Here is a 57,671-nt window from a genome sequence, read left to right as displayed (position 1 = left end):
AACACAACGATCATTGAAGGATAACATGCTGTCAGCTAAAAGCTGAGCAGATTGTAAGAAATTATATGCAATGACAGGTTTGAATACATTCAGCTCAAAATTACCTTGGCTTGCAGCAAAACCAATAGCTGCATCATTACCCATGACTTGTGTTGCCACCATTGTTATTGCTTCACTTTGGGTCGGATTGACTTTTCCAGGCATAATAGAGCTGCCAGGTTCATTAGCTGGAATCGTAATTTCACCAATACCACATCGCGGGCCACTTGCTAACCATCTAACGTCATTAGCAATTTTCATTAAATCAGCAGCTAAGCCTTTTAACGCTCCATGTGCAAATACTAATTCATCATGGCTTGTTAATGCATGGAATTTATTTGGTGCTGAAACAAAATTCTTTCCAGTATATTCATTAATTTTTGCAGTTACCCTTTCTGAAAATTCCGGGTGGGCATTTAAACCCGTTCCAACAGCCGTGCCTCCAATTGCTAATTCTTTTACATGTGGTAAACTATTTTCAATCATTAATTCTGTTTTTTCCAGCATACGATGCCATCCACTAATTTCTTGCCCTAAAGTTAGTGGTGTTGCATCCTGAAGGTGTGTACGGCCAATTTTAACTACATCATTAAACGCTTCCATCTTATCCTTTAATGTATTCTTTAATGTTTGAAGTGCCGGAATAACTACTTCCTCCAGTTTTCTAACCGCTGCAATATGTAATGCTGTTGGATAAGTATCATTAGAACTTTGTGATTTGTTCACATCATCATTTGGATGTAATTTTAGTTCACTGCCATTATCTTTTAGCCATTCGTTCCCTACAAAGGCAATCACTTCATTGACATTCATATTTGATTGTGTCCCACTGCCTGTTTGCCAGACTACCAAAGGAAAATGGTCGAAAAGCTCCCCAGCGAGGATCTGGTCAGCTGCAAAAGTAATTGCTTCAGCTTTTTCTTTTTCCATCAGGCCCAGTTCACTATTAACTATAGCAGCACTTCTTTTAAGAATAGCAAATCCTTCCACGATTTCATTTGGCATTAATTCGTTTCCAATTGGGAAATTTTCTTTACTTCGTTGTGTTTGTGCACCCCAATATTTATCACTGGCTACTTTTATTTCACCAATAGTATCACGTTCTATTCGATAATCCATCACAATCTCCCCCTTTAATCTCATTTCATCTATATTGTATCAAAAAAAGCGGGAAAAGTAGTAATAAAAATCAAGCTTATTAACAAACAATTTGCATTCCAAAGAAGCTTTCCCTACCATACTAGGATATTTCAAAAAACAAAATAGCAGCCTATGACCGCTATTTTGTTTCTACGTATGGTAAACCTGTACGAAAAAGGCCTTTTGTTTCCATTCCACCTAATCCTTTTTCACCCGTTAATGTATTTTTTAATACTTCGTAAACATTTACTTTATCCATAAATGGTGTATAAGCAACTTTTGCTACGACGTAAACAGGATCTAATGCATGGATATTGATTCGATCTGGTGAGCTTGCGAAATTGGCACCAGCTCGAATGATAGACTCAAAATGGGATTGGCATGCACCTGCAAAGATAATTAATTGATCTAAATTAGGTTCCCAATTTCTTGCCTTCCTGACTGTTTCTACGAAATATTTTGAATTTCGATACGATGATAACTCCTTTTTCGAACCTTTCGCTTCAGAATAAGCGTCATGACCTGTTATGACCAATATTTCCGGTTGGATCTTTCGGATTAAATCATCGATCTCGAGCGGTAACTCACTTTCCTGGACATATACACCATGGACTTGTAAGCCTAGACGTTGATATAAATCAATGCATTTTTTAAGATAAAGTCGATCACCGTCAATATGAAGTACTTTTACAGGTAATTGAAATCGCTGAATATCTCTGGGCTCATTTTTTTTATGTTCATATTCCTTTTTATCTTTCATCAATTGATAATCCTGCCTGAAAAGACGATAAGAATACTCTTCCTTATCCTTCATTTCTTCTAGTCTTTCTCTTACCAGATCCTCTGGTAATACTCTTACATCATCAATTGGTGCATCTGCTTCCAGTCTTAGGTCTTCCCCGTGTAAAATAACCGTTTCTCCGACTATTTTCTTAATCCTGAAAACAATATCATGTTCGTGAGAATATCTGGTAACGAGCATCCCTGTCATTAATTTATTCACCAAATCACCAACCTTCATTCCATCCTAATGATAGGCTATGATCATCGTTAAGATTTGGTGAAACCTATTTTGCCGAAATTAGAAGCAGAAGGCCATGCTTATCGTTTGGTGCCTTTTTGAACATCCTCTTTAAGGATAAAGTCCAAAGAACTCTTCCAGTGTCGTTTGTTGTTCATAGACTTGTGCTGCTATTTCTTTACCAACATAACGAATATGCCATGGTTCATAGCTATATCCTGTAATACTTTCTTTACCCTCAAGGTATCGTACTATAAAACCGTATTTATGGGCATTTTCAGCCAGCCACTGACCTTCCGCTGTTTGAATAAAACCTGGTTCAAGTACAGCAACTAATGCTGCAGATGCCACATCCATAGCAAGTCCAGTCTGATGTTCGCTAGTACCTGGTTTTGCGGAGTATCTATCTGCATATTCCTGCCCATTATTGGCTACATTATTTTCATAAATTACTTTTTGTCTGTCATATGAACGATAACCTGAAACGGCTACAAAGTCTAATCCACTCTGTTCCGCACCGGTGAATAACTCTTCTAAGGCAGTTGCTGCAACTTGACGCAAGAGGCGCTTCTGATCACCTTCAGCAGCATAGAATGAAACATCAGGTTCAACTAAGTCTGTTGGTTCATAGCCATCAGGCAGCTTTCTTTGTTTATTGACAATTACTTCCACACTATTTGGATCATCCACAACTGTAATGCTCGATTCATTTGATGTTTGCTTATCTGGTACAGCAGGCTGGACTACTTCACTGGTTTCTCCCTCATCCGAAGCCCCATCTTGTTGTACTCGTTTCTCTGTTTCCGTATCTGCTGGACTTTCTTCTCTATCATTATTTCCTTCACCTTCATTGTTTCCTTCTGTGCCTGAAACCGTTTCTTCTTCCTTTTCCGCTAAATCTTCTTCCGCATTTTCCGTCGTTTCTTCATTCTTCTCTTCGTTAATGTTCAATTCTTCTGCAGGCTGTTTATTCTCATCTGCACCATTTTGGCAGCCTATTAAGAATATCCCCATAAGTACCAATAGATAGATTATTTTTCTCATGTTTAAAAATTTCCTCTCCTTGAATCGCTCACTATACTATAACATACAATTTTAGAAAAATTAATAAACCTCGTCTCCTATTTTTCCAGACGAGGTTTATGACTATGATTCCCAAAGAAATCTCTTATATTGTTCACTTAACGTTTTAAATGTTGCCTTATCGTTTTGTTCGATTGCTAGATTAATTTGCTCTTCCAAGCGTGCTTTGTTCCAGTTAAAACAAAGATCATCTAGCATTAACTGTGAAGCAAGCTTAATTTCATAAGGGATTTCCCTTCTGGCTAATATTGCTTTCATACTATTTCTGTTAAACGGAATCAACCTGTAACTAATCTTTTGTTTTTTCATGGAGCACGCCTCCTTTAACTATATGTTTATTAAGCGTTTCCCAATTTGGTGCCTGTCTAAACTAAAGTTAATGAAATAAAATGTTATTTTTTTGAATTTCGCTTCAATTAATGTGTTTTTTATTACAATTGGATACACTATGGCTAGACTTTTCTATCAAATGTTTGATAAGCTAACTTTACAAATCACTCAGCTTTTATTCTTAGAAAGTGCGGGGACAATCAATGAATCAATATGATAAGTATAAACAAGGGGAAAAAGGTGCTTGGATAAGCATTATCGCCTATTTAATTCTCGCTGTGATTAAATTGATTACAGCTGCTATCGGTAATTCTACCGCGTTACGTGCTGATGGACTTAATAATGCAACAGATATTGTTGCATCTGTCGCCGTTTTAATTGGATTGAGGATTTCCAGAAAACCGCCAGATGAAGATCATCACTATGGCCATTTCAGAGCAGAAATGATCGCCTCACTTCTAGCTGCATTTATCATGGTGACAATTGGTTTCCAAGTATTATTTGATACGATAAAATCAATTATTTTGAGGGAATTCAGCCAACCCGACCTTTTAACTGCATGGGTGGCGTTAGGCTCTGCTATTATTATGTTCGGTGTATACTTTTACAACAAAAACTTAAGCAAAAAGATCAATAGCTCTGCACTTAATGCGGCAGCACAAGATAACAAATCGGATGCATTAGTAAGTATTGGTGCCTTTATTGGTATTATCGGTGCACAATTTCAATTATTCTGGTTAGATCCACTTGCAGGGGCAGTTGTTGGATTCATTATATGCAAAACAGCTTGGGATATATTCCGAGAAGCTACACATACATTAACTGATGGATTTCAACCTAAAGAACTAACGAAGATTAAAAGCAGTATTAACAAACATCCTGATGTCCTGGATATTAAGGATGTAAAGGGACGGATTCATGGAAACCAGGCACTTATTGAAGCAACCATATTTGTTGATCCGCAACTCACTGTAGAGGAAAGCCACCATATTACAGATGATATCGAAGAAAAGTTAAAAGAAGAGCATGACATTCCCAGAGCGCATATTCATATCGAGCCATATGATGAGGTTCGCTATTAGAAAATCTAACACTTGCCCATTTTTAGGCATTTGTGTTAGATTTTTTTGTATCTAAGTATTTTCAAATAAACGTTCATTTCCTAGATTGTTAACAACAATACAGTACCAATTGCACTTAGCACAACAAGGATAACATGTACTTTAAACCAAGCCAGTACAATAGCAACAACACCAGCAATCAAACCAATGTATGGTCGCTCGGGAACTACTGACATTATACCCGGAAAAATTAGTGCACCTAATGCAGCATATGGTATTGCCTGGAGCCATTTGTTCATCCATTTCGGAAAATGAACAAAATCCACAATAAATGCCGGGATTACTCTTGGAATTATTGTCACAATTGCCATCCCAATTATAATTACCCAGATCATACTTCTTCCTCCTCTAATATAAATACACCGGCTAGCCCACCTAATATTGTTCCGGCAACAATGCCCCACCCTTGTCCAATATAGGGATGTAAGAGATAATTAATTAGCATGGCGATTATACTGATAATTGCAATCCGGCGATATTTCTTTATTGATGGTATTAATAACCCGATAAACATTGCATATAAGGCAACTCCCATACTTTGGCTTAATACAGCTGGGATTATATCACCTAGCAACCCACCTAATAATGAGCCGAAAACCCATGAAGTATAGGAAGTTACCATGATTGTTCCATAAAAATAATAACCATACTTGTTATCCACTTGCTTCTTATAAATAGATGAGACCGAAAATGTCTCATCTGTTAACCCTAAAGCAAGCGGGAATTTCCATCTCATTGTGTATTCTTTGATCTGATGGATGAAGGACAGGCTCATAATAAAATGACGGAAATTCAAGACAAATGTTGCAACAATAATTTCGGCAGCACTTACTCCAAGCCCAATCATATTAGCGCCCATAAATTGAGCAGCCCCTGCATAAACAAATAAGCTCATCCCTGTCAGTTCTGCTAATGTCATCCCTGATTGCTTTGCAAGGACTCCATAGGCAAGCGCAACTGGTAAATACCCAACAATAATTGGAAACCCTGCAATGAAGCCATCTCTTATTTGTATTTTAATTAATTGCTTTTTATCTAATTCCATTTATAACACCGCTAGTTAGCTTCTTCATCTTGGTCAGTTAAGATCATTGGCCCTTCTTTTGTGATAACAATGGTATGTTCAAATTGAGCAGATCTCCCACCATCAATTGTCCGGGCCGTCCATCCATTATCATCCATCTTGCTTTTCCAATCGCCTTCATTAATCATTGGTTCAATTGTCACAACCATTCCTTCTTTTAAACGCGCACCTTTTCCTGGTAATCCATAATGAGGTATATGAGGATCTTCGTGAATCGTACGTCCAATTCCATGACCAGTAAAATCCCGTACAACAGAGAACCCTTCACCTTCGGCATATTGTTGAATGGCATGCCCAATATCGCCTATTCGATTGCCTGCTACTGCCTGCTCAATCCCTTTATATAAAGATGTTTTTGTCACTTCCAATAATTTGTCTGTTTTTTCATCGGATTCTCCGACAACGTAAGTCCAGGCAGAGTCTGCTAAACCACCATTTAAATTAACAACCATGTCGATTGTCACAATATCTCCTTGGACAAGTTTTTCATTACGAGGAAATCCATGGCAGATCTCATCATTGATGGAGGCACAAGTTGCATATTCATATCCATTGTAGCCTTTTTGTTCTGGTGTAGCGCCATGTTTAGCAAGAAATTTTTCAACAAACTGATCAATCTCTTTCGTTGTAACTCCTGGCTTCATCATTTTAGCGATTTCTCTGTGACACTTTGCCAGAAGCTTCCCTGCTTCATGCATCATTTCTATTTCACGTTTACTTTTTCTTGTGATCATTCCTAACTTCCTTTCTTACCACTGATTCTTTTCACACTTCTATCAATTTTATCATATTTCTTTTCTGATGGAAAAGTTTGATCATCCAAATATGGAAAATGCAAATGCTGGAATTGGTTATAGATATCATAATATATGTACGATTAATTTCATTATTTCCTGCTACGTTCATGATTCCGAATACGTTTCCCCTCTAACACTGTCCAATGATAAGAAAACCGGCAAAGGTACGGAACCTTTGCCAGTTTCTTAGAGAATCTTATGTTGGATTGCTTAGTAGCCGCCGTAACCCCAAGAAGCACCAATAATAATTAATAGAATAAACAACACGACGATCAAAGCGAATCCAGAGCCGTATCCATATTGTTGTGCACCCATCATTTATCCCTCCTTTATTACTTACATTTATAACTTATGTAATGGAGAGAGAAATGGTCCATTGATTTTACAAAAATGGGTTTTAACCTATTTGAATACATCTTTGACACTATAATATTCACCATTTTGAATACCATCAGGGTCTAATAAACGGTCAACCAGAACTTTGGCTACAACATCCGTATTTCGTAAGCTGTTATTTGTTTTATATGCTTTAAACTTATCTACATCGACAAACTGTGTGGCATCTGCTGAACGGATTTCACTTTGCATCTCTGTATCCATAATACTCGGATCAAATAAAAAGATTTTATTGCCTGTTCCTAGTTCACGTTGCTCTACTGCTACTGTGTCAGTATATCGGTCAAGGCCAGCTTTTGTACTGCCATATGCATTCCAACCATAGACAGATCTATTGGCAGCGCCTGAAGTAACATTGGCAATAACTAACGGCAGATGCCCTCGCCAAGCATCTAACCATAAATTAGTCACAATCATTGGAGAAAGTAAGTTCACATGTACATGATCAATTAATTTCTGAGAATCTTGTTTTCCAGCCTGCTCTACTGGTGTCACCATTGCTGCATTTTGTACGAGAAGCAAAGAGTCGATCGGCTTCTCTTTTAAATCTTCAATGATAGCTGCAAATATATCTTCCGTTGCATGAAGATCTGCCAGGTCTACTTTATAATGTATATAGGATCCAGCCAGATCAGCTTCTGACAAGGCTTTGTTCTCATTTCTAGCCAAACCAATAACATGATAAGAAGCTTCCATTAACAGTTTAGCAATAGACGCTCCTAATCCTTTGGATGTACCAGTTATCACTGCAACTTTCATCACTACTCTACCTCACTTTTTGCTAGATCCAGTGCATGAATTAATGTGGAAATAATATCATCTGCATCTTCTATACCTACAGATATACGGATTAACCCTTTGGTAATACCCAGTTTTTCCTGTGCTTCTTTTGGTAAACTGCGGTGTGATGTACCCAGTGGATATGAAACGGTTGTTTCAACACCTGCTAATGTTGCAACAATTTTTATCCAGCTTAATGACTGTAGAAATGTCTCAACATTCGCACTTTTTGTAATATCGATGGTAACAATTGCTCCATGGCCTCTTTCTGAAACAAACTCTGGATAATACACTTTATCAACAGCAGGGTGATTCCTTAACGTGTTAGCTACTTGCTCAGCATTATGAACATGGCGTTCCATTCTGACTGCCAATGTCTTCAATCCTCTAACAGTAAGCCATGCTTCAAATGGGCTTAAGTTACTGCCAAGATTCACACACTTTTGGCGTGCAATTGCAACTAAGTCTTCATCCCCAACTAAAACACCTGCCGTAATATCACTATGACCGCCAATGTATTTCGTTGCACTGTGAGCAACCAAATTTACACCTAAACTGTATGGCCGAACTAGATAGGGTGTGGCAAAAGTATTATCAACCATTGTTTTTAATTTATACTTCTCAGCTATCTGCACCACTTTTTTTAAATCTTCCACACGTAATAAAGGATTCGTGATGGATTCTGTATATAACAAAACAGTATTTGATTGGATATGTCGTTCAATGTCTTCTGTGTATGAAACAAAGCTTACTTCAATTCCAAATCCAGTTAATTCATTGGCTAATAATTCATATGTACCGCCATATAAGTCTTGTGATGCTACTACATGGTCGCCCGCTTTAGCGATAGACAAAATCCCTACTAAAATGGCGGATAAACCAGATGAAGTTGCTATCCCGGCTGGCGCCTCTTCTAAATTAGCTACAGATTGTCCTAACTCATCAGTATTTGGATTGCCTACTCTCGTGTATAAATAATCCCGCTCACCTGCATAGAAATTTTCGATATCATCAAGATTTTTAAACGTAAAAGCGGATGTTTGATGAATCGGAGTAACTTTTGTCGGAATACTATTATCTCTTTTCATTGTCACATGTACAGATTTTGTATCAAATCCTTGTCCCATATTAATCTCCCTTTCTATTCCTCTAATTATACTTTAACGCAATGTTCGGGCATTTTAAAGAAAAAAAGCCAGAAAATTGTTGTCTCACAATTTTCCGGCTGCAAACTAATCTCTAAACCATGAAAAACATAATGTCCCATGACCTGTGTGAACTCCTGCCACAGGTACTAAAGTTTGAATTTTAATTTTTAATTCCCTATGTTTCTTTTCGATTTCTTCTTTCCACTGTTGTGCCTGTTCTTTTACACCTGCATGCAGAATACATACCTCTTTTAACCGATAGGTTTCTACCGCTTCATCCAATAATTGGAACATTCTCTGTTTCGCTTTATTCTTAATTCTTACTTTATCTTTCACCACGACTTTGCCGTTATCAAATCCCAGAATAAGATGAATTTTCAGTAATGAAGCAAAAATAGACTGTGCTGTACTGACACGTCCACTTTTTCTTAATTGCTCCAGGCTTTGCGGCATGAGATACATTTGCACTTTATCTGGGTATGTGTATAGCTCTTTTACTATTTCTTCAAATTCCATGCCTTGGTTGACCATATTGATGCCTTTTTCAATCATTTTTCCCATTGCATAATCGCCAATTTTAGAATCAATAACTTCTACTGGGAAATCTGCCATTTCTGAGGCTGAAAGAGAACTTTGATAGGTCCCTGTTAATTGGCTTGAAGCATGTATTGCTATTCCTACATCATATTCTTTCTTTAATTTTTCATAAAGTGTAATGAAATCACCATAGGCTGGTTGACTTGTTTTCGCATTATTCCCATGTGATTTAAGTAAATGGTAAAATTCATCCTTTGTTAAATCAGTATCTTCTCTATATGTTTTGCCATTAACGATGACATTTAATGGAAGTACATAAACATTGTTTTTCTCTGTAAATTCTTTTGAAAGACCTGATGAGCTATCTGTAATCCATGCAATCTTTTTCAAGAATAACGCCCCTTTTCTAGCACTTTTGTGCCTCTATTTATACTATATTACTGAATAGTTGTAAGGAAGTAAAACATTTCAACAAGTTATGCGAATCGATAATAAATAAGAATAAATGTCGCTAAAACAAAGAGGAAGTTCAAAAAGACAAACACAAATTGGTCAATTTTCGTTTTATGAATTCTAATAGGAGGATGATAAAACGATACCCCTTCAATAATGAAAATTAATAGAACAATGTGAATCATCGCATGACCTACAATTTCTGTCATTCCAAACAACATACTCGTCATAAGGAAGATCACTGTTACAACTAGACCTAAAATACGGTTCAATATACCGACAACCAGTAAATAACCAACAACAAATTCTACAAATGCGGCCATTACTATAAAGATCTCTGGATCAAAACCGAATGTCGGTACATTGTGATGGAGTACAATATCTAATGTCATACCAGGATAAACCCATTTTTCCACAGCCACCCAGCATAAACTGAGCCCTGTTCCTAAATAAAGGAAGGGAAATCCCCAATTTTCAAATTTGGTACTGCCTATAAGCAGCACAAAAATAATTGCTAAATAGAAGCCGTAATCCAGCATATAGAACCAGCCGAAATCCGCCCATACTGTAATAAATAAAACAAGCATCAATACTGCAGCAACTTTTGTACTGTAGTGAATTGGTATGAGTAATGCTATGATAATCAATGCCATCATCACTGTTTGCCATGTTTCCGAAATGATGAATTCTGGTGCAAACATTGTTCCTGAAAAGATTTGAATAATAAATGCTAATGCAGTACCGTACTTTAAAATGTAACGGGAGTATTTACGAAATCGATTCAGAAAATTATCCAACTTATTTGCATACGGTATTTTCAGTAAGTAGCCCATAATCTGTGGTAATATTGCTAATACAATGGCAACAATCAGAGCAAAAGTGATGAAAAATGGACTTAATATTTGTTCGATGGGAACTTTCTCTGGCTCCACTTCTGCAAACCACTTTACATGAGCATATGTGGTAATTGGTGCTGCAATGAATAATGCAAGGAATAATGACATCATACTCTTTTTAACAAGTTTCATTCTGTTTCTCCTTTTTGGTTGAAGTTCCATGCTGATGATATGATACCATGTTAACTATTTCATAAGTGAAAGGATTCGATAATTAATGAAAAAAAGACAGCTTGTTCTGGATATAGGTGGTGTACTAGCTACAGATCTGGACAATTTTTGGTTTACCTTATCCGAAGAAGCACAACTCCCTTTAGAAATCGTTCGGTCAGTCTACAAACAAGAAATCAGACAGAACCTTTGGAATGGGAACATAACAGAACCTGAGTTTTGGGATTGGCTTACCAATACTTTTCCCAATATTAAACTAGATTATTTAAAAGAGAGTTTAACAAATAGTTTATATCCATTAGATGGGATAAACTATTTGAAACGTTGGGCGAATCATGCCGATATTCACATATTGAGCAATCATCGTGCAGAATGGATTTACCCATTTCTTAACCCGTTTAAACATTTCCTATCAAGTATTATCATTTCTTCAGAGGTTGGAGTTGCAAAGCCTGACAAAGAAATATATGAAATATGTATGAATCAAATAGGTGGCAACCTCCCGATCTTATTTGTTGATAATAAATCGGAAAACCTCATTCCTGCAAGTGATTTTGGTTGGAACACCATTCTTGCTGATTCCAGTAACCAGTGGATTAATACAGTTGAGAACGAAATAGTCAGGTAAGCATAAACAAGGCATAGCTCCACCTGCTGCATGAAAACTCTCCATATCAGTACGTTCGTTTAACAAGTCTGATCTGTCTTTTTTCCTTTATAAAAAAAGCAGGGTTCCCCCTGCTTTTTTTCTCATATATTCTTAGTGCATAGCTGCATGACCTGATGTTAATACCCAAATAGATCCAAATACAATAACCAATGCTAAGAAAACACTATAGATCATATTCACCACATTGATCATACCTTCTTTACCTTCCGTTACGTGCATAAACATAAACAGCTGAATTAACGCCTGGAATATTGCTAATATCCCAATAATCCAAACAACAATATGATATGATAGATCCGTTTTATATGCAACAAATACTGCTAGTAAAGTTAATGCAATCGAAAGGAAAAAACCGATTAAGTGATTCCATGGAAAACGACTATTGTGTGCACTCATCTTACATCACCAATCCTCTCAAATACACGAATGTAAAAATGAAAATCCAAACAACATCTAAGAAGTGCCAGTAAAGACTTGCAATGAAAAATTTGCTGGCAGTTTTTTCTGTAATCCCGCGTCGAACGATTTGAACGATTAACAAGCTAATCCAAATAATACCGAATGATACGTGGGCTCCGTGTGTTCCAAGCAATGTAAAGAATGCTGCTGTAAATCCACTTGTTTGAATTGTTGCCCCTTCATGGACATAGTGAATAAATTCGTTAATCTCCATGTAAAGGAAGCCAAGACCTAACAACAAAGTAACAACCGTCCATACTAACATATCATTTTTATGCTGGTTTCTCATTGAATGAATCGCCAGGCCTGCTGTAAAACTGCTTGTTAGCAAAAGGAAAGTCTCGATCAAGACATCTTTCAGAACAAAGATGTCTTGACCGGCTGGACCTCCTGCCGTATTGTGCTCCAACACAAAGTAAGAAGCAAACAATGTGGAGAAAAGCACAATTTCCGCACCTAAAAATATCCAAAAACCTAAAATATTCATTTGACTTTGCTGTGAGCGATATTCTAATGGCGTATTTGCTTGTGTCATTTCAACTCACCTCTCCACTCTTGTTCTTCTTCCTCTAATTCTTCCACCGAAATGTGGTAACCATCATCATAATCAAAGCTGTTTGCAACTAATCCAATAACAATTAAGATCGAAGAAATAATCGCAAGTGTAAACCATTCAAAGACCAGGAAGAAACCAACAATTCCAAAGGCTACACCTAAGAAAATCGGTGTCCAGCTATTGCTTGGCATGTGAACAGGTTTCAAATCAGATTTCTTCAAACCTAATTTTCCTTCTTTTTTCTTATACCAGAAATCATCTAAACGCTCGACTTTAGGTACAACCGCAAAATTATAATGAGGTGGCGGTGAAGCTGTAGCCCACTCTAGTGTACGAGCATTCCATGGATCACTGCCTACATCTCTGGAAGCATAGCGGAAACTCCAGTAAATGTTATAACATAATGCGGCAAAACCTGCTGCCATAATCAATGATCCTACTGCAGAGAATCCTAACCATGCGCCCCATCCGGTACTTTCTGAATAGGTGTACATACGGCGAGACATACCATCCAAACCTACGAAGAACATTGGCATAAATGTCATGTTAAAACCGATGACAAATAACCAGAAATGCCATTTACCAATTTTCTCATTAAGTTTGAAACCGAACATTTTTGGCCACCAGTAGTATAATGCTGCAAATACAGCAAACACTACACCTGGTATCAATACATAGTGGAAGTGTGCCACCAGGAACATTGTATTATGGTATTGATAATCGGCAGCTGCCATTGCAAGCATAACGCCTGTTACCCCACCAATTGTGAAACACGGGATAAAAGCAAGAGCCCATAACATCGAAGTCGAGAACTCAATTCGCCCTTTTCTTAATGTAAATAACCAGTTAAAGATCTTCACACCAGTTGGTATGGCAATCATCATGGTAGTTAATGAGAAAATCGAGTTCACTGCCGCACTGTTCCCCATTGTATAGAAGTGGTGAACCCATACAAGCATACTTAAGAACGCAATACCTGCGACGGCAAAAACCATAGATTTATAACCGTAAAGATTTTTTCTTGCAAATGTTGCAATTACTTCTGAAAACATACCGAAAGCAGGCAACACAACGATATAAACTTCAGGATGGCCCCACAGCCAAAATAGATTTAACCATAACATCGGGTCCCCGCCAGCAGCTACTGTAAAGAAATGTGTCCCAAACAAACGGTCTAGAGACATATATGCTAAGGCTACTGTGAAGATTGGGAATGCTGCCACAATAATTATGGATGTAATGAATGATGTCCATGTAAAGATAGGCATCTTCATCCAAGACATGCCAGGTGCACGCATCTTAATAATTGTTACGACAAAGTTAATCCCTGTAGCTAATGTACCAATCCCGGCGATCTGAAGTGCAATCGCATAATAGTTATTCCCAACACCTGGCGTAAATTCTTTCCCTGCGAGCGGAAAATAAGAAGTCCAGCCTGCATCAGGTGAACCGCCAATAACAAAGGAAATGTTAAATAACATTGCCCCTACAAAGAATAACCAGAAACTTAACGCATTTAACTTCGGAAATGCAACATCCCGTGCCCCGATTTGCAATGGAACAACAACGTTCATAACCCCTATAAGCATTGGCATTGCCATAAATAGAATCATTATCACACCATGTGTTGTAAAGATTTCATCATAGTGCTGTGCATCAAGAAAACCTAATTCAGGCCTTGACGTTTGTGCTTTCATAAGGAGACCATCAACGCCTCCTCTAAAGAACATTAATACACCTGCCAGAATGTACATGATCCCGATTTTTTTATGATCAACGGTTGTGAACCATTCTTTCCATAACCATTTCCATCTTTTTAAATACGTAATTAATGCTAAAAGGCCGACCATTGTTAGTCCTATCGCTATCTGTGATGCTAGAATCAATGGATCGCCTGTCACAAAAAATTCATCTAATGACATGTTCTTCACCGCCTTTATTTTTAATGATGTGAATGTCCTTCATGACCATCATGATTATCTTGTGTTGATTGTTCTGATGGTTGTTCTTCTGCTTCTGATTCATCTTGATTACTATTATCTTCTTCCCCACTTTCCTCACCGTGGTGAATTCGATAAAGCTCTGGATTCAAATACTCTTCTGATCCACCATGAGCATGATCGATCCATTGTAAGTGTGTCTGATTATATGTTTTTCGTCCAATAACAGTTGGTTTTAATAATTCTGCATACTCATCTTCTGTTAATTGATTTGCAGTATTTTTCACCTCTTGAACCCATTTATTAAAATCTTCATTTGTTAATGCCTGGACTTCGAAATCCATATGAGCATAACCTTGACCATTAAAGTTTGTATTTCTGCCGTAGAATGAACCTTCTTGATCTGCGACTAAGTAAAGATTTGTTTGCATATTTGCCATCGTATATTTTTGCCCACCTAATTCCGGGACCCAAAATGATTGCATTGTTCCTGCTGAGGTCATTTTAAATTGCACTGGATGATCTGCAGGGATGTTTACATAATTGACTGTTTCAATGTCTTGATCAGGATAACTGAAGATCCACTTCCAATCAGCCGATGTCACATGGATAACAAGTGGTTCCTCCTCCTCATAGCCTTGAGGCACATCTTCGACTTCATAAATTGTCTTCACTGTTGGAACCATCAATGCGATAACGATAAGAACCGGTATAACAAACCAGATAATCTCGAGAACATGGTTTCCTTTCTCCTCTTTTGGTTCAAAGTTACCATCATCTTTTCTTGCACGATATCTCCAAACAATGTAACCGAATAATACAAACACAACAACGACGATTACTAGCATAAAAATAATCGAATAAACGATTAAATCTGTTAAACTTCTTGCAATCGGCCCCTTAGGATCGAATACAATCAGCTTAGATTCACATCCAGCTAAAAATAGTGGAATGGCTAATAAAGTAAGTAATAAGATACCTTTTTTTATTGCCTTCATAGCATGTACCCCTCTCCAACAATTTCTATTAGATATACTTGGCTTGTCACCAAGCTTTTTTCAAGCCTTAAATTCCCTTAAGCTGATATTTCTACTGTTATTAATTCGATAGCAATAACAAATACCCTTCCGTATAAAAAATAAACCACCTATTAACATCAATCTCTATTTTCACATGTAAATATGATGAAATTATGATGAAATCGTTAACGTCATAAAAAGTTCAAAAATAGCCTTCCTTATGATTCGGAATGATTGACAAACAGCTATCCTTTACTAATTAACAGATTTTCTATACTATTTGAATTAGGAAAAAAATTGATAAACGAGAGTGATATAATGACGAAAAAAACTGTTTTAATTGTCGATGATGAAGCACAAATGCGGACAATGCTCAAGCTTTATCTTAGAAATGACTTTTATATGATGGAAGCTGATAATGGGAAGGAAGCAATGGAATTAGTGAAAGAAGAGTCTATCGATATTGTTTTGTTAGATGTTATGATGCCAGAGTTAGATGGGATAGAAACTTGTAAACAAATGAAACAAATCAAACCAAACACTCCCATTATCCTTCTAACAGCTTTGAATAATACATCAGATAAAGTTGAAGGTTTATCAATAGGAGCTGATGACTATATAGTAAAGCCCTTTGAGCCAGAAGAATTAATTGCAAGAATTCGTGTGCAGTTAAGACATTTTGCAAAAACTGTCAGGGAACCAGATTCTCCGCATAAGATAAGTTTTACAGATTGGTTCATTGATTCAGAATCCAGAACAGTAATAGCCAATGGAAAGGAAATAAAATACAGTCCAAAAGAGTTTGACTTACTTTATTTATTTGCATCAAATCCAAACCGTGTGTTTACAAGGGATCATTTGTTAGACAATATTTGGGGGATTGATGAAGTTGTTGATATCAGGACAGTGGATTCCCATGTACGATACGTTCGTGACAAGCTGAAAAAAGCAGGAATTAAACATCAGCCAATTGAAACAATTTGGGGCGTAGGCTATAAATTTACAATGGAGGATGCCAATGAAGTTAAATAGTGTCATTTTTAAATTGGGTGCAACCATACTTTTTTTACAATTAATTATTTTAATCCCTTTAGGATATATCATTCTGCAATTATTATTAAACTACTCAATTAACCAGACGGAATCCCAACTAGTTACATTATCTGAAAAGTACGCAACACAAGTGCACCACCTGGAGGACCCTGAAAACTTGCAATTACTTGATCATTTGACAGATATGACTAATACAAGTGCTGTCATCATTAATCAAGATGGTGAGATCATATTAGAAACAAATTGGCATGAAGGGATAACTGATCAAATTTTAACAAATAACCAGAAACAGCAATTAGCTGATGGAAAATCTGTCATTGAGGAATATACGAACAATGGGGTTACTTACTTAAAAGTAGCCCAACCTATTTCAGATGACGAAGGGGAAAAAGCAAGTGTTGTCCTGTTCTCTTCCTTCGGATTAATCAGTCATTCGATCCATAACATTGTGATATTAGTTATATTAGCAAGTCTTGGCGCAGTTATTCTTGCAATAGGGTTTACAATCTTTATATCTAAAAAGCTTGGTGCACCATTAATTGCAATGGAAAAGGCCGCTAAACAAATCGCTGAGAAAAAAGATTTCTCATTAAGAGTAAATTATAATGCAAATGATGAAATTGGCTCATTAGCAACCGCCATTAATCACTTATCACAAACATTAGAAAGGTACCAAACCAACCGCAATGAATTTTTCTCTAATATTACCCATGAACTTAAAACACCTTTGACCTATGTTAAAGGCTATGCCAATGCCGTCAGACATGAAATGTACCAATCAGATGAAGAAAAAGATGAATTTTTGGAAATTATAGAGAATGAGGCTGACCATATTAGTAATTTAATGGATGATCTAATGGATCTTTCTAAAATTGAAGAAGGTAAAATTGATTTAAATAAAGAAACATTGGATATGAATGTTTTGGCTGAAGAAATGGTGAGAAGATCTCATTTCAGAGCAACTCAAAAAGGATTACATTTGCGTGCAATCACGCCATCTCAACCTACTTATATAAAGGCAGATAAAAGCAGGATGGAACAAATCCTGACAAATTTAGTGGAAAACGCGGTGCGTTACACTGAAAAAGGAGACATAAGTGTCCAAGTTGTAGAAAATAATAAAACTGTGGAAGTATTTGTTCAAGATACGGGAATCGGGATAAAGAAAGAAGACATCCCTTATTTGTTCGAACGCTTTTATCGTGTGGACAAATCTAGATCTCGGGCAAATGGCGGGACAGGACTAGGTTTGTCTATTGTCAAAAATCTTGTTGAACTGCACGAGGGGAGTATTGAATTTGATAGTGAGCTAAATAAAGGAACTACAGTTAAACTTACTTTCCCTAAATAAGGAGGAATCTTCCCATGAAATTTCATAATAAAGTAGTCGTAGTGACTGGCGGATCAAATGGGATTGGACATGCCATAGCAAAGGCATATCTAACAGAAGGTGCCTTTGTTGTCATTGCAGACAAAGCACAGCCAAACCTATCCCATGATCAACTATATTATATGAAGACAGATGTAAGTGTACCAGAGGAAATTAATCAGTTATTCGCAGAAATAGATCAATTATTCACTCATATTGATATTTTAATTAATAATGCGGGAATATCTAAATTTTCTTCTTTCTACGATTTAACTGCCGAGGAATGGGATCATGTAATAAACACAAACCTGAGATCAACTTTTTTATGTTCCCAGGCTGCTGCCAAGAGGATGCGGAACAATGAAAATGGTGGAAGTCTTGTCCATATTACATCAACACGAGCGTTTATGTCAGAACCAAATACGGAAAGTTATGCAGCAAGTAAAGGTGGAATCTACGCCCTGACACACGCACTTGCAATGACATTGCAAAATGACGGGATAACAAGTAACTCGATAAGTCCTGGTTGGATAGAGACACAGAATTATGAGCAATTGCGTTCCATTGACCATGCTCAGCATCCATCTAAAAGAGTTGGGAAACCAGACGATATTGCAAATGCATGTTTATTCCTTACGGATCCGAAAAACGATTTTATAAATGGCGAGAATCTAACCATCGACGGTGGAATGACAAAGAAAATGATTTATGAACATTAAATGTTTCACCTGACACCATAGAAAGGAACAGACACATGGAACTTCAACTCATCGAAGTATATATTCCTGTTGAAAGATTTACTGCTTTTCAGGCAGAAATCGAAGAATATAACATTCTTGCTAAATGGCATTCCAAGATATCAGATAATGAACAACTTGTAAAAATAATAATTGATAAAAGAAACACAGAGGAGATTCTCGATTTTCTAGAAGTTAATGATGAGAAAACACAAGAAATCAGGGCAATACTTTATAATATCTCAACCTATTTACCTCGGCTTACTACGGGGGAAGCAGACGATAAGAAAACAGAAGAAGAAAAGCAAAAAGAAATCACTAGAGCAAGCAGGCATGAATTATATAATGTCGTCCAGTCATCCAGCCGAACCAGCCCAACTTTCATTTGGTTATTAATCCTTTCCGCCATTGTTGCTACGGCAGGGATAGTAAAGGATAGTGCTGCCATAGTTATTGGCGCAATGGTAATCGCACCATTAATCGGCCCTTTTACTGCTTTATCATTTTCTGCTATTCTAGGTGATTATAAATTAATGAAACGGTCTGTGCTTACTTGTATATCTGGTCTTATTATTCCTATTGGTATTGCTATGATCTTCGGCTTACTCTTCCCTTTACCAATTAACAGCCATGAATTCTTAGCAAGAACGAATATTGAATTAATGGATATTGTTGTAGCAATTGCGGCAGGAACTGCTGGAGCTATGTCTTTTGCGAAGCGTGTTTCCGAAACATTGGTTGGTGTAATGGTATCGGTTGCCTTATTGCCTCCTGCAGTTGTTTTCGGGATGATGATCGGAGCCATGGAGTTTCATGAAGCAATTACACCACTTCTGCTGCTACTTGTTAATATCAATGCAATATTACTTTCTGCAATTATTGTGTTTTGGACAAGTGGCATTCAGCCAGTAAATTGGAGTGAAATACAGGTAGCTAACACATCAAAAACATATGCCCTAATGTTTGTTGCGATTGTTATCATTATACTAGCGATTATGGTTTATGTAATTAACTTCTAAAGAAGGTTTGGAGCGATCAGTGTACTGATTGCTTTTTTTGATTAATTTAGGAATTACTTGCACATATTTCAGCTAAACATTATAATATGAATATATGTTCATATATGATTTATATGGAGGGATTCCGATGGGGCATTCACATGATCATGGTAACGGACACCATCATCATACAAACAACAAGAAGGCACTTTTTATTAGTTTCTTATTTATTTTCACATTCATGATTGTTGAGATGATCGGAGGCTTTTTGACAAACAGTCTTGCCCTTTTATCCGATGCAGGTCACATGTTTAACGATGCGTTTGCACTCGGTCTAAGTCTTTTTGCATTTAAACTTAGCGAAAGAACAGCAAACGGACAAAAAACCTTTGGTTATAAACGGTTCGAAATTTTAGCGGCATTTATTAATGGTGTCACACTTATTGCAATTTCACTTTATATTTTCTGGGAAGCATATCACCGTTTCCTGGAACCACCTGAGGTTAGTGGAACAATGCTGTGGATAGCTGTTGTAGGCTTTGTTGTAAACATAATCGTTGCACTAATATTAATGTATAGTGGAGATACAGAAGGCAACTTAAATATGCGGAGTGCCTTACTTCATGTTTTTGGTGATTTGCTCGGATCTGTTGGTGCTATTGGCGCAGGTATTCTCATCCTGTTATTTGAATGGAATATTGCAGATCCTGTCGCAAGTATTATTGTGGCTCTTCTCATATTAATTAGCGGCTACCGTGTTACAAAAGATTCCATTCATATTCTAATGGAAGGTACTCCTGCTAATTTATCTTTTGAGGCAATGGAAAATAGATTAGTGCAGTTAGATGGTGTCATTAGTATCCATGATTTGCACGCATGGACAATTACTTCTAATTTCCCAGCATTCAGCTGTCACATGGTAGTTGAGGAAAACATCGACAGGGATTTTATTTTAAAACAGGCTGCAAAGGTATTGCATGATGAGTTTTCGATCCATCATACAACAATCCAAGTGGAAGGTCTCCATGCTGATATCAAAAACCATGAGGATTGCTGTAATTAGGAGGGAAGTTATGGAAGAGAAAAATTATGAAGCACTTGATCAGGAAACCTTATTTCTAGTATCCCAAACATTTAAAGCACTGGCTGACCCAACGCGGATCCGTATTCTTCATCTTTTGTTCGATCGAGAATTAAGTGTTTCCAATATTTCCGAGATATTGGATTTGAATCAATCGAATGTCTCTCATCAATTGCGATTTTTAAAAAATCTCCGCCTGGTAAAATATCGACGTGATGGTAAAACTATCTATTACTCCCAAGATGACGAACACGTGATGAAAATTCTGCAGCAATCTATTGACCATGCCAGTCATCATTAAAGATCTCCGGAATAAATTAGCAGAAATTAAAATTTACAAAAGGAATGTCCAACTGACCTAACAAAGTTTCCACCTACATGTCCAAAACCATTAAGACAAAGGAATAGTAACTATCCCTTTGTCTTATTTTTACACACATGCAAATGATTGAATTCGATCTAGATCAATTCCGAAGTATATCCAGTTAAACCCTGTCCAGCGGTATCCGGCAACGGATCTTCTGCCTACATATGTTGGATAGAACCAGAATGACTGATAACGACTCAGCCATATATACGTATAACGATACAAGCAGCCCCGAATAGATCCCGGGTCAACAGCCATTACTTGTGGACCTTGTGCCTGAAATTGTTGCGGGATTTGTTGAGGCGGCGGGCCTACTGGTGCACCACCTTGCTGGCCTTGTGGTGGTCCAAACGGCGGGAAGCCTTGCTGTCCCTGGCCCGGGCCCTGTGCCGGCGGAAATCCTCCCCCCGGGAAAAATGGAAAAAACGGCAGTTGACGCTCATCATACATATTCCCGTAATAATCATAATACTCCGTGTTGGATGGATAAATATGTTCCAATTTAACAACCTCCTATCCATACCACTATATGATGGTTGCCTATTTGGGTAATTTGTCCATAATAAAAATAGGCAATGACACAATTACTCTACAACTTTTATATACAGGTCATGTACTTTCTCATTCCCACCATATGTATAACCTATATCTACTTTCATGTGATCAATCGGAATTTGTTTCATTTTCGCGTATTCTATCATCTTACCAAATGAATGTGCGATTTCTGTTACTTCACCTTGATGGAGATAGTGTAAATAACTCTGTGAAGGAATAGTTATTATTTCAAGTTCTGAAGCTTTAAAGCTATCATCCACTTCCACGCAAATACATTGTGTATATATACCATCTTCATAGTGCATACTTATATCCATCATTTTATCTGATTTTCGATTTATAATTTGAGAGAGTTTTTCTCGAAAAAGCGTCCATTTTTTGGGCATCTCATAATGAAGTCCTTTCCAATCACTTTTAATAATCATACCTGCAACGGTAAATTGATCTAATGTTACCTTCTCCATATGCTCACCCCTCTTATTTAGGACTATAAAGCACCATACTTAATTTTTAACAAGAACTAAAATAAGTAACGAACAAATTGACTGCTCGTTACTTATTTCGATCTTTCCTTAAAATATCCTGCTGCTTTATAAATATTTTTTTACCACTTTTGTACCATTAGATGAGAATAAACAAGGTTTACCATCCATCACTGTTTCTATATGAACATCACGTCCCCATAAATGGTAAATATATGGAGCAGTTTTCTCTAAATATTTCATATCAAGCTCTACTCCCTCATAATGGTGCCGGATATATAATTCACCATTCCGTAAATAGTCACCATTCTCAACAGTTAAATACGGGAACCCGCCATTTAAGCGACTGGAAATTAATTGATCTCTTACTTTTTCCCAATTCTTATCAACAATCTCATATTGATTGCCTTTCTTCTGAAAGATATATAAATCTTCACGGTCCACTAAGTTTTTTGTTAAATAATTTCTCATAAATGAAATATCAGATTCTAATTCTCTTACCTCAAAAATTTTCTCACGCCCCGTCCCTTTCTTCACACCAAGTTGCTTCATTTCTTCAGTTGGGTTGTCATAGCGCTCTTCGATATCTTCGAACATTTTCACACCTAAATAGTATGGATTAATATGGGTTTTGGCAGGCTGGACGACCCCTGCATTAAGTGATGCAAACTCAATCATTTCATCACTTGTTAAGTCAAGTTCCCGAATAATTCGTTGATGCCAATAAGTTGCCCAACCTTCGTTCATAATTTTTGTTTCCAATTGCGGCCAAAAATAGAGCATCTCTTCACGCATCATTGTTAAAATATCCCGTTGCCAATCCTCTAATTCTTTTCCATGTTCTTCAATAAATGATAAGATATCTTTCTCAGGTTCTGGAGGAAATGGTTTTTTTCGTTTTACTTTTTTCACATTATTAATTTCCTTGTTATCCAACTCCCATAAATCATCAAACTCCGTTCGTTTCGGTGGTTTTACTTCCTCATCTTCCTGCCAGTCAACCTCATATTTCAGTAATGTCGGATCAATATGCTCTTGAATCGCAAGTACTGCATCAAGAAATTCTTCTACTTCCTTTATGCCATATTTCTTTTCATAACTTGCTATCCGCTCGGCTGTTGCTGACATACTTTCAACCATGTCTCTTTTCGTGTTTTGAAAACGGACATTATTTTTGAAAAAGTCGCAATGTGCGAGTACATGGGCAACAATTAATTTATTTTGGATGAGGGAATTAGAATTAAGTAAAAATGCATAACACGGATTAGAATTAATAACGAGTTCATAAATCTTACTTAATCCTAAATCATACTGTAATTTCATCCGATGAAATTGCTTACCAAAACTCCAATGGGAGAACCTTGTTGGCATCCCATAAGCACCGAAAGTATAGATAATCTCTGGCGGACAAATTTCATATCTCATTGGATAAAAATCTAGTCCAAATCCTTCAGCAATTTCGGTAATCTCCTTAATCGCATTTTCTAATTTCTCTCTTTCATCATTTCGCAATGATTCTACACCCCCACCATACGGATTGGTATAGTATATGAGAAATTACGAAAAAAAGGACATCTGATTCTCCAGATGCCCCAATGATTCTATTTATTTGTCATTTCGACTAAGTCTTCCATTACTGTTGATATTCGTTGAATCGATTGATTTACCTGTTCTAAACTGTTAAAAAAGACATTAATCTCTGTCTCTACTTTTGTATTGTGCCCTTTGGAATCGTTCATTTGACTAACAAGTTCCTCAAAAAAATGATGGATTTTAGTCATCTGGTGCGTACTTGCCGTTACAGATTGTTGAACATCATCAACATATGATGTAACTTTATCTACCTGGGCATTCGTTTTATCAATTAATCCTGTAACATTACTTACAGAATTCTTCGTTTGCTCGGCAAGTTTTCGGACTTCATCTGCAACTACCGCGAACCCTTTGCCTTCTTCCCCAGCTCTTGCTGCTTCAATAGCGGCATTTAATGCTAGTAAATTTGTTTGTTCTGCAATATTTGTAACCATACTGACAATTGATTCGATCTGTTTGGAGATTTCCGTTAAACTGCGGCTCTCTTCTTTTATCCCTTTCATTTTCTCATCCATTTGAAGCATCTGTTCTTCTTGTTGCTGCAGATCACTTTTTCTGTCTAATGAAGACTTTTCGACTGCCTCTGATGTCATTGTTCCGTTCCGTGCATACTTTAAGATGGTGTCCAATTGTGTGACAAGTGATTGGGTAGAATTGGCTGATTGCTGAATAATTGCTGCTAATTCGCCCGAGGTTAATTGAATTTTATCATGTAACTCCGTTTTTAAACGCTCTTGCTTTTCATGGGCATGATTGACTTCATGCTGATATGCATCTAAAACTAGTTGTTGTTCTAAGTTTAGTATTTTGGAAGTTGCAGAGATTGCTTGAAAAAACTCTTTCTTGCCATCAATAGCTTCATCTAAAATGGTCATTATAGAATTAAGTAAGTCTTGAAATGCACACATATACCATTTCGGTTCTAATCCAATGTTAAAGTGAATATGAGCAATTTTAACCCTTTTATCATAAAACTGCTGGTCAATCTGGCCATCAAACATTTCTTGTATGTGGCTTGTTAATGTTTGTTTTAACCTCGCTACAGAACTATTATGTTGAATAATATTCATTAAACTATTTTCATGTTCAAGATTATTATAAAACTGACCAACAATTTGTTCAATATTCTCCTTGATATATGGCTTAATTTTCTTTAGGGACACCAAGTCTTCTTTCGTTAAATTGACCATTTTTATTTGTTTTTCAAAAGAACCTCCTGCATCCACATCGATCATGACAGCACTAAGATCAATAGACTCTTCTTCTGCACTTTTTCGCTCTTTATCCTTAGTAAATAACATTCTCACCTGCATGAACCCTCCTAATTTTGTGAACAAAGTAAAAAAATAGTTCCTTTTTACTAATATACCATAATATAACTAAAAAAAAAGACCTTCTAAACTTGCGTTTAGTAAAGTCTTCTCAATAAATTAAGCGAAATGGCCTATTTTCTTCTTACACTTACAATCAGTCAGTGTATAACCAATCACTTCAAAACCTTTATTTTTCAAAAAACGTATAGCAATATTTTTTTCTAAATGATCAGATGCAACGATATGAATCCTTTTTACTGGTATTTCATGATAATATCTACGCAAATAAGAAACCGGAATAACAATGGCATGGTCAATTTCATCAGTGAAAGATTGCTGATAATCACGGATATCTAATGTGATTCTATCACTGTCATCACTCTTTATAAGCTCCATGCAAGGTATCCCTCTGATTGGAACATACCTTACATAAACTATTTGAATAATTAAAGCTGCTAACGCTAAACTAATAATAATGAGTAATAATAACATGATTTTTCCTCCACAAATAAGGATGGGTTGTTCCAATACGTAACATATGCTTGCAAAGATTTAGCCTAATTTACCGACCTTATTATAGTAATTTGCAATAGTTTGCATCCCTTTCTCAAAATGTTCAAGAGGGAAGCTTTCGTTTGGTGAATGCAGCCGATCGTCTGGTGTTCCAAAACCCAGTAATACAACTGGAATTTTATATATATCATCTAACCATTCTACAACAGGAATAGAACCACCCATACGTACATAAACAACCTCTTTATCAAAAGTTTCCTGGAAACTTTCAGCAGCTTTTTGGATTAATGGATGGCTTGGATCCACCCGATATGCTTTGGCAGATAGGGATTCCTTCTTAATCGTTACAGTCACACCTTTTGGCGTATTTCGTTCAATATGTTCCACTAATAAGTCTTGAACAGTTGTTGGGTCTTGCCCTGGGACTAAACGACACGTTAATTTTGTAGTAGCTGTTGCTGGAATGATTGTTTTGGTTCCTTCTCCCTGATACCCGCTATATAGACCATTTACTTCAAGTGTTGGTCGTGCCATTGTATGTTCTTTTGCTGTATATCCTTTTTCCGATACTGTTTCTTTTGCACCAGTTGATGCAGCGAAGTCCTCACTTGGTGCATGCTCAATAAGATCCCTCTCCTCATCCGTCAAGTCCTCTACTCCGTCATAGAAACCTTTAACTAATACGACTTCTTCTTCGTTTTTCATCGAGGTTAGTATATGCGCCATTGCCATTGCAGGGTTACGGATCGCACCACCGTACATTCCTGAATGGAGATCATTATCTGGACCTTTAACAGTAAATTCCAATCCGGTAAACCCTTTCAACCCGTATAATATTGTCGGCTGATCATTTGCAACCATGCCTGAATCCGATATTACAGCAAAATCAGCTTGATACTTTTCTTTCTGCTCTCGTAATATTTTATAAAGATTTGCACTGCCAATTTCTTCTTCCCCTTCAATGCATACCTTTACGTTCACTGGCAATTTTCCGGTTGTTTGTAAGAATGCTTTCAATACTGCCAAATGCATGAATACTTGTCCTTTATCATCACTGGCACCACGAGCATAAATTCTGTTTCCCCTGATTTCAGGATCGAATGGCTCGCTTTTCCATTCGTTTAAAGGCTCTGCTGGCTGTACATCATAATGACCGTAAAATAAAACAGTAGGTGCCTGATCACCAGCCTCTAACCATTCAGCAAAAACGATTGGATGCCCGTTTGTTTCTTGCACTTCTACTTGTTTAAATCCTGCATCTTTTAAATAATCAGCAACAAAATCAGCCGCTTTCTTAACATCATTTTTATATGTAGAATCAGTGCTAACACTGGGGATTTTTAGAAATTTCACTAATTGTTCGTGGTTCTCTTGTTTATTCTCACTCAAATATTGGATTACTCGATTCATGTTAAGTTCACAATCCTTTCCTTTTCTAACCATTTTATAGTTTAACATGGATCATTAGATATATTCACTATTTTTGATTCGTTTTCGATAAAGAGTTTAAATCAAGTTTTTTTTAAAAAAAAGCCTATAGGCAAACATGGAATGTTTACTTATAGGCTAGGAAATGAACAATTAGTCTGCAAATACGATATGCCAATTATCTTGCCCTGCTAACATTTCCTTGGCAATTTCTTTTGCCCCTTCTAAACTATGGTTGGCTGCCCATCCACATTGAACTTCATTACATGCTGGCACTTCTGTTGCGTTTAATACATCATTCAGTGTTTTTTCAAGTGCTTCTGCTACATCGTTAAAGCTGTCATTGTTTAAAATGGCTAAATAGAATCCTGTTTGGCACCCCATTGGGCTGATATCCAAAACATTATCAATATGGTTACGGATATTTTCGGCCATTAAGTGTTCAATGGAATGAAGTCCAGCCATTTCCATATGGTCCTTATTCGGTTGACAAAAACGAATATCATATTTATATACTTTATCACCATTTTGTCCTGTTGTTACTCCTACTAGACGAATATATGGTGCTTTTACTTTTGTATGGTCTAAATTAAAACTCTCTACATTCATTTTTTTCGTCATGAATCTCACTCTCCTCCATTATTTCTGTTGATCAAGAATAAGTTTCATTATAACATATTTGGCAACTTTCTCTACACAAGAAAGAGCCCCGCAATACAATGCGGGGCAGATTGTTGCTATGATTCATTATTCGGAAATACTCTTTCAATCATGTTTCCCATTCGATTAAATAGTCCTTCTACTGGTTCCCCTGATTCAACATCCTCCGAATAACGATTAACTAAATCAAAGAAGTCTGGGTTTGTTGAAACATATACGTTCTCAATATCATTATCAACTGATTTTACTGATTTTACGATTCGCTTTCTAACATCATCGCTCAATTCATTCTCATTTGTTGTTGTCTCACCATTCTTGTCCCAAGATGCAGCAACATAAGCATTATTTGCCGTTGTGATTACATAAACATTGTTTAACTCAGGGATGTCTTGTTTAATTTGGTTCTGTGCTTTATCTGCCACTTCATATTCATTATCATTTCTCATTGTCGTATTGTTGCCATTACCTTCATTGGTCATATTACGAGCATTATCGTTCATCCCGCCATTGTTGTTATTCCCCATACCGTTAGTATTATTGTTGTTATTCATTCCAGTATTATTATTGCCCATACCTCGGGTATTATTTTCCGTGCCTCGAGCGTTATTATTATTATTATCCATACCACGCTCAAACATATATTGATTATCTTGACCCAAACGGGTGTCTCGATCCATATCATTCATACGGTTATATTGTCGATCATCCCTGGGATCATTGGATGTTTGGTTGTATCCGATTGGACGAACATTATTGGTTCCATTTCTCTGATCTTGTTGACCATACTCATTATTACCACATGCAGCTAATGATAAGGCAGTAGCTAATGTTAAAACGATAGCTGGGTTTCTCAGCTTCATCGGATTCCCTCCTTCATAATTAAAGCGGTGCAATCATAGTATGAGAAAATCATGATGGTTTATCCTTATAAAAGATGGTTAAATTTTTGCCAAATTCCCCACAAAACAATTAGTGTAATAACCTGAAATTCGCTCACAATAGGAATGTAAAGTAAAGAAATCCCCTCCACTACTTAATACAGCCTAAAAGGGGGAAATAAAGGTGAGAAGTATTGATTATGATAAAGCCTTGTACTTTACTTTATGGGGACAATGGGATGATTTGTTAGTGTTAATGGTACGGACAAATGACGATCTTTTAGCTAAAAAAATCGAGTATTTTCTTCATGCTTACCATTATCCAATCTCACAAGAATGGCTCCAGAATACACATGAAGAGCTATTACATTATATTGATCATGCATTGTTACATGAGTTACAAGTATAAAATTTTATGATTGCAACTGCACATTACGGATAGCTTGATGGAAATCCTATGTTTTTAGTGAATACAGCACAATAACCAGCTTATTCTGCTTTTTCCTCGCTATTTGAAAATAACTTGTTATCAACCTTCTTTAAACTTTTTAGCTATATAAAAAAAAGCAAGTAGAGTTTCCATCTCCACTTGCTTTTTCCAATAATTTAATCGATCCCATTGTATTTTATCTCAAACAGGTCTTTTCTACGATCTCTCAATTGTCTTACCGTTCCAGATTTACGTTGGCGTCTTAATATTTCTAAGTCAACATCACCGACTACAACAGTTTCAATATTCGGATTACATTCACCAATAATTCCATCACGGGCGAATTCGAAATCAGATGGGGTAAAAATTCCTGACTGGGCATATTGAATATCCATATTCTCTACCTGGGTCAAGTTACCTACTGTGCCTGCAATTACTGTATAAACCTGATTTTCCACAGCACGAGCTTGAGCACAGTACCTTACTCTTAAATAGCCCTGCCGGTCATCCGTACAGAAAGGAACAAAGATAATATTTGCACCCTTGTCAACAGCATAACGGGTAAGTTCAGGAAATTGAATATCATAACAAATTTGAATGGCAATTTTCCCGCAATCCGTATCAAAGATATTTACCATATCACCTGGCTGTATTCCCCACCATTTACGTTCATTTGGTGTGACATGGATTTTATATTGTTTCTCAATCGTTCCATCTCTTCGGAATAAATAAGCAATATTGTAGATATGATCATCTTCTTCCACGAAATGCGATCCACCAATAATATTGACATTGTACCTTACTGCAAGATCAGTAAATAATTCAATATAATCCTCTGTGTATTCCGCCAGTTTACGTATGGCTTTGGATGGAACTTTTTCATCGAGAAATGACATTAATTGTGTTGTAAATATTTCTGGAAAAACTGCGAAGTCTGATTCGAAATCATACGCAACATCTACATAATATTCTACCTGTTTCGCAAATTCTTCAAATGATTCAATTTGTTTCATCATATACTGAATGACAGTAATCCGGACAGGGAAAGATGTTTTGAAGTGACGTTTTGTTGTTGGCCGGTAATCAATATTATTCCATTCCATTAATGTCGCAAATTGGGCAGAAGCTTTATCATCCGGCAAATAGCCAGGATTAATACGCATCACGGAAAAACCATTCATGATTTGAAATGTCAAAACAGGATCGAAGATGTTTTTATTGGTAACTTCTTCAACATATTCTCTTGGTGACATTTGATTTTGATACTTATGGTAATTAGGAATTCGCCCGCCGATAATAATACTTTTCAAGTTCATTTTGCGAGCTAAATCTTTTCTAGCCTCATATAGACGTTTGCCAATTTTCATCCCTCTATATTCAGGGTTTACCATTACCTCTATTCCATACAGGTTATAACCTTCCGGGTTGTGATTCGTTATATAACCTCCATCCGTTATATCATCCCAGGTATGTTTATCATCATATTCATCAAAGTTAATCACTAAAGAGGAACACGTTCCAATTATCTCCCCATCATATTCCACACAAAATTGACCTTCGGGAAATAATCGTAAATGGCTTTCAAGATGTTCCCTCTTCCATGGATCCATATTAGGAAAGCAAACCTTTTGCAATGCAAATATTTGTTCGAAGTCATGAGAGGTAATATTACGGACAATAATTTTCTTTTCAAAATTTGCTAGCTCAATTTTCGACATGTTGTTCATCCTTTCTCTTTTCAATATACAGTAACAACATGAAATTTGGATAAATATTAATGATGATCGTCCGTTCTGTTTGGGTGATTGTTAGCGGGAGGTTCGAGAGATTTATTTACTCCATTACCCCTTTGGTTATTTTTTAACTTGTCAGCATGGTTAGACTCTTTTGCTTCATCCTTATTCTTGTCCTTGTTTTTTGAAGCATTCTCGTTAGCGTGTTCGTTGCCCACAGCGTTATTTTTTGAAGAATTTTTGATTCTGTTTTCCTTAGCAGTATCACTCGCCTGATCTGGCAAGGATGGTTTGGCTTGTATTTCTGTCATACTTATATCCGTTTCTTCTGCTGTTTCGATATTAGGATTTTTATGCTCATCAGGATTTTCAAGGGTTGTAGAGTCGTCTGCATCCGAAGATTGTTCCTGTTCTTCTGAAGGTTCGTAATAAAAATTATATATTAGTTCTCTTTCCTCTTCATTTAAATCAGGAAGGTCTTGTTCCTTTTCCTCTACTTCATCTGTGCTATTATCTGCTGAGATAACAATTGTCTCCTCATCGTCTATTTCTTGTGCTATCATTTGATTTAGTGATATATTTTCTTTTTCTGCTTGTGTTCTTAACGCCTTTGACACTTCATATATCGCTACAGGATATTCTTTTTCAGTAAAGTAGTTTTCCAATTCCTGCACAACTAACGTATTGTCACTGTCATCTTTTAAATAGCTTACTGCCATTAGGATGGGAGCATTATTCTCCAAATCAAATTGTACCTGTGATTGTTCTATAATTTTTTCCGAAACCTCTATTAGTGTTTTATTTTCCAGATCTAAATTTTCCAGCAGCTTTTTTGCATCATCATTCATTGGCTCAATACCTATAATATGGTAATTTTGATCAATTTCTATATTCACACTAGGATTGATATCTAAACTAACAATTGCATATGCCTGGTGATTATTTGTCATTAAATATAGTGGAAATGCTAAAGACAGACAAAGCAGTATCATTGCGGCCATTCTCATGTTCTTTTTTTTACGGAACACTAAAAAAGGTGACAATCCACCTTCTTTTATTTCAAAGGATATTTCAGTGCCAATTTCACTTTCTTTGACTGGTTTAGCTTTATGGAAGATACCTTGACGATCCATGACGATCGTATAGCTTCGTTTATGTTCCACAATTATTCCTTTTTTCACAAATCTACCCCCTCAAGGTATTCTCTTAAATACATGTAATCACCTGTAAGGATAATAAAAATAGTTAAAATATATTTTCGATTCCTTTCTAGAGTTTTTTTACTAACTGGTACCTGCTTCAATAATTTTTTAACCGGAACTCTCTTCTTTTGCTCAACATATTCTTTTAGTTCCGGGTCTTGAACTAATTGTTTTGCTGCATAAACAGCTGATTCTCTTGCATCACGGTGTTTGGGAGAGATTTCCGTTAACTCTTGAAAAGAAATATTATACTCCCTCAGCTTTTGAGAGAGGTCCATAATTTCCTGTTTTCGGTGCCATGATTCTTCTTCCAGTTGAAAAATCTTCCTAGCTTCTGACACTTCTAACGGACTTTCTACAAATTCATCACTTTCATTATCATCTAATGAGTAATAGACACTTTGACGTTGTTCTTTTCGAATATAGTCAATAACCCTCCGCTTAATAATGACCTGAGCGAACGATAAGAAAGACGCTCCTTTCTCTCTAGAAAACCCTTTAATCGCTTCATGGAATGCAATCAATCCAACACTGAATTCGTCACTTTCCTTTTCTATGTATCTCTTGCAAACCTCTGATACACATTTTGCGATGAACGGCTGGTAAGCTAAAATTATTTCGTTTTGTAGTTGTTCGTCACCTCGCTGAATTCTCTCTATTTGTTCTTCTAATGTATATTCTCTATCCATTAACTGGCTTTCCATCATTTTCTGCACCACCAGTCCTTATATTATTCGAAATTCGTTTATAATTTTTGTCAGTATCAATCAAATTTCATGTATTTTTTTAACCAGTTATCTTTTGTACTTTAAACAGAATATATGAAATAAGTCTATCTATCTACCATGGTTTATTTACAAATAATTAAGATTTATTTTCAATTTGTAGTTCAAATAGACTAAGATGAATATATATTCTTAATTTTATATAACCTATTCTTAATAAATGGAGAATATATCTATTATTGGGTTTAAAATTGCTTTGTGTCTCTATTTACAAAGACTATTCGTTAATACCCTTTTCAAAGATTTTTAAACATAAAATTTTCTATTTTTACTAAACTTAATGAACTGGATTATATTGGTAGCAGACAGGAACAGCATTTGGCGGATCCAGGAAACTATCAAGGTCCTATAAAAAAACTCTCCAACAGCTAATCAGCAGTCGGAGAGTTTTTTGTATATTGCTGAAAATATTCAATGGGAACAGCTAATCCCACTTTACCATGCTGATCATTTTTCTGTGTGGCAAATATAACTGCAAGGACTTCCCCTTGTTGATTGATAACTGGACTACCACTGTTCCCTCGGTAAACTGGTGCATCTAACATATAAACAGGCTGATGCCAACTGTCTAACTTTGTTTCTCCAATCAAATCACCTTGATTTGCAATTCCATTAAACTGGAGTGGATTACCGATAAAGAGGACATTTTCCTCTTTTGCATCGGTATCCCCATCAGCAGCAAGATTTAAATAAGGTAGACCATCTTCATCTATTTTTAACAATGCAAGGTCAATTTCCGGAAATTCTTCTATCACTTCTCCACTGTACAGACCCTCTTCCTGAAAGGCAACAGTGATTTGGAATTGATCTTCTATTACATGATAATTCGTCAGGATATATCCATCTGAAGAAATAACAAATCCAGTCCCTTTATTATCATCACCTTCAATAACTACAACAGCTTTTCGATATTCCTTTACTGTATCATCTTGCATTAATTTGGCAGATGTTTTGATGAACTCCAAAGCTGGAATAGAAAATGTCTGTGGCAAGATGGCAAGTACCTGGATAATCATGGCTGCAGCGATAGTCCACCCTATCCATTTTGGAATAGTTTTTTTCTGTTGTTTCTCTTCTTGCTGCTTCTCTTTTAACTTTTGCCTTTCATACTGCACAAGCTCGTACATTTCTTCTGGATCGATGTCTTCATATAAGTCTTTATCCATAACATCAAGATCTTTCTCATCTTCTGATTTTCGCATGCCACACCTCACTAATGCAGACTTTCTCTATTGGTATTATATCATAACCAATAGTACTTAATTGAATGAAACAGAAACTTGTTTTATTATATTATAGAGCAGAAAATTTTGCTTAATAGATATCTATATCATTGTATATGACAACAAAGGAGTGGGAAAATATGTTATTAGACGAAATACTTACATTTAATCAGCAATTTGTGGACAATAACGAATACCGAGTATACGAAACGGATAAATACCCCAATAAGCGTGCCGTTATCTTTACATGTATGGATACACGATTAGTAGAATTATTGCCAAAGGCTTTAAATTTAAAAAATGGCGACGTGAAAATGGTAAAGAACGCTGGAGCAATTTTAAATGATCCTTATGATAGTACGATGAAAAGTATTTTAGTTGCTATCTATGCACTGCAGGCTGATGAAGTGTTTGTAATTGCTCATCACCGTTGTGGCATGAATCATTTTGACACAGATGGTTTTATTGATTTGATGAAAGAAAGAGGAATTAACCAGAAAGAAATTGACAGCCTTGACGTTGATGCACACAAATGGTTAGTCGGCTTTGAAGATCCTGCGAAATCAGTAGAAAAATCTGTACAAGTTATTGAAAATCACCCTTTATTACCTGAAGGTGTGCCTGTTCACGGTCTTGTTATCGACCCAGCAACAGGTAAATTAGATTTAGTTAAAAAAGGATATTAATAGTACACCCCGAAAGATATCACCATAACTTTCGGGGTGTATTTTATAATAAAATGTAATAGGCATTAACAAAACACAACTATTATTATGATATAAACGGGAGTAGACCGATAAAATAAATCTTTATGGAAGCTTTCTCATTTTTCATGTACCGCTGCTTTCAAACGATACTCCCCCTTCGCTTAATTTATACCTTGTTATCTGTGCAATGAACTTTTGAACCTTATAGAAACAAGCTTGTTCGCCCAATATTATTTACAGGCATTCCTTATAAATTGATAAGTATAGTTATTAATCACTTTGATATAGTTTTTAAATTTCTTTTAAACTTTCAACTTCAGTTTTCTAATATCAATAGATCAATCTCTTCTAAAAAAGTTTGTAGGCATCATATATTCAAATACTTAGACACTATTAATCATAGAAGGTGAAAGTTAGCAACAGAGTATTCTCTAAGGGCATTTATTAATTGAATAGGACTCCATTCTATCAGTCATCATTAACAGTTTCTTCATATTCTTCATTTATCTTCTCTAGTTGTGTTTCATAGTTCTTTTCTACTTCTTCCTTCAACTCTTCAATTTCAGTATCTCTTATCTCGAAATAAAAATCTCTTTTATCCCATTGCTTGCTATACATATAATCGTATGCTGTGCGACTTATATAATTTTCCTCATGAAATAGGTGACGCAGAACCATACGGTGATTGGAAGCTTCATCTTCTATCAAATTATACCAGCTGCTTCTCTCTTTTAAGAGTGCTAACTTTTGCTCCTCCCTTTGTTCATATACATTAAATCTTTCTCCATTTTTCCAATCTTTCCATCTTTTAATTAATGCTTCCCCTTGTCCTAATGCTTCTTTTAGTTCTTCTTCATCTCCTGCATTCGTGTAGATGCCTCCACCAGTTTCCGCGATTTCACGCAGTTGCGCCTGTCCCTCAATTCCGACATTAAAACCAATCACATTGACGATCGACTGTATATCAGATTCTGCCAGTTCTTGCGCTGCTGCCACTGGATCACCCTCACAAGTTTCGACACCGTCACTCACTATATAGACAAGATTAGTGTTATTCTCCCCAGGGAATAATTCAAAATCTTCTTTCGCTTTTTCTAAACTTAACCCGATTGGTGTCCATCCGGTTGGAGCAAGCGGCTCTAAAACGGCCTCAATATCAGTGGTATTTGATGGCTGAAAATCATAAATTAATTCTGTTGCTTGACAAGATTTCTCTTGCGTTTCCCTTTTATTGGAACCTTCATGGCCGTAGACACGCACACCAACATTTGCCTCCTCAGGTAAATCAGAACTAAAATTTAGAATCGATTCCTTTGCCATCTCTAGCATCGATTTGCCGTTCACTTCATTCGCCATACTTCCACTCACATCTAATATCAACAGAACATTAACTTGATCTTTAAATTGAAACCGGTCATCTTCTAACTCTGCATTTCCAAAATGAGTGAAGTTTATTTCTTCTAATATTTGACGAGGGTCTGGATATTCTTCTGAGAAAATATAGCGAAAAGCACGCCACCATTGGTCTATGTATTCTTCATTTTCCTCCTCTTCAATCGACGGTAACACCTCTTTCACGAATGCAGCTTTTTCTTCTATTTCCATAATAGGTTCCTCACCTGTTATATCCCCATTCCCAGCTAATGGACCTACAGGATATGAAATGATTTCATCAAAAGTTGTAGGCTCTTCCGGTGCACGTTCTATCAGATTCTTTAATGGGTCGCTATCTTCTTCATTAAAATTCTCCTTATCTCTATTGTCTTCCCCTTCCTCATCGTCTTCATTATTGTTTATAGCTTCTTCTGTATCCACTTTGCTTTCATTCTCTTGTTTTGACTCACTTTCTTGCCCCGTACATCCAAGCAATACTATAACCAGCGTGAAGAAGAAAAGCATAATCATCGAATTCTTTAAATGTGTGATACACATTATAAAACCCTCCTCCGTTTAAACTATGTATAATAAGAAACTTTCTCCACCATTCTTATTGCTATTAATCGAACATAAAGAGTTTTAATACTCCACCTAATATTGCATCAAATATATTGGTTACTCCCTCTTCGCCGTTTCCACCATCAAAGAAATTTATAGCTATCATAATAATAACCACTGCTGCTGTTGCGATGCCCATAAATTCGACAGCTGTTGAACCTTGTAATATTGTTTAAACTTCTTAGTTTTAAAATTAACTATAGGAAGTGTGTTCACAATACGATATTATTTTGGATTTAATTTTATGAAATGAGAGGTATTTACATGTATGTTGTTCTTTTTATTGTCCCAATTGCTATTATTATAGTAATCTCTACTTTACAGATTTGAAAAGCAGGTGAATTGACAATTGGCTGACTTTCCCTGGTATAATCCCTCATGAACAAAAGACTTGTTGAGGTAAATGTACCGTTATTATTATTCTATCTCTTCCACTAATTCTTCATATTCATTATTAATTTTCTCTAATTGGTTTTCATAGTTTTCCTCTATATCCTTTCTTAATTCTTCATAAGTGGTATCCATAATTTCTCTATAAAGGTCCCTTTTTTCCCAATATTTATCCTTCATATATTCATATGCTGACCGGTTAATATAGTCTTCCATGAATAATTGATGAATGACATTTCTTTCATTAGTAAATTCATCGGTAATCAAGTATGCCCAGTCTAACCTTTCCTTAATAGCCTCAGATGCTTGACCTTTTCTTTGTTCGTAGACATTCACCTTTTCTCCTGTCTTCCAATCGCTCCATTGCTGTATTAACTCTTCACCTTTACCTAAAGCTTCTTTTAAATCTTCTTCATTCCCTGCATTGGTGTAAATCCCGCCTCCTGCTTCGGCTATTTCACTTAAATTATTTTGACCTTCAATACCTACATTGAATCCAATCACATTTACTATTGATTGAATATCGGATTCCGCTAACTCCTTAGCCGCCGTTACAGGATCTCCTTCACACGTCTCCGCTCCATCACTGACAATATATACTAAATTCGTATTACTCTCTCCAGAAAACTTGGCAAAGTCTTCTTTCGCCTGTTCTAAACTTAAGCCAATCGGTGTCCAGCCTGTTGGTGACAATGGATCAATTACCTCTTGAATCTCGCTTGTATTGGCTGATTGAAAGTCATAGATTAAATCGGTAGCTTGGCATGACTCTTCTTTTGTATTTCCCGTACTGGCCCCTTCATGACCATATATACGAACACCAACATTGGCATCCTCAGGAATATCGGAAGCAAAATTCAAGATAGAATCTTTTGCTATTTGAAGCATCGATTTACCGTCCACTTCATTTGCCATACTTCCACTAACATCAAGAACAATCAATACATTGATTTGATCTTTAAAATGAAAACGTTCATCTTCTAATGCCTCATTCCCAAAGTGGGTATAATTCATTTCTTCGATAATCTGTCTTGGATCAGGATATTCCTCTGCAAATAAATAACGAAAGGCACGCCACCATTGATTAAAATAGGCCTCATCTTGTTGTTCTTCCTCAATTGCCGGTAATACCTCCATTACGTAGTTCACCAGTTCTTCTTTTTCCATGACTGGTTCATTTCCAGTAATTCTACCGTTCCCTGCTAGCGGTCCGACGGGATAGGCTATGATTTCTTCTAAATTTGCTGGTTCTTCTGGTGCGCGTTCTAACAGATTTGCTAATGGATCAACCAGTTCTTCTTCATCAGCTATGTTGCTATCATCTTTTTCACTGATTGTATCGGTTGGACTTACCTTTTTTTCCTCACTATTATGATCTGTGTTTTCTTCATTCGATTTTTCGGAAGGTTCCTCTGCTTGGCATGCAGCTAAAAGAAATAGAATGAAAAGGACAGATACGAGATTCTTTTTCACTAACATCTAATGAACTCCTTCGTTTAATAGATTTAGAAATAACTAAAAAAGACTTTAAGGGTGCATTTATTCTTCCTCTTCCATGAATTCATCATATTCTTGTTCAATTTTTTCTAGTTGTTTTACATAGTTTTTTTCTATTTCTTTCTCTAAATTTTCAAATTCATTTTCTCTAATTTCTTTATATAAATCTTTTCTTTCATAGTATCTAGACATCATATATTCATAAGCCTTCCTATTGATATATCCTTCTGAATGTAAAGCACGAAGAATAAAGTTATGGTTATAATATTCATCTGCCATTAAGTCCATCCATTCCCCTTTATCTCTTACGGCTTGTGACTCTTGTTCTTTTATTTGCTCAGAAACATTCCTTATTTCCCCTTTTTTCCATTCTTTCCATTGTTGAATTAATGCTTCCCCTCTGCCCAATGCTTCTCTTAATTCGTCTTCATTCCCTGCATTGGTATAAATCCCGCCTCCCGCTTCTGCAATTTCTCGCAGGTGGGATTGACCTTCAATTCCGACATTGAATCCGATCACATTGACAATTGATTGGATATTCGAATCCGCTAATTCCTTAGCCGCCGTTACAGGATCCCCCTCACACGTCTCTATTCCGTCACTGACGATATAGACAAGGTTCGTGTTATTTTCTCCAGGATAGGCAGAAAAATCTTCCGTTGCCTGTTCTAAACTTCGACCAATCGGTGTCCACCCTTTCGGTTTCAATGGCTCAATTACATCTCGGATATCGCTTGTATTGGCTTGTTGAAAGTCATAGATTAACTCAGTGGCTTGGCATGACTCTTCTTTTTTAAGCTCCGTACCATCTCCTTCATGGCCATATACCCGGACCCCGATATTGGCTTCATCAGGAAGGCCAGACGTGAAATTATATATTGAATCTTTAGCCATCTGAAGCATTGACTTGCCGTCTATCTCATTCGCCATACTTCCACTAACATCAAGAACCAATAATACATTGATCTGATCTTTAAAATGAAAGCGCTCATCTTCTAAAGCATCATTGCCAAAGTGAGTATAATTCAATTCCTTTAGGATACTTTGTGGATCGGGATATTCTTCTGCAAAAAGATAATGAAAAGCGCGCCACCATTGATCTAAATACGCTTCTTCTTTATCTTCTTCTATGGCAGGCAATACCTCTTTTATGTAGGAGACTTTTTGCTCCTCTTCCATAATCGGTTCCGTACCTGTTATATCTCCATTGCCAGCCAAAGGCCCAACAGGATATGCGATAATTTCTTCGATATTACTAGGAATATCTGGCACACGATCTAATAAATTCAATAGTGGATCGGTTGATTCTTGTTTTGGTTTTTCTTCCTGGTTACTGAATTCTGGCTCGTTTTCAGCATTTTCATTTATTGTCTCCTGTGCCACAGGTTTTTCTTCCATATCTGGTTCATCCTCTGACTCTTCACTTGTACAACCAACTAATAAAACCATTACGAACAGAAAACCAAAAATTAAATAAGTTGCTGAAAATTTAGAAGTCATAGATCAAAACACCCTTTTCCATTTTAGGTATAATAGCAATGGTGAAGAGACTTGGTTCTTCACCATTGCTGACATTAATTATTATTTAAATTTAAATAAATCCCCTACGCCATCAATAACAGATTTCAGAAGATTTTCTATTAGACCCGCCTCCTGTTCCGCCATCACCCATGTAATTACTAACTAATAAAATGATTACGACTGCTACTGCTGTGATGCCCATAAATTCGACAGCTGTTGAACCTTGTAATATTGTTTAAACTTCTTAGTTTTAAAATTAACTATAGGAAGTGTGTTCACAATACGATATTATTTTGGATTTAATTTTATGAAATGAGAGGTATTTACATGTATGTTGTTCTTTTTATTGTCCCAATTGCTATTATTTTAGTAATCTCTACTTTTACAGATTTGAAAAGCAGGCGAATTTACAATTGGCTGACTTTCCCTTCTTTATTTCAATAGGATCTTAATTCCTAGCAACCCAATTAAAACTTTTATTCTTCCTCTTCATATAATTCAGCGTACGCTTCATTTATTTTTTCTAATTGAGCTTTATATTTATCTTCTATCTCATTTTGCAACTCCTCATAGGTCGTTTCTTTAACATCGGAATATAGATCTCTTTGCTCGTAATGTCTATCTTTCATAAAATCATATGCCGATCGATTAATATAATCCTCTTGGAATAGTTCATGGAGGACAGAATTTTGACTATGGAGTTCATCTGATATTAAGTAGGTCCATTGATTTCTTTCCCATATAGCTTCTAATGCTTGCTCATCTTTTTGTTCTCGCACATTAAATCTTTCGCCTTCCTTCCAATCCTTCCATCGTTGGATTAAAGCATCTCCTTGTCCCAATGCCTCTTTTAATTCTTCTTCATCTCCTGCATTGGTATACATTCCGCCACCCGCTTCTGCGATCTCCCGTAATTGGTTTTGTCCCTCTAATCCTACATTAAAACCAATTACATTGATGATCGACTGAATGTCTGATTCCGCCAGATCTTTCGCTACAACTGCAGGATCTCCATCACAAGTTTCCGCTCCGTCACTTACAATATAAATAAGATTCGTGTTGTTTTCCCCTGGATACGGAGCAAAATCCTTTTTCGCTTGTTCTAAACTAAATCCAATCGGTGTCCAACCTGTTGGAGAAAGTGAACCGATAACTTGCTCTATGTCACTTGTACTTGCTGGTTGAAAACCATAAATGATATCAGATGCCTGGCAAGACTCTTCTCGCGATTTTCCCGTACTGGATCCTTCATGACCATAAACACGTACACCTATATTTGCATCTTCTGGTAAATCAGAGCCGAAATCTAAAATGGAATTCTTGGCAATTTCCAACATCGTTTTCCCATCGACTTCATGTGCCATGCTTTGACTGACATCTAAAATTAATAAGACATTAATCTGGTCTTTAAAATGAAACCGCTCATCTTCTAAGGCGGTACTGCCAAAATGGTTATAATTAATTTCTTTTAATATATAACGGGGGTCTGGGTATTCTTCGGCAAACAAATAACGATATGCTCGCCACCATTGGTCTAAATACGCTTCATCTTTCTCTTCTTCAATGGATGGCAATATATCTTTAACATAGGCTGCCATTTCTGTCTCTTCCATAAGAGGTTCTTCTCCCGTTAGAGCTCCATTTCCGGCTAATGGGCCTTCGGGATAAGCGATAATTTCTTCTAAATTAGTGGGCTCTTCTGGTGCCTGGTCTAAAAGGTCTTCTAAAGGATCTTTACTTTCGGATCCCATTTCCCCAGCACTTTCATGTTCAATATCTATTTCTTTATTATTTTCAGGATCAGTTATTACTTCGCGTGTTTCCTCATTTTTTTTATTACTATTCTCTTCATTAGGTTGTTCTGTTTCTATGTCATCATTTGTACATCCAGTTAATATAATAAATAAAGCAATAAGCATCCCTATTAGTATATGTTTTCGAGAACAATCTGTAGATACCAAGCCTTTTACCATCCTCTCTAAATTTGTTAAAAATTACCATTGTGAAGTAACCTTAACTTCACAATGGTACCTAACTTATTATTTGAAAGTAAATAAAACTTTAACTCCCGTTACTATATCAGTCAATAGAGTTGTAATCATACCTCCACCAGTGCCACTTTCACTAAAGAAGTTAAATGCTAACATGATAATAACCACTGCTGCTGTTGCGATGCCCATAAATTCGACAGCTGTTGAACCTTGTAATATTGTTTAAACTTCTTAGTTTTAAAATTAACTATAGGAAGGATGTATTGTTTTGGTTTCAATGGGACTCCTCCTTTGTTTATATTTTTTTGTTTCCCCTGACTTTTTAACTATGCGGGAAACACTTATAATTACATTACCTATAAATGCTAATCTTTGATACTTCAACTATCAACATTTTCGTTATATTCTTGATTTATTTTTTTTATTGTTTCTTCATACTTCTCTTCCACTTCGTCTAGCAACTCTTTATACTCTGCTTCTTTAATTTCAATGTATAAATCTCTCTTTTCCCACACCTTATCATAAAAGTAATCATATGCCTCATTATTAATGTAATCTTCTTCAGATAATAAATGAATTACAGATCGTAAATTATCAAATTCATCAGATATTATATAGCTCCACTCATTTCTTTCATATATAGCTTTTACTCGTTGTTCATTCCTCTGCTCATAAATATCAGCCTTTTCTCCCTGTTTCCACTCATTCCATTGTTTAATCAATGCTTCTCCTTGGCCTAATGCTTCATTTAATTCTTCTTCATTGCCTGCATTAGTATAAATCCCCCCGCCTGCTTCAGCTATTTCACGTAAATTGTTTTGACCTTCAATACCTACATTGAATCCAATCACATTTACTATTGATTGAATATCGGATTCCGCTAACTCCTTTGCTACTGTTACAGGGTCTCCTTCACACGTCTCCGCTCCATCACTGACAATATATACTAAATTCGTATTACTCTCTCCAGAAAACCTGGCAAAGTCTTCTTTCGCCTGTTCTAAACTTAGGCCAATCGGTGTCCAGCCTGTTGGTGACAATGGATCAATTACCTCTTGAATCTCACTTATATTGGCTGATTGAAAGTCATAGATTAAATCAGTAGCTTGGCATGATTCTTCTTTTGTATATCCCGTACTGGCTCCTTCATGACCATATATACGAACACCAACATTGGCATCCTCAGGAATATCGGAAGCAAAATTCAAGATAGAATCTTTTGCTATTTGAAGCATCGATTTACCGTCCACTTCATTTGCCATACTTCCACTGACATCAAGAACAATCAATACATTGATTTGATCTTTAAAATGAAAACGTTCATCTTCTAATGCCTCATTCCCAAAGTGGGTATAATTCATTTCTTCGATAATCTGTCTTGGATCAGGATATTCCTCTGCAAATAAATAACGAAAGGCACGCCACCATTGATCGAAGTAGGCTACGTCATCTTTCTCCTTAATTGGTGGTAATACATCTTTTACATAGTTAACTTTCTCTTCATCACTTATGATAGGATCTTTTCCTGTTAACTTCCCATTCCCAGATAGTGGACCGGCTGGATATGAAATAATTGCTTCCAAGTCTTTAGGTTCTTCTGGTGCTTTATTAAAAATATCCTCGAAAGAATTTTCTTCTTCTTCTTCTAACTCGAAATTTTTATCAAATTCCTTTTGGTTTTCCTCTATCTCATTATCAAAAGTATTTTCTTGTGATTCTTTATTCTCTTTCACTTGTTCTGTATCATGACCTCTTTGGAAACAACCTGCCATTATAAAAATGGAAAATAAAAAAACAGTAATAGCATAAATTCCAAGTCTTTTATGGATCATTTAATCTACTCTCTTTCTTGAAAAATTCTTTGAAAAAGTAAAAATGGTGAATGATTTCTCAACCATTGTTAAAAAAAAATTAATTAAATTTGAATATGCCTGTTACTCCACTTACGAGACCTTCTAGTAATGTGTCTACTAAGCCGTTTCCTTTTCCACCATCAAAGAAATTCATAGCTATCATAATAATTACCACTGCTACTGCCGCGATGCCCATAAATTCGACAGCTGTTGAACCTTGTAATATTGTTTAAACTTCTTAGTTTTAAAATTAACTATAGGAAGTGTGTTCACGATATGATATAATTTTGGATATAATTTCATGAAATGGGAGGTATTTACATGTATGTTGTTCTTTTTATTGTCCCAATTGCTATTATTCTAGTAATCTCTACTTTTACAGATTTGAAAAGCAGGCGAATTTACAATTGGCTGACTTTCCCTGGTATGATCTATTTTGGTCTTTATCATCTTGTGTTCCATCTTCAAAATATCCTTACATACATACTAGGTTTCCTGCTTGTGGGGGGTATTTGTTTCCTTATTGCTATGTTTTCCAATTCACTAGGCGGTGGGGATATTAAATTATTCGCACTACTTGGTTTAGCATTTGGTATCAATGCAGGTTTTTACATATTATTATATAGTTATTTATTAACAGCACTGATTGCTGTTCCTATTCTCTTATTAAAGAAAATATATCCTGATAAAATGTACATAAAAGAAATCCCTATGGCACCGTTTATCGCGCTAGGGACCTTCATTGTTTATATGGCATAAGCTAGAATTCTGTCACAACTTCTTTTGTTTCTTTCTGATCCTTGTATGCATCTATCAAAAGCACAATGGCGCTAATTATATGCATAATCATACCTAAAAAAATGATCCAGCCTAAACAAGAGGTAACAATTCCAATAATACTTCCATGTATATTTTTCTTTTCTTGAATAGAAAAAACTAATGTAACAATATGCAGTACAAGCATCACGAATAAAGGGGTCCATGCTAACCCTAATATAATCGTCCCGCCAACGAATGGTATTCCCCAAAATGCTTCTAAACCGCCAGTAATCCACTTAAAAAGTGTAGAAACTCTGGATTTCAATGAAAATCCCTCCAATATTAGTTAATTTTCCTCAATATCTTTATTAATTAAGTTCATTTGATCCTTGTAGTTGGATTCAATAGCTTCCACGATGTCTTTGTATGCACTCTCTCCAATTTCGTTATAAGATAGTTCCCTTTCTGTACGTTTAATAGCAAAGTAGCGATGTGCGGCATCTGTTATATAGCCTGAACTCCGTAAATCGTTAATGATCGAAAAGACGCTACTCCCTTCTCGTTGGTTCACTTCCTGCCAACTTTCTAAAAAAGCATCTGCCTCTTCTATTTGTTCCTTTTTATGTTCATCTGCTCTATTACTCGCAAATTGTTGCCAAATCTTCCACTCATTAATCATTTCTTCTGCACGTTCAAATGCTTCTTGTAACTCTTCTTCATTTCCCGCTGGTGTATATTCTCCTCGTCCTGCTTCTGCAATTTTTTGCAGTTCCGTTTGACCAGCTTCATCAACATTTAGACCTATTACATTAATGATTGGTTTAATATCGGAGTTAGTAAGTGACTTTGCAACAGTTACCGGATCTCCTCCACATGTATCCATTCCATCACTTACTACATAAATGATGTTAGAATTTTGCTCAGAAGGGAACTGTGCCAAATCTTCTTTAGCTTGTTCAATACTTAGGGCTAATGGGGTCCATCCTGCAGGGTCATATCGTTCGATCTCATCATAAAAATCTTCTTCATCTAATGGCTGCAGTTCATAGACTAGTTCAGAGCTCTCACAAGATTTCTTCTCCTTATCCTTACTGCTATCCCCTTCATGACCATAAACCCGTAAACCAACATTCGCGTCTTCCGGTAATTCCTCCGTAAACTGAATAATAGAATCCCTCGCAATATCTATCATTCTCTTCCCATCAATTTCCTGTTTCATACTTCCACTTACATCCATCACGATAAGTACATTCACTTGTTCTTTCAGTGGAATAACCTCTTTTTCTTTTAATAATGGATGTGTAAAAGGTTCCAGTTGCTGTTCTACGAAGATACCTTCAGGATCTGGATAGGCTTCCTTGACCAAGGAATAATAAACATTCCACCAATCTTCCAGATACGCTTCCTCTTTTTCTTCATCAATTGGTGGTAAAATAGATTTAACAGTTTCTAACATGGACTCTTTATTTTCTTTGAACGAAAGATCTGCTAAGGAACCTTTAGGGTATTCTAATATTCCCGCTAAATCTGTTGGCATTTCTTCAACCAGATCTTTTTCCTTAGCGAATACCTCATGAACATCACTAGAGGAGCATGCAGTCGGTAATAACAGGGCAATTAATGATACAAAAAGCAATGTGATTTTATGATTTAGCTTCAATTGGCTTCCTCCTCTCTGATAACGGTATATTAAAGATTAAAAGGTTTCGCTAGGGAAAAAACTTAAACTTTCTAAAAATTTTATTTCAAGTCCTACCCCAGTATTTTCAATATTTTCAGTAATTCTTCCTAAAAAGCTAGATTCCATATTCTTGTATTCAGCAGAAGTCTCTACTTCTATTCGATTATCACTATTAAAATAAGTAATCGTCGTGTCAGTTTTATTTCCTTTGTTTTTGTCTACCACTTGTTGTACTGCATTTTTCACTGCGGGTTTTGCAGAAATTAAGCTCCGCCGGACTTCAAATTCCAATAAATAGACACTATGAGCTTTTCTTAATGTCAGAATTGCCGAGTTTGATAGAAATTTATCAATCGCCTCATGTTCTGATAAGGATGAATTAGACGATTTCAATAATTCATATTTTTCTCTCAATGGGCAGGCAATGTCTACACCTGCTACATTTCCACAGGCATATTGAAAAGTATTGATTAAATCCAGCATTTCATCATATACAACAGAAGTTGCGGCTAAACTCGCCTGCTCTGCAGATGTGTTGGAACGTTCGGCAACAATATAGATCTTAGCATAGTTAAAAAACAGGAAAATCAATACAACCCCGAAACAGACTATTCCTAAAGTTATAATCGACGCACTGCCTTTTTCATCTTTTAAAATATTTTTCATTTTCATTCTATCATCCTGCTATATGTATAGTGTGGTAACTCGAATAGATCTCGCCAAGAGCTTGGACCAACAAATATGCCGTGTTTTCCTGTAAAATTAACAGTGAAATAATTATCACCCTCATTTTTCACTTGAAAGTCAGAATAGCTTAGTAGACTTGTGGAGGTGAATTTATCCATTACATCTCTTGCTTCTGTTTCACTACCAGTAATCGAGTACACTTTAGCTGATTCATGTACAGCTTTCTGGGCAAGCAGAATAGAATAGCCTGATATGAGCACTTGAACAAATACGACAAATATAATGATAATAAATGGCAACAGACCCATAAATTCGATATTTATGGAGCCTTTTTCATCTTTGATGTATTGTTTTGGTTTCAATGGGATTCCTCCTTTTTCTTTCGATTAATACAATTCAACCAATAAATGAACTAAACAAAAAAAACACTACTTGATTAGCAGAAATCAGTTTTCAAAATAAAGAAATCGATCGTAGGTAAGGGAAAACCCTTAACTAAGACGCTTCCTCATACATTTGTTCGTATTCTTTGTTTATTTTCTCGAGATGCGATTCATAATTTTCTTTTATATCATTCTTTAATTGCTCAAATGCTGTCTCTCTAACTTCATCATAGAAATCTTTTTTTTCATGCATTTTTGTCCACATATAATCAAAGGCATCCCTATTTATATAATCTTCGTCATGATGGAGTTTCCTCAAAACCGCTAGATGATTAGCGAACTCATCTCGCAATATGTAACTCCATTCATTTCTATCTTCTGTAGCTTGTAAACGCTGATCACTCATTTGTTCATAGGCACTCGATCGCTCTCCCTCTTTCCATTCCTTCCACTGTTGAATTAATGCTTCACCTCTTCCCAATGCTTCTTTTAGTTCTTCTTCATTCCCTGCATTTGTATAAATCCCACCTCCCGCTTCGGCAATTTCCCGTAAGTGGGCTTGGCCTTCGATTCCTACATTAAATCCAATCACATTTACTATCGATTCGATATCAGAATCCGCTAACTCCTTGGCAGCAGTTACAGGGTCTCCATCACATGTCTCTGCTCCATCACTGACTACATAGACTAAATTCGTATTATTCTCTCCAGGAAATGCAGAAAAGTCTTCCTTTGCCTGTTCTAGACTTAGGCCTATCGGTGTCCATCCTGTTGGTGCCAATGGATCAATCACATCTTGAATATCATTCACATTGGCTGATTGAAAGTCATAGATTAAATCAGTAGCTTGACATGATTCTTCTTTCGAATGTCCTGTACTTGCTCCTTCATGACCATAAACCCGGACACCGATATTCGCCTCATCCGGAAGGTCGGACGAAAAGTTGTAAATTGAATCTTTAGCCATTTGAAGCATCGATTTTCCATCGACTTCATTCGCCATACTTCCACTCACATCCAGGACAAGCAATACATTGATCTGATCTTTAAATCGAAAACGTTCATCTTCCAACACATCATTACCAAAATGGGTATAATTTAATTCCTCAATGATCTGTCTGGGATCAGGGTAATCTTCTGCAAATAAATAACGAAAAGCACGCCACCATTGATCGAAATAGGCTTCATCTTGTTGTTCTTCCTTAATTGGCGGTAACACTTCCATGACATAGTCTGCCATTTCCTCTTTCTCCATTACCGGTTCAATCCCTCTTCTCGGTCCATTCCCAGCTAGTGGACCAACAGGATAAGCAATGATTTCTTCTAGATTAGTGGGCTCTTCTGGTGCTCGTTCCAGAAGATTTGCTAGAGGATCACTCGACTCTTCCCCCAGTTGTTCATCATCTTGTTTTATTGGAGTTTCTTCCGTTTCATTGACTGGTTCATTATTTACTTCGATTGTTTCTCCTCTTTTATCCTCTTTTGGCTGTTGTGGCTCTTGTTCTGTTTCCTCATTTGTACATCCTATTAGCATAAAGATAAAAACCAAACAAATGATTAACTTTACACTATACAAATGCCTCAATGACTTCATAAGGACTACACCCTCTCGAACTAAAATGATGATGCAATGGTGAAGTTGTTTACCTTTCACCATTGCATTATAATCAGTTTACTATCAAATAAAATTTACCAATCAAATTTAAATAGTTTCTCTACCCCACCAATAATTAATTCAAATATTCCCTCAACGCCACCTTTCCCATCACCTTTATTAAAGAAATTTAATGCTACAATTATAATAACTACTGCTACTGCTGCGATGCCCATAAATTCGACAGCTGTTGAACCTTCTTCATCTTTCTTTAAACGATTTACTGCAGTTTGTCCTTTTACATACAATTGCTGACCTAATTTTGTCATAATAAACTTCCTCCTAAATAATAGATAAATTTTTTAGTTCTAACTATTCCCTAAAACCATAAACATATAGAGACAACAACATTTACAACAACTTAAAAGCTGACAGACAATTTACTTGAATCTAACCACCTCCTTAAATTATAATGAGAAAAGATAAATCTATTCCCTAAAATAGTTTTTATCTAAAGACCAGTGCTGCGATGCCCATACATTTGACAGCTCATGGTCTTTTTTTTATTAGTTAAATGATTCGATTATACCGCTATCTAAAATATCATAAATGATATTTAATAATAGTAATCCACCTATTAGAATAAAAGCTGTTGGCATTACAACAAACGTTGTTACCAGGGTGACTTTTGGTGACGCCTTTGCGGCTAGCTCCTTTACTTTTTCCTTTCTAAGTTGTCTAATCTCTGCTGACTGTATCTCAAAAGTTGTTGCAACAGGTACCCCTAACTCTGCTCCCCGAATCAATGATTTAATTACTGTCTGAAACTCTGGAACATCGGTACGATTGATAAGCTCCAAGTATAATTCTTCCCTAGGTATTCCTAAATTAGCGCGGTGATTAAAGCGGGAAAATTCCTCTTGAATCGGACCTTCAAAATAATTTGAAATTTCTTTGAATGCTTGATCCAGACTCGCGCCTGCTTTTAACGTGACACTGACCATGTCCAGAAAATCCGGTAAAGCATAGCTTAGCTCATCCTGGCGTTTTTTTGCTTTATTTTTAATCCAAATAATTGGACCGAAGAAACCGACAAACGGTAAAATCACAATTAAAAATTGACGGAAAGGAAATCCAATCAAAAATGCGATAATCCCTGAAAAGAAACCTATTAATGTTAAAACTATTTTTAGACCTTGAAATCTTTTTACTGTTAGACTATATGGATGATTGGCTTGGATTAACCATTTTGCGACATCGTCTGTTTCACTGAAGAAATTAAATCGCTCTCCGATTTCAGAGAAGTCATCAGCAAGTGTTAGAATTTTGGCGACGATTTTATGAAATATCGGCTGTTTCTTTTGTTCTTCTTTTCCACCATAGTTTGCTTCTTGCAATCTCGCCTTCACTTCATCTTTCTGACCAAGATAGCGATACCAGGCACTAAGTGAAATCCCAAGTAAAAGAATAGATAGAATGGCAATTATCATTATTAAATCAGTCATATAATTACACCCTTATTTTGGTTACTTTTTGGACAAGGATAAATGAAAATACAGTACCTATAGCGAAGATAATTAAAATAATTATTCCTGGTATTGTAAATAATACTTTAGTAAACTCTTCCATCATCATGTTAATTGCTAGTATCAAAACAATTGGGATGGAAGGAATTATATATGATATAAATTTCTGCTCAGATGTTAAGGTTTTAATCTCCTGCTCTAAGAATTTTCGTTCATCAAGTACCTTTGCCATTTCTTCAAGAGTTTCATGAAGATTTCCACCAGCTTTTTTTTGTGTTAGCAGTGTAACGATAAACAATTTATACTCTCTGCCTTTGATTTTCTTCTGAAACTTAAGTAAAGCATCTTCAAAATCCAAACCCAGGCTAAGCTCATTAGATAACTGTTTGAACTCACTTCTGGAAGGTTCACTTAATTCCCTTGCCACTAACTGAAATCCCTGGCTAAGTGTCATCCCGGACCGTGTCGCATTGGCTAATGTGACACAAACTTCTGATAATTGGTTGTTCAATTTCTCCTGGTATTTATTTCTTCTTATAAGGAAGATTAATTGAGTAATGGCGACAATAGCTATAATCGCAAATATAAAACTCATAGACAGATTAAATTTTAACAGCATATTGAAAACTAAGGTTAAACCTAATCCTCCAACGAATAACATACTGCAAAATTCGGATGGCGTTAGAATGATATTAACTCGCCTAAGCCTTAATTCGAGTTTTTTTCCATAATCTGTTTGGTCAAAACGCTCTCCCCATATTACAATAAAGCTTTTTCTGTTTTGGGTATGCTCAAAATCTACTTTTGTCTTCCCTTTCCATTTTTGCTTGTTCAACCTGTAATCCAGATAACTAAATATTCCCCAAATCCCGAACATTGTTGATATACTAAATAAGACTGATGCTGTCATCTGTATTCACCCCTTCACCTGCCTCAAATAATGAATCTGGAACATCTTGGCCGAATACTTGCAGACGATATTGATTTTTTGGAATAATTCCTGTCGGAGTGAAGAACCCTTGTACTTTTCCATCCATACTTAAACCAGTCCGCTGGTACTTAAATATCTCCTGGAGTTTCACACCTTTTGTCTTAGTATCAACAACCACTTCAGATATCGACATTGTCTTCCGCTGACCATCCTGCAAACGTTCAATTTGGACAATATAATCCAATGCACCAACAATGTATTCCCGGATAATCGAACTTGGCAATTCCATGCCTGCCATCATAATCATCCCTTCCAGACGTCGAACCGCATCTAGAGGTGTGTTGGCGTGAACGGTTGTTAAAGATCCTTCATGTCCTGTATTCATTGCCTGTAACATATCAAATGCCTCTGACCCACGAACCTCACCGACAACAATCCGGTCAGGTCTCATCCTTAGAGCATTTCGAACAAGGTCACGGATGGTGATGGCACCTTTTCCTTCTGTATTTGGCGGGCGTGCTTCTAATCCTACAACATTCGGCCTGTCCAGCTTCAACTCGGCCGAATCCTCGATGGTAATAACCCGCTCACCTGGTGGAATTGAACGTGACAAAGCATTTAATAAAGTGGTTTTCCCACTACCAGTACCTCCGGAAATCAACACATTCATCTTTGCTGCAACAATCGATTGTAAGTAGGACGACATTGCTTCATCCATCGAGTTGAATTCGATAAGGTTGTCCATTGTATAAGGATCTTTCGAAAATTTACGAATCGATACTAATGTTCCATTTAAACTTATCGGAGGAATGACCGCATTAACACGACTTCCGTCTGGAAGCCTTGCATCAACCATTGGTGAACTTTCATCAATTCGTCGTCCAATTGGTGCAACAACTCGGTCGATAATGTGTCTAACATGTCGCTCATCTCTAAATTTCAAATTTGTTTGTGTTAATTGTCCTTTTTTCTCAATATAGACTTCCCCGTGTCCATTGATTAGGATCTCTGTTATTTCTACATCATTCAGTAATGGCTCTAGTGGACCAAAACCAACAGATTCGTCAATAATTCGAGTCAGTAAATGCTCTTTGTCCCGATGAGCGATCACTACTTTCTCTTCGCTCATGAATTGAGTGATAATACGTTCAATTGCTTGCCTCATCTCACCTGGCTTCATACTAGTCAATCGATCAAGGTTTGTTTCATTAAGTAATCTTGCTTTATAATGTTCACTTAATTCCTCGACATAGGGATTATCATAAGCGGAAAAAGTTGGTGTTTCTTCAGGCATTGTTTGCGACGGCTTTTTACTAAATAAACCCATTTCACTTCTCCCCTTACTTTAACTGTGCCAAAACATATTTACGAACTTGCTTGGATAATGCTGGTAACTTTTTCTCTTTTGTTTCTTTTCTTAATGGTTCACCCTTATTAATTAGTGGTTGTACCCCTTTTCGATCTTCCTTAAATTTTGCGACAATGGGGTCAACGATAAATTCTTTCACATCGGATGTCGTCAATTCGCTGCTCCTATCCATCCGGTTTACGATAACTTTCATCCGTCCTTCTGTATCCATTTGCAGACGTTTAAGCAGGTTAATAACTTGCTTATAATTACTTATTGCAGGTGTATCTAAACTTAGTACATAATGGATCACTTCAGACTCTTCTAATGCACTAAAAGTAATCGGATCCATATTTATAGGTAAATCGATCACCACCATATCATAAGCTCTTCTGCATGTCCGAAGTAATCGGACGATATGTTCTTCGGTAATTTTCTCTGCAACTTCTGCATCTCTGGGACTTAATAATAAATCCATTTTTGAATAGGATTCTTTCATTACAACATTGTGAATATGATTTTCATTCAGTTCATCTATAACCGGCAGTAGATCCGCAATAGACCGAGCACTTTCCACCCCCAAATACTTTTCTGCACCACCGTATTGTAAATTCAAATCAATAAATAAAACAGAAGCAGTTGATTCTAATTTCATCGTTTGGGCAAAAAGTGTGGACAACAGCGTCCGTCCAACCCCGCCTTTCCCACTATAAAATGAAATGATCTCTCCTTTTCCTTTCTTCATTGCCTGGCTTGATGGTGATTGGTGAAATTCAGGATTTTGCTGTTCTTTAACAGTAAGCACTATTTTCTCTAACCGTTCCAGAAAATTCGTCAATTCCTCTGGGAAAACAAAGAAATCATTAACACCCAGTCGAATTAAATCACGTAATAATTGGAAATTTGCCTGATAAGATAAATAGATAAATACCGGTGTAGCTGCATCGCCAATCTCATCTTGTGTATACTCAATCAGTTCAAGACTGGATTCATCCTTCTCTCCATCCGTCATTATGATAATTTGCGGAGAAATACGATCAATCTCTTTACGCAACTCAGAGCTTGTAATAGTTTCCAAATGCCCATATACTGGTTGTAGCTCTTCGAGTAATTGATTTTTCAATTGTTTATTATCACAAACCAACAGCATTTTGACTTGCTCCATTTTCGAACCCTCCTCTGCCTTACTCACCATCGCTTTGACTTGATTCTTCTTCTGTCTCTTTTGTTACTTCTTCTGTTACTTCTGTCTCTTTTGTTACTTCTTCTGTTACTTCTTCGATATCTTCCTTCGTGTTCCCTTCATCTTCTGCCATTTCACTTTTGCCATTGGTAGATTTCAGAATATGTATATTGTCCGCATAATGCTGCATATGAATTAATTCTGGTGCCTGTTGCCTGGAAACTTCTAAAGCAACTCCCTCTCCATTGTCAGATGAAATAACTTTTTGAACAAGAACATCGGACATAAATATCTCGGTAACTGGTTCTTCATTAAAACTTTGCGAGACTACAATATCTACACGATCTAAATGCTGCAATTCATCATCAAAGAAAACTTTACTATTATCCTCTAATAACTCAACCAATCGGTTTCCTTCATCCGTAAGTTCTGTAAATGGCCTTAGTATATTCTGTGTAATGAAGTCTCCTTCTTTTAATGGGATAATTGAAACTTGACCTTCAATTTGTTCCATTGAAAGTACATGTGCATCTGTAACATAGCGATTGGGAATTTCTATTGTTGTTATTTGGTCAGCTGAAATGCGTTCCCTTGAATTGATATTCTGTTCTACTACAAATACCTCTGACATCTCACCCAAATCTGCGTTAAGTTCATTTAAATTGTTGTAAAAAAGTAGCCCTGCTAGTATTGCTAGAATAAAAGATAACGTGATAAATATAAGTGCTCTTCTTTTCGATTCAAACATCCGATTTTTATCCCTCTTTCTTTCTATTAACCTTCGTTTTCCATGATAGAACTGTTAATTTTAACCACTTGCGTTTGCTGTAATAATATTACTAAATTTGTAATGATATGATAAGCACTATTGTAAAAAAAGGTAGATTATACCTAAAATGGTTGTTTATATCACGAATTCGAAATAATTTATTATCTTTTCATTTGTTTAAAGCTATCTTTTTTTGTCGATTTATATGATTTACTGACGAAATATAAAGATATGTTTAAAAACTATATAAAGATAATTTTACATTTTCCTCAGGTAATTCGAATGTTCTATTTTCAAGATTAGGTTAATATAACTAATCTGTAATTTAATTTACAAGTTTGAAATATAATTGTAATATTAATGCGAAATATCTTTACAAATAAACTTGCTATTTTTTAATCTAACAACTACTTTATGAGTCTATTTATTTATACTCTTTTAGGATGATAGTCATATTAAAAGGTAATAACTTATTCTTTTCTGAAATAGGTTAAATGAGGATATTAAATAAACTCTTACATTACGCTGATTTATTTTGCAGATTTACTATCTGGATAAAAAATAAACCAGGCAAATGCTAACTTTAGCATTTGCCTGGTTTATTCATATTTTACATCCCATAATCAAATTCATCAGGATGCTTCCCTATTCGCTTTTCCTCATTCATCCCAGCCATTTTAGCCATGTCTTCGTCTGATAATTCAAAATCAAAAATGTTCACATTTTCTTCTTGGCGATGTTTATGTATAGACTTTGGAATAGTAATAATACCGCTTTGATATTGCCATCTTACGATAATTTGTGCCGGTGTTTTCTCATGTTTTTTAGCCAGTTCCTGTAATACGGGATGGTCAAAATAGCTAGCCTTTCCTAGCGGTGCCCATGCTTCTACAAGAATTCCATGTTCTTGACAAAACGTTCTCGTTTCCTCTTGTTGTAACTGTGGATGTAATTCGATTTGGTTAACCATTGGTTTTGTTTTTGCTTCCTTGAATAATTCTTTTAAATGATGAGGCAAAAAGTTGCTTACACCGATCGCTTTCGCTTTCCCTTCTTGATAGATCGCTTCTAATGCTTTCCATGTATCCGTGAATTTCCCTGGTACTGGCCAATGGATTAAATATAAATCAACGTAATCCATCCCAAGACGATCTAAACTTCGGTTTATTGCTGTTTTCGTCTCTTCGAATCCTTGTTCATCATTCCATACTTTTGTTGTAACAAAAATTTTTTCACGTGGGATTCCACTGTCTTTTATCGCTTTCCCCACTCCCTCTTCATTCCCATATAAAGAGGCTGTATCAATATGCCGGTAGCCAATTTCAATTGCAGACCTAACCGCTTGATATACTTCATCGCCTGCTTCTACTTTATAAACGCCTAAACCAATTGCAGGAATTTCTGTCTCATTACTTAATGTTAATGTTGTTGTTAAACTCATTTGAGCATTCCTCCCTACTATCCATACTCCCTATAAAGTATAATAACCTTGGAACATATCAGTTAAACCTATTTTCCAGACCCGATTTCTATGTCTATATAAGAAGCTTTATCTCACTTGATCAATAATTGACTGAATGACCTGCTCTTTAGCTTCACTTGACCGATATTGATTCATTTTTTCCTTTATGTCGATTTTATCCTTTTTCAATTGTAATAATGCTTGATGAAGTGTTTCTGTTGTCAATTGTTCTTCTTCCAGCACATGGGCATAGCCTTGTTTTTCAAATGATTTTGCATTGACAATTTGGTCACCGCGACTTGCTGTTAATGATAAAGGAATCAGTAACATTGGTTTATGTAATGCAAGAAATTCAAAAATAGCATTCGAGCCGGCCCTAGAGCAAACCAGATCCGTTATAGCAAGCAAATCTTTCAATTCATCCTTCACATACTCATATTGCACATACCCGGGACGGTCATAGTTGTCATCATAATTATCCTTACCGCAAATATGAATAACCTGGAAGTCTTTTAGTACATCATCCAGCCCTTCCCGGATAGCTTGATTCATCTTTTTCGAACCTGCACTTCCGCCCATAATTAACAGCACATTTTTTTCTGCATTTAATCCAGTTAATTCATAGCCTTTTTTTCTGTTTCCGGTAAATAATTCTTCCCTGACAACAGCGCCAATATATTCAGACTTTTGTTCGGGCAAGTATTTCATTGTTTCAGGGAATGTGGCAAGCACTTTCTTCGCAAACGGGATGGCTAATTTGTTCGCTAGCCCTGGTGTGTAATCAGATTCATGGATAACAGCTGGCACCCCACGCATTCTTGCTGCAACTAATACAGGTACGGAAACAAAACCACCTTTAGAAAAAATAACTGCTGGCTTCTTTTTTCCAATGATGCGATATGCTTGCAATGTCCCTTTTAATACTTTAAATGGGTCTTTAAAATTCTCCTTAGAAAAATAGCGACGTAACTTCCCTGTTGAGATAGGATGATAAGTTACCCCTTCAATGGCTGTTATTAAATCTTTTTCAATTCCGTTTTTTGATCCAATATAATCGACAGTCCAACCATCTTTTATAAATTCAGGTATGATAGCGAGATTTACCATAACATGTCCTGCCGTTCCACCACCAGTAAATATTATTTGTTTATTTTTCATTAATTTTCTACCCCACTTTTTTTTACGCTTCATTTTAATCGTCCACACCTCTAACCAGACAATGGAAGAACCTTATGTAAACAACTATAGTTACATTGATTATACTTATACCTATTCTAATCACGCAAGTAAGTATGCATGCCTTGAACTTTTTGTCTCATTTCAGGCAGTCTTTCCCATCCATAATAAAAACTCG

The 57,671-nt window shown here is 36.2% G+C and carries 60 protein-coding genes (1 of these 60 cut by a window edge); 11 read left to right on the top strand and 49 right to left on the bottom strand.

Annotated features, from left to right (window positions below):
• The 4 genes from fumC to ACFOY7_RS08705 form a co-directional block, all read right to left on the bottom strand.
• Window positions 1-1,158, bottom strand: the 5' portion of a protein-coding gene (gene fumC / locus ACFOY7_RS08720; RefSeq protein WP_390251421.1) for a class II fumarate hydratase. The gene continues 228 nt to the left of window position 1, outside the view; only the first 1,158 of its 1,386 coding nucleotides appear in the window; its start codon is at window positions 1,156-1,158; the stop codon falls past the left edge of the window.
• Window positions 1,159-1,318: 160 nt separating this feature from the next.
• Window positions 1,319-2,170, bottom strand: a complete 852-nt coding sequence (yabG, locus tag ACFOY7_RS08715; RefSeq protein ID WP_390252070.1) for a sporulation peptidase YabG — start codon at window positions 2,168-2,170, stop codon at window positions 1,319-1,321.
• Between the two features lie 141 nt (window positions 2,171-2,311).
• Window positions 2,312-3,244, bottom strand: a complete 933-nt coding sequence (locus ACFOY7_RS08710; RefSeq protein WP_390251419.1) for a M15 family metallopeptidase — start codon at window positions 3,242-3,244, stop codon at window positions 2,312-2,314.
• 102 nt (window positions 3,245-3,346) lie between these two features.
• Entirely contained in the window at window positions 3,347-3,592 is a 246-nt protein-coding gene (locus ACFOY7_RS08705) for an IDEAL domain-containing protein (RefSeq protein WP_390251417.1), read from the bottom strand.
• Window positions 3,593-3,816: 224 nt separating this feature from the next.
• On the opposite strand from ACFOY7_RS08705, the gene ACFOY7_RS08700 reads away from it, so the two are divergent.
• Window positions 3,817-4,695: a cation diffusion facilitator family transporter gene (locus ACFOY7_RS08700; RefSeq protein ID WP_390251415.1), complete on the top strand. Its 879-nt coding sequence runs from the start codon at window positions 3,817-3,819 to the stop codon at window positions 4,693-4,695.
• An 80-nt stretch (window positions 4,696-4,775) separates the two neighbouring features.
• On the opposite strand, the gene ACFOY7_RS08695 is transcribed toward ACFOY7_RS08700, so the two are convergent.
• From ACFOY7_RS08695 to ACFOY7_RS08660, 8 genes are all read right to left on the bottom strand, one after another.
• On the bottom strand, window positions 4,776-5,069 hold the full coding sequence (locus tag ACFOY7_RS08695; protein ID WP_390251413.1) for an AzlD domain-containing protein: 294 nt from the start codon (window positions 5,067-5,069) through the stop codon (window positions 4,776-4,778).
• Entirely contained in the window at window positions 5,066-5,779 is a 714-nt protein-coding gene (locus tag ACFOY7_RS08690) for an AzlC family ABC transporter permease (protein ID WP_390251411.1), read from the bottom strand. Before ACFOY7_RS08690 ends, ACFOY7_RS08695 begins: the two co-directional genes overlap by 4 nt.
• A gap of 11 nt (window positions 5,780-5,790) precedes the next feature.
• Window positions 5,791-6,552, bottom strand: coding sequence for a type I methionyl aminopeptidase (gene map / locus ACFOY7_RS08685; protein WP_390251409.1), 762 nt, complete (start codon window positions 6,550-6,552; stop codon window positions 5,791-5,793).
• Between the two features lie 273 nt (window positions 6,553-6,825).
• Window positions 6,826-6,930: a YjcZ family sporulation protein gene (locus tag ACFOY7_RS08680; RefSeq protein WP_089741197.1), complete on the bottom strand. Its 105-nt coding sequence runs from the start codon at window positions 6,928-6,930 to the stop codon at window positions 6,826-6,828.
• Window positions 6,931-7,017: 87 nt separating this feature from the next.
• On the bottom strand, window positions 7,018-7,770 hold the full coding sequence (locus tag ACFOY7_RS08675) for an SDR family NAD(P)-dependent oxidoreductase (RefSeq protein ID WP_390252069.1): 753 nt from the start codon (window positions 7,768-7,770) through the stop codon (window positions 7,018-7,020).
• A 2-nt stretch (window positions 7,771-7,772) separates the two neighbouring features.
• Window positions 7,773-8,918 carry a trans-sulfuration enzyme family protein gene (locus tag ACFOY7_RS08670; RefSeq protein WP_390251408.1) on the bottom strand — a complete coding sequence of 382 codons (1,146 nt, stop codon included), beginning with the start codon at window positions 8,916-8,918 and terminating at the stop codon, window positions 7,773-7,775.
• A gap of 105 nt (window positions 8,919-9,023) precedes the next feature.
• Window positions 9,024-9,866, bottom strand: a complete 843-nt coding sequence (locus ACFOY7_RS08665; protein WP_390251406.1) for a DegV family protein — start codon at window positions 9,864-9,866, stop codon at window positions 9,024-9,026.
• 86 nt (window positions 9,867-9,952) lie between these two features.
• Window positions 9,953-10,957 carry a hypothetical protein gene (locus tag ACFOY7_RS08660; protein WP_390251404.1) on the bottom strand — a complete coding sequence of 335 codons (1,005 nt, stop codon included), beginning with the start codon at window positions 10,955-10,957 and terminating at the stop codon, window positions 9,953-9,955.
• Window positions 10,958-11,042: 85 nt separating this feature from the next.
• Here ACFOY7_RS08660 and ACFOY7_RS08655 point away from each other — a divergent pair, with 85 nt between their 5' ends.
• Window positions 11,043-11,624, top strand: a complete 582-nt coding sequence (locus tag ACFOY7_RS08655; protein WP_390251402.1) for an HAD family hydrolase — start codon at window positions 11,043-11,045, stop codon at window positions 11,622-11,624.
• 132 nt (window positions 11,625-11,756) lie between these two features.
• Here ACFOY7_RS08655 and qoxD read toward each other — a convergent pair whose 3' ends face one another.
• From qoxD to qoxA, 4 genes are read right to left on the bottom strand one after another with little or no spacing between them, the layout of a single operon-like run.
• Entirely contained in the window at window positions 11,757-12,062 is a 306-nt protein-coding gene (qoxD, locus tag ACFOY7_RS08650) for a cytochrome aa3 quinol oxidase subunit IV (protein WP_390251400.1), read from the bottom strand.
• Between the two features lies 1 nt (window position 12,063).
• Window positions 12,064-12,660 carry a cytochrome aa3 quinol oxidase subunit III gene (qoxC, locus tag ACFOY7_RS08645; protein WP_390251399.1) on the bottom strand — a complete coding sequence of 199 codons (597 nt, stop codon included), beginning with the start codon at window positions 12,658-12,660 and terminating at the stop codon, window positions 12,064-12,066.
• Entirely contained in the window at window positions 12,657-14,603 is a 1,947-nt protein-coding gene (gene qoxB / locus ACFOY7_RS08640) for a cytochrome aa3 quinol oxidase subunit I (RefSeq protein ID WP_390251397.1), read from the bottom strand. Before qoxB ends, qoxC begins: the two co-directional genes overlap by 4 nt.
• Before the next feature lie 20 nt (window positions 14,604-14,623).
• Window positions 14,624-15,619 carry a cytochrome aa3 quinol oxidase subunit II gene (gene qoxA / locus ACFOY7_RS08635; protein WP_390251395.1) on the bottom strand — a complete coding sequence of 332 codons (996 nt, stop codon included), beginning with the start codon at window positions 15,617-15,619 and terminating at the stop codon, window positions 14,624-14,626.
• Window positions 15,620-15,958: 339 nt separating this feature from the next.
• Between qoxA and ACFOY7_RS08630 the strand changes: the two genes are divergently transcribed.
• The 6 genes from ACFOY7_RS08630 to ACFOY7_RS08605 all read left to right on the top strand — a co-directional run bounded on the left by ACFOY7_RS08630 (window position 15,959) and on the right by ACFOY7_RS08605 (window position 21,179).
• Window positions 15,959-16,672, top strand: coding sequence for a response regulator transcription factor (locus ACFOY7_RS08630; protein ID WP_390251393.1), 714 nt, complete (start codon window positions 15,959-15,961; stop codon window positions 16,670-16,672).
• The gene (locus ACFOY7_RS08625) at window positions 16,659-18,044 is read left to right on the top strand and encodes an ATP-binding protein (protein WP_390251391.1); all 1,386 of its coding nucleotides are present in this window, start codon (window positions 16,659-16,661) and stop codon (window positions 18,042-18,044) included. The genes ACFOY7_RS08630 and ACFOY7_RS08625 overlap by 14 nt, the downstream gene beginning before the upstream one ends.
• A gap of 14 nt (window positions 18,045-18,058) precedes the next feature.
• Window positions 18,059-18,781, top strand: a complete 723-nt coding sequence (locus ACFOY7_RS08620) for an SDR family NAD(P)-dependent oxidoreductase (RefSeq protein ID WP_390251389.1) — start codon at window positions 18,059-18,061, stop codon at window positions 18,779-18,781.
• A gap of 35 nt (window positions 18,782-18,816) precedes the next feature.
• Window positions 18,817-19,818: a TIGR00341 family protein gene (locus ACFOY7_RS08615; RefSeq protein WP_390251386.1), complete on the top strand. Its 1,002-nt coding sequence runs from the start codon at window positions 18,817-18,819 to the stop codon at window positions 19,816-19,818.
• Between the two features lie 127 nt (window positions 19,819-19,945).
• On the top strand, window positions 19,946-20,860 hold the full coding sequence (locus ACFOY7_RS08610) for a cation diffusion facilitator family transporter (RefSeq protein WP_390251384.1): 915 nt from the start codon (window positions 19,946-19,948) through the stop codon (window positions 20,858-20,860).
• Window positions 20,861-20,870: 10 nt separating this feature from the next.
• On the top strand, window positions 20,871-21,179 hold the full coding sequence (locus tag ACFOY7_RS08605) for an ArsR/SmtB family transcription factor (RefSeq protein WP_390251382.1): 309 nt from the start codon (window positions 20,871-20,873) through the stop codon (window positions 21,177-21,179).
• Window positions 21,180-21,308: 129 nt separating this feature from the next.
• Here ACFOY7_RS08605 and ACFOY7_RS08600 read toward each other — a convergent pair whose 3' ends face one another.
• The 8 genes from ACFOY7_RS08600 to ACFOY7_RS08565 form a co-directional block, all read right to left on the bottom strand.
• On the bottom strand, window positions 21,309-21,695 hold the full coding sequence (locus tag ACFOY7_RS08600) for a hypothetical protein (RefSeq protein ID WP_390252068.1): 387 nt from the start codon (window positions 21,693-21,695) through the stop codon (window positions 21,309-21,311).
• A 134-nt stretch (window positions 21,696-21,829) separates the two neighbouring features.
• Window positions 21,830-22,264, bottom strand: coding sequence for a GyrI-like domain-containing protein (locus tag ACFOY7_RS08595; protein ID WP_390251380.1), 435 nt, complete (start codon window positions 22,262-22,264; stop codon window positions 21,830-21,832).
• Window positions 22,265-22,390: 126 nt separating this feature from the next.
• Window positions 22,391-23,794, bottom strand: a complete 1,404-nt coding sequence (locus ACFOY7_RS08590) for a SpoVR family protein (protein WP_390251378.1) — start codon at window positions 23,792-23,794, stop codon at window positions 22,391-22,393.
• Between the two features lie 89 nt (window positions 23,795-23,883).
• Window positions 23,884-25,176 (bottom strand): protoglobin domain-containing protein, encoded by a 1,293-nt coding sequence (locus ACFOY7_RS08585; protein ID WP_390252067.1) that lies wholly within the window; start codon window positions 25,174-25,176, stop codon window positions 23,884-23,886.
• Between the two features lie 129 nt (window positions 25,177-25,305).
• Window positions 25,306-25,680 carry a rhodanese-like domain-containing protein gene (locus ACFOY7_RS08580; RefSeq protein WP_390251376.1) on the bottom strand — a complete coding sequence of 125 codons (375 nt, stop codon included), beginning with the start codon at window positions 25,678-25,680 and terminating at the stop codon, window positions 25,306-25,308.
• A gap of 60 nt (window positions 25,681-25,740) precedes the next feature.
• Window positions 25,741-27,111, bottom strand: coding sequence for a dipeptidase (locus ACFOY7_RS08575; protein WP_390251374.1), 1,371 nt, complete (start codon window positions 27,109-27,111; stop codon window positions 25,741-25,743).
• 171 nt (window positions 27,112-27,282) lie between these two features.
• On the bottom strand, window positions 27,283-27,750 hold the full coding sequence (locus tag ACFOY7_RS08570) for an S-ribosylhomocysteine lyase (RefSeq protein WP_390251372.1): 468 nt from the start codon (window positions 27,748-27,750) through the stop codon (window positions 27,283-27,285).
• Window positions 27,751-27,866: 116 nt separating this feature from the next.
• Window positions 27,867-28,649 (bottom strand): YhcN/YlaJ family sporulation lipoprotein, encoded by a 783-nt coding sequence (locus ACFOY7_RS08565; protein ID WP_390251370.1) that lies wholly within the window; start codon window positions 28,647-28,649, stop codon window positions 27,867-27,869.
• Between the two features lie 202 nt (window positions 28,650-28,851).
• On the opposite strand from ACFOY7_RS08565, the gene ACFOY7_RS08560 reads away from it, so the two are divergent.
• Window positions 28,852-29,076: a YhdB family protein gene (locus ACFOY7_RS08560; RefSeq protein ID WP_390251368.1), complete on the top strand. Its 225-nt coding sequence runs from the start codon at window positions 28,852-28,854 to the stop codon at window positions 29,074-29,076.
• A gap of 197 nt (window positions 29,077-29,273) precedes the next feature.
• On the opposite strand, the gene ACFOY7_RS08555 is transcribed toward ACFOY7_RS08560, so the two are convergent.
• The 4 genes from ACFOY7_RS08555 to ACFOY7_RS08540 all read right to left on the bottom strand — a co-directional run bounded on the left by ACFOY7_RS08555 (window position 29,274) and on the right by ACFOY7_RS08540 (window position 34,019).
• The gene (locus ACFOY7_RS08555) at window positions 29,274-30,815 is read right to left on the bottom strand and encodes a GNAT family N-acetyltransferase (RefSeq protein ID WP_390251366.1); all 1,542 of its coding nucleotides are present in this window, start codon (window positions 30,813-30,815) and stop codon (window positions 29,274-29,276) included.
• A 56-nt stretch (window positions 30,816-30,871) separates the two neighbouring features.
• Window positions 30,872-32,011, bottom strand: a complete 1,140-nt coding sequence (locus ACFOY7_RS08550; protein WP_390251364.1) for an anti-sigma-I factor RsgI family protein — start codon at window positions 32,009-32,011, stop codon at window positions 30,872-30,874.
• On the bottom strand, window positions 32,008-32,739 hold the full coding sequence (gene sigI, locus ACFOY7_RS08545) for an RNA polymerase sigma-I factor (RefSeq protein ID WP_390251362.1): 732 nt from the start codon (window positions 32,737-32,739) through the stop codon (window positions 32,008-32,010). The genes ACFOY7_RS08550 and sigI overlap by 4 nt, the downstream gene beginning before the upstream one ends.
• Before the next feature lie 446 nt (window positions 32,740-33,185).
• Window positions 33,186-34,019 carry a S1C family serine protease gene (locus ACFOY7_RS08540; protein WP_390251360.1) on the bottom strand — a complete coding sequence of 278 codons (834 nt, stop codon included), beginning with the start codon at window positions 34,017-34,019 and terminating at the stop codon, window positions 33,186-33,188.
• A gap of 161 nt (window positions 34,020-34,180) precedes the next feature.
• Between ACFOY7_RS08540 and ACFOY7_RS08535 the strand changes: the two genes are divergently transcribed.
• Window positions 34,181-34,726, top strand: coding sequence for a beta-class carbonic anhydrase (locus ACFOY7_RS08535; protein WP_390251358.1), 546 nt, complete (start codon window positions 34,181-34,183; stop codon window positions 34,724-34,726).
• Between the two features lie 489 nt (window positions 34,727-35,215).
• Here ACFOY7_RS08535 and ACFOY7_RS08530 read toward each other — a convergent pair whose 3' ends face one another.
• The 8 genes from ACFOY7_RS08530 to ACFOY7_RS08495 form a co-directional block, all read right to left on the bottom strand.
• Window positions 35,216-36,679, bottom strand: coding sequence for a VWA domain-containing protein (locus tag ACFOY7_RS08530; RefSeq protein WP_390251356.1), 1,464 nt, complete (start codon window positions 36,677-36,679; stop codon window positions 35,216-35,218).
• A gap of 64 nt (window positions 36,680-36,743) precedes the next feature.
• Window positions 36,744-36,881, bottom strand: a complete 138-nt coding sequence (locus ACFOY7_RS08525; RefSeq protein WP_390251354.1) for a hypothetical protein — start codon at window positions 36,879-36,881, stop codon at window positions 36,744-36,746.
• Window positions 36,882-37,159: 278 nt separating this feature from the next.
• Window positions 37,160-38,611 (bottom strand): VWA domain-containing protein, encoded by a 1,452-nt coding sequence (locus tag ACFOY7_RS08520; RefSeq protein ID WP_390251352.1) that lies wholly within the window; start codon window positions 38,609-38,611, stop codon window positions 37,160-37,162.
• 60 nt (window positions 38,612-38,671) lie between these two features.
• Window positions 38,672-40,129: a vWA domain-containing protein gene (locus ACFOY7_RS08515; RefSeq protein WP_390251351.1), complete on the bottom strand. Its 1,458-nt coding sequence runs from the start codon at window positions 40,127-40,129 to the stop codon at window positions 38,672-38,674.
• Window positions 40,130-40,626: 497 nt separating this feature from the next.
• Window positions 40,627-42,111 carry a VWA domain-containing protein gene (locus ACFOY7_RS08510; RefSeq protein WP_390251349.1) on the bottom strand — a complete coding sequence of 495 codons (1,485 nt, stop codon included), beginning with the start codon at window positions 42,109-42,111 and terminating at the stop codon, window positions 40,627-40,629.
• A gap of 78 nt (window positions 42,112-42,189) precedes the next feature.
• Entirely contained in the window at window positions 42,190-42,330 is a 141-nt protein-coding gene (locus ACFOY7_RS08505; RefSeq protein WP_390251347.1) for a hypothetical protein, read from the bottom strand.
• Window positions 42,331-42,521: 191 nt separating this feature from the next.
• On the bottom strand, window positions 42,522-43,973 hold the full coding sequence (locus tag ACFOY7_RS08500; protein ID WP_390251345.1) for a vWA domain-containing protein: 1,452 nt from the start codon (window positions 43,971-43,973) through the stop codon (window positions 42,522-42,524).
• 79 nt (window positions 43,974-44,052) lie between these two features.
• Window positions 44,053-44,190: a hypothetical protein gene (locus tag ACFOY7_RS08495; RefSeq protein WP_390251343.1), complete on the bottom strand. Its 138-nt coding sequence runs from the start codon at window positions 44,188-44,190 to the stop codon at window positions 44,053-44,055.
• A 125-nt stretch (window positions 44,191-44,315) separates the two neighbouring features.
• Between ACFOY7_RS08495 and ACFOY7_RS08490 the strand changes: the two genes are divergently transcribed.
• A complete protein-coding gene (locus ACFOY7_RS08490; protein WP_390251341.1) occupies window positions 44,316-44,753 on the top strand; it encodes a prepilin peptidase in 438 nt (145 codons plus the stop codon).
• A 1-nt stretch (window position 44,754) separates the two neighbouring features.
• Here ACFOY7_RS08490 and ACFOY7_RS08485 read toward each other — a convergent pair whose 3' ends face one another.
• The 13 genes from ACFOY7_RS08485 to ACFOY7_RS08425 form a co-directional block, all read right to left on the bottom strand.
• Complete coding sequence (locus ACFOY7_RS08485) at window positions 44,755-45,078, bottom strand: hypothetical protein (RefSeq protein WP_390251339.1); 324 nt, start codon at window positions 45,076-45,078, stop codon at window positions 44,755-44,757.
• Between the two features lie 21 nt (window positions 45,079-45,099).
• Window positions 45,100-46,413 (bottom strand): vWA domain-containing protein, encoded by a 1,314-nt coding sequence (locus tag ACFOY7_RS08480; protein WP_390251337.1) that lies wholly within the window; start codon window positions 46,411-46,413, stop codon window positions 45,100-45,102.
• A 36-nt stretch (window positions 46,414-46,449) separates the two neighbouring features.
• Window positions 46,450-47,106: a hypothetical protein gene (locus ACFOY7_RS08475; RefSeq protein WP_390251335.1), complete on the bottom strand. Its 657-nt coding sequence runs from the start codon at window positions 47,104-47,106 to the stop codon at window positions 46,450-46,452.
• Complete coding sequence (locus ACFOY7_RS08470; RefSeq protein ID WP_390251333.1) at window positions 47,103-47,483, bottom strand: hypothetical protein; 381 nt, start codon at window positions 47,481-47,483, stop codon at window positions 47,103-47,105. Before ACFOY7_RS08470 ends, ACFOY7_RS08475 begins: the two co-directional genes overlap by 4 nt.
• Before the next feature lie 133 nt (window positions 47,484-47,616).
• Window positions 47,617-49,098: a vWA domain-containing protein gene (locus ACFOY7_RS08465; RefSeq protein ID WP_390251331.1), complete on the bottom strand. Its 1,482-nt coding sequence runs from the start codon at window positions 49,096-49,098 to the stop codon at window positions 47,617-47,619.
• A 95-nt stretch (window positions 49,099-49,193) separates the two neighbouring features.
• Complete coding sequence (locus tag ACFOY7_RS08460) at window positions 49,194-49,427, bottom strand: hypothetical protein (RefSeq protein WP_390251329.1); 234 nt, start codon at window positions 49,425-49,427, stop codon at window positions 49,194-49,196.
• Window positions 49,428-49,664: 237 nt separating this feature from the next.
• The gene (locus ACFOY7_RS08455) at window positions 49,665-50,603 is read right to left on the bottom strand and encodes a type II secretion system F family protein (protein WP_390251327.1); all 939 of its coding nucleotides are present in this window, start codon (window positions 50,601-50,603) and stop codon (window positions 49,665-49,667) included.
• A gap of 4 nt (window positions 50,604-50,607) precedes the next feature.
• Entirely contained in the window at window positions 50,608-51,534 is a 927-nt protein-coding gene (locus tag ACFOY7_RS08450; RefSeq protein ID WP_390251325.1) for a type II secretion system F family protein, read from the bottom strand.
• A complete protein-coding gene (locus ACFOY7_RS08445) occupies window positions 51,512-52,882 on the bottom strand; it encodes a CpaF family protein (RefSeq protein ID WP_390251323.1) in 1,371 nt (456 codons plus the stop codon). Before ACFOY7_RS08445 ends, ACFOY7_RS08450 begins: the two co-directional genes overlap by 23 nt.
• 13 nt (window positions 52,883-52,895) lie before the next feature.
• Window positions 52,896-54,068, bottom strand: a complete 1,173-nt coding sequence (locus ACFOY7_RS08440) for an AAA family ATPase (protein WP_390251321.1) — start codon at window positions 54,066-54,068, stop codon at window positions 52,896-52,898.
• Window positions 54,069-54,087: 19 nt separating this feature from the next.
• Window positions 54,088-54,834, bottom strand: a complete 747-nt coding sequence (gene cpaB, locus ACFOY7_RS08435; protein ID WP_390251319.1) for a Flp pilus assembly protein CpaB — start codon at window positions 54,832-54,834, stop codon at window positions 54,088-54,090.
• 631 nt (window positions 54,835-55,465) lie between these two features.
• Window positions 55,466-56,296 (bottom strand): aldo/keto reductase, encoded by an 831-nt coding sequence (locus ACFOY7_RS08430; RefSeq protein ID WP_390251317.1) that lies wholly within the window; start codon window positions 56,294-56,296, stop codon window positions 55,466-55,468.
• Between the two features lie 108 nt (window positions 56,297-56,404).
• Entirely contained in the window at window positions 56,405-57,475 is a 1,071-nt protein-coding gene (locus tag ACFOY7_RS08425) for an undecaprenyldiphospho-muramoylpentapeptide beta-N-acetylglucosaminyltransferase (protein ID WP_390252066.1), read from the bottom strand.
• Between the last annotated feature and the right edge of the window lie 196 nt (window positions 57,476-57,671).

The sequence above is a fragment of the Gracilibacillus xinjiangensis genome (assembly GCF_042651765.1).
In the GTDB taxonomy this organism is placed as follows: Bacteria; Bacillota; Bacilli; order Bacillales; family Amphibacillaceae; genus Gracilibacillus; species Gracilibacillus xinjiangensis.
Note: the sequence above shows the minus strand (reverse complement) of the source record. Positions and strands in the feature narration are given on the sequence as shown.

What these genes read in the sequence shown, in the direction of transcription:
- yabG (WP_390252070.1), bottom strand. Translation starts at nt 2,170, where the DNA reads ATGACAGGGATGCTCGTTACCAGATATTCTCACGAACATGATATTGTT.
- ACFOY7_RS08710 (WP_390251419.1), bottom strand. Translation starts at nt 3,244, where the DNA reads ATGAGAAAAATAATCTATCTATTGGTACTTATGGGGATATTCTTAATA.
- ACFOY7_RS08705 (WP_390251417.1), bottom strand. Translation starts at nt 3,592, where the DNA reads ATGAAAAAACAAAAGATTAGTTACAGGTTGATTCCGTTTAACAGAAAT.
- ACFOY7_RS08700 (WP_390251415.1), top strand. Translation starts at nt 3,817, where the DNA reads ATGAATCAATATGATAAGTATAAACAAGGGGAAAAAGGTGCTTGGATA.
- ACFOY7_RS08695 (WP_390251413.1), bottom strand. Translation starts at nt 5,069, where the DNA reads ATGATCTGGGTAATTATAATTGGGATGGCAATTGTGACAATAATTCCA.
- ACFOY7_RS08690 (WP_390251411.1), bottom strand. Translation starts at nt 5,779, where the DNA reads ATGGAATTAGATAAAAAGCAATTAATTAAAATACAAATAAGAGATGGC.
- map (WP_390251409.1), bottom strand. Translation starts at nt 6,552, where the DNA reads ATGATCACAAGAAAAAGTAAACGTGAAATAGAAATGATGCATGAAGCA.
- ACFOY7_RS08680 (WP_089741197.1), bottom strand. Translation starts at nt 6,930, where the DNA reads ATGGGTGCACAACAATATGGATACGGCTCTGGATTCGCTTTGATCGTC.
- ACFOY7_RS08675 (WP_390252069.1), bottom strand. Translation starts at nt 7,770, where the DNA reads ATGAAAGTTGCAGTGATAACTGGTACATCCAAAGGATTAGGAGCGTCT.
- ACFOY7_RS08670 (WP_390251408.1), bottom strand. Translation starts at nt 8,918, where the DNA reads ATGGGACAAGGATTTGATACAAAATCTGTACATGTGACAATGAAAAGA.
- ACFOY7_RS08660 (WP_390251404.1), bottom strand. Translation starts at nt 10,957, where the DNA reads ATGAAACTTGTTAAAAAGAGTATGATGTCATTATTCCTTGCATTATTC.
- ACFOY7_RS08655 (WP_390251402.1), top strand. Translation starts at nt 11,043, where the DNA reads ATGAAAAAAAGACAGCTTGTTCTGGATATAGGTGGTGTACTAGCTACA.
- qoxD (WP_390251400.1), bottom strand. Translation starts at nt 12,062, where the DNA reads ATGAGTGCACACAATAGTCGTTTTCCATGGAATCACTTAATCGGTTTT.
- qoxC (WP_390251399.1), bottom strand. Translation starts at nt 12,660, where the DNA reads ATGACACAAGCAAATACGCCATTAGAATATCGCTCACAGCAAAGTCAA.
- qoxB (WP_390251397.1), bottom strand. Translation starts at nt 14,603, where the DNA reads ATGTCATTAGATGAATTTTTTGTGACAGGCGATCCATTGATTCTAGCA.
- qoxA (WP_390251395.1), bottom strand. Translation starts at nt 15,619, where the DNA reads ATGAAGGCAATAAAAAAAGGTATCTTATTACTTACTTTATTAGCCATT.
- ACFOY7_RS08630 (WP_390251393.1), top strand. Translation starts at nt 15,959, where the DNA reads ATGACGAAAAAAACTGTTTTAATTGTCGATGATGAAGCACAAATGCGG.
- ACFOY7_RS08625 (WP_390251391.1), top strand. Translation starts at nt 16,659, where the DNA reads ATGAAGTTAAATAGTGTCATTTTTAAATTGGGTGCAACCATACTTTTT.
- ACFOY7_RS08620 (WP_390251389.1), top strand. Translation starts at nt 18,059, where the DNA reads ATGAAATTTCATAATAAAGTAGTCGTAGTGACTGGCGGATCAAATGGG.
- ACFOY7_RS08615 (WP_390251386.1), top strand. Translation starts at nt 18,817, where the DNA reads ATGGAACTTCAACTCATCGAAGTATATATTCCTGTTGAAAGATTTACT.
- ACFOY7_RS08610 (WP_390251384.1), top strand. Translation starts at nt 19,946, where the DNA reads ATGGGGCATTCACATGATCATGGTAACGGACACCATCATCATACAAAC.
- ACFOY7_RS08605 (WP_390251382.1), top strand. Translation starts at nt 20,871, where the DNA reads ATGGAAGAGAAAAATTATGAAGCACTTGATCAGGAAACCTTATTTCTA.
- ACFOY7_RS08600 (WP_390252068.1), bottom strand. Translation starts at nt 21,695, where the DNA reads ATGTATGATGAGCGTCAACTGCCGTTTTTTCCATTTTTCCCGGGGGGA.
- ACFOY7_RS08595 (WP_390251380.1), bottom strand. Translation starts at nt 22,264, where the DNA reads ATGGAGAAGGTAACATTAGATCAATTTACCGTTGCAGGTATGATTATT.
- ACFOY7_RS08585 (WP_390252067.1), bottom strand. Translation starts at nt 25,176, where the DNA reads ATGTTATTTACTAAGGATAAAGAGCGAAAAAGTGCAGAAGAAGAGTCT.
- ACFOY7_RS08580 (WP_390251376.1), bottom strand. Translation starts at nt 25,680, where the DNA reads ATGTTATTATTACTCATTATTATTAGTTTAGCGTTAGCAGCTTTAATT.
- ACFOY7_RS08575 (WP_390251374.1), bottom strand. Translation starts at nt 27,111, where the DNA reads ATGAATCGAGTAATCCAATATTTGAGTGAGAATAAACAAGAGAACCAC.
- ACFOY7_RS08570 (WP_390251372.1), bottom strand. Translation starts at nt 27,750, where the DNA reads ATGACGAAAAAAATGAATGTAGAGAGTTTTAATTTAGACCATACAAAA.
- ACFOY7_RS08565 (WP_390251370.1), bottom strand. Translation starts at nt 28,649, where the DNA reads ATGAAGCTGAGAAACCCAGCTATCGTTTTAACATTAGCTACTGCCTTA.
- ACFOY7_RS08555 (WP_390251366.1), bottom strand. Translation starts at nt 30,815, where the DNA reads ATGTCGAAAATTGAGCTAGCAAATTTTGAAAAGAAAATTATTGTCCGT.
- sigI (WP_390251362.1), bottom strand. Translation starts at nt 32,739, where the DNA reads ATGATGGAAAGCCAGTTAATGGATAGAGAATATACATTAGAAGAACAA.
- ACFOY7_RS08540 (WP_390251360.1), bottom strand. Translation starts at nt 34,019, where the DNA reads ATGCGAAAATCAGAAGATGAGAAAGATCTTGATGTTATGGATAAAGAC.
- ACFOY7_RS08535 (WP_390251358.1), top strand. Translation starts at nt 34,181, where the DNA reads ATGTTATTAGACGAAATACTTACATTTAATCAGCAATTTGTGGACAAT.
- ACFOY7_RS08530 (WP_390251356.1), bottom strand. Translation starts at nt 36,679, where the DNA reads ATGTGTATCACACATTTAAAGAATTCGATGATTATGCTTTTCTTCTTC.
- ACFOY7_RS08525 (WP_390251354.1), bottom strand. Translation starts at nt 36,881, where the DNA reads ATGGGCATCGCAACAGCAGCAGTGGTTATTATTATGATAGCTATAAAT.
- ACFOY7_RS08520 (WP_390251352.1), bottom strand. Translation starts at nt 38,611, where the DNA reads ATGTTAGTGAAAAAGAATCTCGTATCTGTCCTTTTCATTCTATTTCTT.
- ACFOY7_RS08515 (WP_390251351.1), bottom strand. Translation starts at nt 40,129, where the DNA reads ATGACTTCTAAATTTTCAGCAACTTATTTAATTTTTGGTTTTCTGTTC.
- ACFOY7_RS08505 (WP_390251347.1), bottom strand. Translation starts at nt 42,330, where the DNA reads ATGGGCATCGCAACAGCAGCAGTGGTTATTATCATGTTAGCATTTAAC.
- ACFOY7_RS08500 (WP_390251345.1), bottom strand. Translation starts at nt 43,973, where the DNA reads ATGATCCATAAAAGACTTGGAATTTATGCTATTACTGTTTTTTTATTT.
- ACFOY7_RS08495 (WP_390251343.1), bottom strand. Translation starts at nt 44,190, where the DNA reads ATGGGCATCGCGGCAGTAGCAGTGGTAATTATTATGATAGCTATGAAT.
- ACFOY7_RS08490 (WP_390251341.1), top strand. Translation starts at nt 44,316, where the DNA reads ATGTATGTTGTTCTTTTTATTGTCCCAATTGCTATTATTCTAGTAATC.
- ACFOY7_RS08475 (WP_390251335.1), bottom strand. Translation starts at nt 47,106, where the DNA reads ATGAAAATGAAAAATATTTTAAAAGATGAAAAAGGCAGTGCGTCGATT.
- ACFOY7_RS08465 (WP_390251331.1), bottom strand. Translation starts at nt 49,098, where the DNA reads ATGAAGTCATTGAGGCATTTGTATAGTGTAAAGTTAATCATTTGTTTG.
- ACFOY7_RS08460 (WP_390251329.1), bottom strand. Translation starts at nt 49,427, where the DNA reads ATGACAAAATTAGGTCAGCAATTGTATGTAAAAGGACAAACTGCAGTA.
- ACFOY7_RS08455 (WP_390251327.1), bottom strand. Translation starts at nt 50,603, where the DNA reads ATGACTGATTTAATAATGATAATTGCCATTCTATCTATTCTTTTACTT.
- ACFOY7_RS08450 (WP_390251325.1), bottom strand. Translation starts at nt 51,534, where the DNA reads ATGACAGCATCAGTCTTATTTAGTATATCAACAATGTTCGGGATTTGG.
- ACFOY7_RS08445 (WP_390251323.1), bottom strand. Translation starts at nt 52,882, where the DNA reads ATGGGTTTATTTAGTAAAAAGCCGTCGCAAACAATGCCTGAAGAAACA.
- ACFOY7_RS08440 (WP_390251321.1), bottom strand. Translation starts at nt 54,068, where the DNA reads ATGGAGCAAGTCAAAATGCTGTTGGTTTGTGATAATAAACAATTGAAA.
- cpaB (WP_390251319.1), bottom strand. Translation starts at nt 54,834, where the DNA reads ATGTTTGAATCGAAAAGAAGAGCACTTATATTTATCACGTTATCTTTT.
- ACFOY7_RS08430 (WP_390251317.1), bottom strand. Translation starts at nt 56,296, where the DNA reads ATGAGTTTAACAACAACATTAACATTAAGTAATGAGACAGAAATTCCT.
- ACFOY7_RS08425 (WP_390252066.1), bottom strand. Translation starts at nt 57,475, where the DNA reads ATGAAAAATAAACAAATAATATTTACTGGTGGTGGAACGGCAGGACAT.